The 55,029-nt window shown below is 60.2% G+C and carries 58 protein-coding genes (2 of these 58 cut by a window edge); 36 read left to right on the top strand and 22 right to left on the bottom strand.

Annotated elements, in window-relative coordinates; translation table 11 throughout:
* From PS14A_RS15460 to cysG, 7 genes are all read left to right on the top strand, one after another.
* Positions 1-100 carry the 3' portion of a hypothetical protein gene (locus PS14A_RS15460; protein ID WP_212616664.1) on the top strand. Its footprint begins 38 nt before the window's first position, so only the last 100 of its 138 coding nucleotides appear in the window; its start codon lies off the left edge, out of view; it ends in the stop codon at positions 98-100.
* A 292-nt stretch (positions 101-392) separates the two neighbouring features.
* Positions 393-2,801 carry a DNA translocase FtsK gene (gene ftsK, locus PS14A_RS15455; RefSeq protein WP_041477069.1) on the top strand — a complete coding sequence of 803 codons (2,409 nt, stop codon included), beginning with the start codon at positions 393-395 and terminating at the stop codon, positions 2,799-2,801.
* Between the two features lie 67 nt (positions 2,802-2,868).
* The gene (gene lolA / locus PS14A_RS15450) at positions 2,869-3,489 is read left to right on the top strand and encodes an outer membrane lipoprotein chaperone LolA (RefSeq protein ID WP_056788905.1); all 621 of its coding nucleotides are present in this window, start codon (positions 2,869-2,871) and stop codon (positions 3,487-3,489) included.
* 195 nt (positions 3,490-3,684) lie between these two features.
* Entirely contained in the window at positions 3,685-5,007 is a 1,323-nt protein-coding gene (locus tag PS14A_RS15445) for a replication-associated recombination protein A (protein WP_042609225.1), read from the top strand.
* Entirely contained in the window at positions 5,007-5,381 is a 375-nt protein-coding gene (gene crcB / locus PS14A_RS15440; RefSeq protein WP_016775261.1) for a fluoride efflux transporter CrcB, read from the top strand. Before PS14A_RS15445 ends, crcB begins: the two co-directional genes overlap by 1 nt.
* A gap of 15 nt (positions 5,382-5,396) precedes the next feature.
* Positions 5,397-6,677, top strand: a complete 1,281-nt coding sequence (gene serS, locus PS14A_RS15435) for a serine--tRNA ligase (protein ID WP_212616663.1) — start codon at positions 5,397-5,399, stop codon at positions 6,675-6,677.
* Positions 6,678-8,072, top strand: coding sequence for a siroheme synthase CysG (gene cysG / locus PS14A_RS15430; RefSeq protein ID WP_212616662.1), 1,395 nt, complete (start codon positions 6,678-6,680; stop codon positions 8,070-8,072).
* Positions 8,073-8,190: 118 nt separating this feature from the next.
* Here cysG and PS14A_RS15425 read toward each other — a convergent pair whose 3' ends face one another.
* From PS14A_RS15425 to PS14A_RS15395, 7 genes are all read right to left on the bottom strand, one after another.
* Positions 8,191-9,192, bottom strand: a complete 1,002-nt coding sequence (locus tag PS14A_RS15425) for a glutathione S-transferase family protein (protein WP_212616661.1) — start codon at positions 9,190-9,192, stop codon at positions 8,191-8,193.
* A 91-nt stretch (positions 9,193-9,283) separates the two neighbouring features.
* A complete protein-coding gene (locus PS14A_RS15420) occupies positions 9,284-10,285 on the bottom strand; it encodes a glycosyl transferase family protein (RefSeq protein ID WP_212616660.1) in 1,002 nt (333 codons plus the stop codon).
* Positions 10,282-10,617, bottom strand: coding sequence for a TusE/DsrC/DsvC family sulfur relay protein (locus PS14A_RS15415; RefSeq protein WP_212616659.1), 336 nt, complete (start codon positions 10,615-10,617; stop codon positions 10,282-10,284). Before PS14A_RS15415 ends, PS14A_RS15420 begins: the two co-directional genes overlap by 4 nt.
* Positions 10,614-10,907, bottom strand: coding sequence for a sulfurtransferase complex subunit TusB (gene tusB, locus PS14A_RS15410; RefSeq protein WP_186566414.1), 294 nt, complete (start codon positions 10,905-10,907; stop codon positions 10,614-10,616). The genes PS14A_RS15415 and tusB overlap by 4 nt, the downstream gene beginning before the upstream one ends.
* Positions 10,907-11,263, bottom strand: coding sequence for a sulfurtransferase complex subunit TusC (gene tusC / locus PS14A_RS15405; RefSeq protein ID WP_212616658.1), 357 nt, complete (start codon positions 11,261-11,263; stop codon positions 10,907-10,909). Before tusC ends, tusB begins: the two co-directional genes overlap by 1 nt.
* Before the next feature lie 2 nt (positions 11,264-11,265).
* Positions 11,266-11,658, bottom strand: a complete 393-nt coding sequence (gene tusD, locus PS14A_RS15400; RefSeq protein WP_130912877.1) for a sulfurtransferase complex subunit TusD — start codon at positions 11,656-11,658, stop codon at positions 11,266-11,268.
* Positions 11,659-11,847: 189 nt separating this feature from the next.
* Positions 11,848-12,177, bottom strand: a complete 330-nt coding sequence (locus PS14A_RS15395; protein WP_137214798.1) for a DUF6388 family protein — start codon at positions 12,175-12,177, stop codon at positions 11,848-11,850.
* Positions 12,178-12,310: 133 nt separating this feature from the next.
* Here PS14A_RS15395 and PS14A_RS15390 point away from each other — a divergent pair, with 133 nt between their 5' ends.
* On the top strand, positions 12,311-12,661 hold the full coding sequence (locus PS14A_RS15390; RefSeq protein WP_212616657.1) for a hypothetical protein: 351 nt from the start codon (positions 12,311-12,313) through the stop codon (positions 12,659-12,661).
* Between the two features lie 101 nt (positions 12,662-12,762).
* Here the strand turns inward: PS14A_RS15390 and PS14A_RS15385 are convergent, their stop codons facing one another.
* Positions 12,763-13,188 carry a GNAT family N-acetyltransferase gene (locus tag PS14A_RS15385; RefSeq protein WP_212616656.1) on the bottom strand — a complete coding sequence of 142 codons (426 nt, stop codon included), beginning with the start codon at positions 13,186-13,188 and terminating at the stop codon, positions 12,763-12,765.
* Positions 13,189-13,340: 152 nt separating this feature from the next.
* On the opposite strand from PS14A_RS15385, the gene PS14A_RS15380 reads away from it, so the two are divergent.
* The 7 genes from PS14A_RS15380 (at position 13,341) to PS14A_RS15350 (ending at position 19,761) form a co-directional block, all read left to right on the top strand.
* Positions 13,341-13,781, top strand: a complete 441-nt coding sequence (locus tag PS14A_RS15380; protein ID WP_212616655.1) for a hemerythrin domain-containing protein — start codon at positions 13,341-13,343, stop codon at positions 13,779-13,781.
* Positions 13,782-13,989: 208 nt separating this feature from the next.
* Entirely contained in the window at positions 13,990-14,625 is a 636-nt protein-coding gene (locus PS14A_RS15375; protein ID WP_130912881.1) for a lytic polysaccharide monooxygenase auxiliary activity family 9 protein, read from the top strand.
* 99 nt (positions 14,626-14,724) lie between these two features.
* A complete protein-coding gene (locus PS14A_RS15370; RefSeq protein WP_137214802.1) occupies positions 14,725-15,312 on the top strand; it encodes an NUDIX domain-containing protein in 588 nt (195 codons plus the stop codon).
* A 148-nt stretch (positions 15,313-15,460) separates the two neighbouring features.
* Positions 15,461-17,188 carry a gamma-glutamyltransferase gene (ggt, locus tag PS14A_RS15365; RefSeq protein ID WP_212616654.1) on the top strand — a complete coding sequence of 576 codons (1,728 nt, stop codon included), beginning with the start codon at positions 15,461-15,463 and terminating at the stop codon, positions 17,186-17,188.
* A 65-nt stretch (positions 17,189-17,253) separates the two neighbouring features.
* The gene (locus PS14A_RS15360) at positions 17,254-17,787 is read left to right on the top strand and encodes a cysteine hydrolase family protein (protein WP_212616653.1); all 534 of its coding nucleotides are present in this window, start codon (positions 17,254-17,256) and stop codon (positions 17,785-17,787) included.
* A gap of 189 nt (positions 17,788-17,976) precedes the next feature.
* Positions 17,977-18,990 (top strand): lysozyme inhibitor LprI family protein, encoded by a 1,014-nt coding sequence (locus PS14A_RS15355; protein WP_212616652.1) that lies wholly within the window; start codon positions 17,977-17,979, stop codon positions 18,988-18,990.
* A gap of 135 nt (positions 18,991-19,125) precedes the next feature.
* Positions 19,126-19,761 (top strand): hypothetical protein, encoded by a 636-nt coding sequence (locus tag PS14A_RS15350; RefSeq protein ID WP_130912885.1) that lies wholly within the window; start codon positions 19,126-19,128, stop codon positions 19,759-19,761.
* Between the two features lie 40 nt (positions 19,762-19,801).
* Here PS14A_RS15350 and PS14A_RS15345 read toward each other — a convergent pair whose 3' ends face one another.
* Entirely contained in the window at positions 19,802-20,347 is a 546-nt protein-coding gene (locus PS14A_RS15345) for a hypothetical protein (RefSeq protein WP_130912886.1), read from the bottom strand.
* A 202-nt stretch (positions 20,348-20,549) separates the two neighbouring features.
* Here PS14A_RS15345 and PS14A_RS15340 point away from each other — a divergent pair, with 202 nt between their 5' ends.
* A complete protein-coding gene (locus tag PS14A_RS15340; RefSeq protein ID WP_212616651.1) occupies positions 20,550-21,995 on the top strand; it encodes a SulP family inorganic anion transporter in 1,446 nt (481 codons plus the stop codon).
* On the opposite strand, the gene PS14A_RS15335 is transcribed toward PS14A_RS15340, so the two are convergent.
* Together PS14A_RS15335 and PS14A_RS15330 are read right to left on the bottom strand one after the other, a co-directional pair.
* The gene (locus PS14A_RS15335) at positions 21,963-24,194 is read right to left on the bottom strand and encodes a response regulator (protein WP_212616650.1); all 2,232 of its coding nucleotides are present in this window, start codon (positions 24,192-24,194) and stop codon (positions 21,963-21,965) included. The genes PS14A_RS15340 and PS14A_RS15335 overlap by 33 nt on opposite strands.
* A 186-nt stretch (positions 24,195-24,380) precedes the next feature.
* Positions 24,381-24,899 (bottom strand): carboxymuconolactone decarboxylase family protein, encoded by a 519-nt coding sequence (locus PS14A_RS15330; protein WP_110645511.1) that lies wholly within the window; start codon positions 24,897-24,899, stop codon positions 24,381-24,383.
* A 131-nt stretch (positions 24,900-25,030) separates the two neighbouring features.
* Between PS14A_RS15330 and PS14A_RS15325 the strand changes: the two genes are divergently transcribed.
* Positions 25,031-25,846, top strand: a complete 816-nt coding sequence (locus PS14A_RS15325) for an AraC family transcriptional regulator (protein ID WP_130899270.1) — start codon at positions 25,031-25,033, stop codon at positions 25,844-25,846.
* Positions 25,847-25,849: 3 nt separating this feature from the next.
* Here the strand turns inward: PS14A_RS15325 and PS14A_RS15320 are convergent, their stop codons facing one another.
* Positions 25,850-26,743, bottom strand: coding sequence for a DMT family transporter (locus PS14A_RS15320; RefSeq protein WP_212616649.1), 894 nt, complete (start codon positions 26,741-26,743; stop codon positions 25,850-25,852).
* 89 nt (positions 26,744-26,832) lie between these two features.
* Here PS14A_RS15320 and PS14A_RS15315 point away from each other — a divergent pair, with 89 nt between their 5' ends.
* Both PS14A_RS15315 and PS14A_RS15310 read left to right on the top strand, forming a co-directional pair.
* Entirely contained in the window at positions 26,833-28,164 is a 1,332-nt protein-coding gene (locus tag PS14A_RS15315) for a PLP-dependent aminotransferase family protein (RefSeq protein ID WP_212616648.1), read from the top strand.
* A 40-nt stretch (positions 28,165-28,204) separates the two neighbouring features.
* A complete protein-coding gene (locus PS14A_RS15310; RefSeq protein WP_212616647.1) occupies positions 28,205-28,582 on the top strand; it encodes a cytochrome c family protein in 378 nt (125 codons plus the stop codon).
* 516 nt (positions 28,583-29,098) lie between these two features.
* Here the strand turns inward: PS14A_RS15310 and PS14A_RS15305 are convergent.
* Positions 29,099-30,754: a diguanylate cyclase gene (locus tag PS14A_RS15305; protein ID WP_212616646.1), complete on the bottom strand. Its 1,656-nt coding sequence runs from the start codon at positions 30,752-30,754 to the stop codon at positions 29,099-29,101.
* 177 nt (positions 30,755-30,931) lie between these two features.
* Between PS14A_RS15305 and PS14A_RS15300 the strand changes: the two genes are divergently transcribed.
* Positions 30,932-31,267, top strand: a complete 336-nt coding sequence (locus PS14A_RS15300) for a hypothetical protein (protein ID WP_101162605.1) — start codon at positions 30,932-30,934, stop codon at positions 31,265-31,267.
* Between the two features lie 74 nt (positions 31,268-31,341).
* On the opposite strand, the gene PS14A_RS15295 is transcribed toward PS14A_RS15300, so the two are convergent.
* Positions 31,342-31,743, bottom strand: coding sequence for a hypothetical protein (locus PS14A_RS15295; protein WP_212616645.1), 402 nt, complete (start codon positions 31,741-31,743; stop codon positions 31,342-31,344).
* A 124-nt stretch (positions 31,744-31,867) separates the two neighbouring features.
* Complete coding sequence (locus tag PS14A_RS15290) at positions 31,868-32,437, bottom strand: chorismate mutase (protein ID WP_130912851.1); 570 nt, start codon at positions 32,435-32,437, stop codon at positions 31,868-31,870.
* A 198-nt stretch (positions 32,438-32,635) separates the two neighbouring features.
* On the opposite strand from PS14A_RS15290, the gene PS14A_RS15285 reads away from it, so the two are divergent.
* The 4 genes from PS14A_RS15285 (at position 32,636) to PS14A_RS15270 (ending at position 36,502) form a co-directional block, all read left to right on the top strand.
* On the top strand, positions 32,636-33,994 hold the full coding sequence (locus PS14A_RS15285; protein WP_212616644.1) for an MATE family efflux transporter: 1,359 nt from the start codon (positions 32,636-32,638) through the stop codon (positions 33,992-33,994).
* 88 nt (positions 33,995-34,082) lie between these two features.
* The gene (locus PS14A_RS15280; RefSeq protein ID WP_212616643.1) at positions 34,083-35,108 is read left to right on the top strand and encodes an acyltransferase; all 1,026 of its coding nucleotides are present in this window, start codon (positions 34,083-34,085) and stop codon (positions 35,106-35,108) included.
* A 62-nt stretch (positions 35,109-35,170) separates the two neighbouring features.
* Positions 35,171-35,728, top strand: a complete 558-nt coding sequence (locus PS14A_RS15275; RefSeq protein WP_212616642.1) for a YceI family protein — start codon at positions 35,171-35,173, stop codon at positions 35,726-35,728.
* Positions 35,729-35,815: 87 nt separating this feature from the next.
* The gene (locus PS14A_RS15270; RefSeq protein ID WP_212616641.1) at positions 35,816-36,502 is read left to right on the top strand and encodes a GNAT family N-acetyltransferase; all 687 of its coding nucleotides are present in this window, start codon (positions 35,816-35,818) and stop codon (positions 36,500-36,502) included.
* A gap of 63 nt (positions 36,503-36,565) precedes the next feature.
* Here the strand turns inward: PS14A_RS15270 and PS14A_RS15265 are convergent, their stop codons facing one another.
* Positions 36,566-37,006 (bottom strand): hotdog fold domain-containing protein, encoded by a 441-nt coding sequence (locus tag PS14A_RS15265; protein WP_212616640.1) that lies wholly within the window; start codon positions 37,004-37,006, stop codon positions 36,566-36,568.
* A gap of 160 nt (positions 37,007-37,166) precedes the next feature.
* Between PS14A_RS15265 and PS14A_RS15260 the strand changes: the two genes are divergently transcribed.
* On the top strand, positions 37,167-37,799 hold the full coding sequence (locus PS14A_RS15260; protein ID WP_212616639.1) for a TetR/AcrR family transcriptional regulator: 633 nt from the start codon (positions 37,167-37,169) through the stop codon (positions 37,797-37,799).
* Between the two features lie 216 nt (positions 37,800-38,015).
* Here PS14A_RS15260 and PS14A_RS15255 read toward each other — a convergent pair whose 3' ends face one another.
* Together PS14A_RS15255 and PS14A_RS15250 are read right to left on the bottom strand one after the other, a co-directional pair.
* A complete protein-coding gene (locus PS14A_RS15255) occupies positions 38,016-39,140 on the bottom strand; it encodes a P1 family peptidase (RefSeq protein WP_212616638.1) in 1,125 nt (374 codons plus the stop codon).
* Between the two features lie 74 nt (positions 39,141-39,214).
* A complete protein-coding gene (locus PS14A_RS15250) occupies positions 39,215-40,318 on the bottom strand; it encodes a polyamine ABC transporter substrate-binding protein (protein WP_212616637.1) in 1,104 nt (367 codons plus the stop codon).
* 111 nt (positions 40,319-40,429) lie between these two features.
* Here PS14A_RS15250 and PS14A_RS15245 point away from each other — a divergent pair, with 111 nt between their 5' ends.
* A complete protein-coding gene (locus PS14A_RS15245) occupies positions 40,430-41,209 on the top strand; it encodes a helix-turn-helix transcriptional regulator (protein WP_212616636.1) in 780 nt (259 codons plus the stop codon).
* Positions 41,210-41,330: 121 nt separating this feature from the next.
* Here the strand turns inward: PS14A_RS15245 and PS14A_RS15240 are convergent, their stop codons facing one another.
* Positions 41,331-42,272: a class I SAM-dependent methyltransferase gene (locus tag PS14A_RS15240; protein WP_212616635.1), complete on the bottom strand. Its 942-nt coding sequence runs from the start codon at positions 42,270-42,272 to the stop codon at positions 41,331-41,333.
* Between the two features lie 198 nt (positions 42,273-42,470).
* Here PS14A_RS15240 and PS14A_RS15235 point away from each other — a divergent pair, with 198 nt between their 5' ends.
* From PS14A_RS15235 to PS14A_RS15220, 4 genes are all read left to right on the top strand, one after another.
* Complete coding sequence (locus tag PS14A_RS15235) at positions 42,471-42,884, top strand: response regulator (RefSeq protein ID WP_129998415.1); 414 nt, start codon at positions 42,471-42,473, stop codon at positions 42,882-42,884.
* Between the two features lie 56 nt (positions 42,885-42,940).
* The gene (locus PS14A_RS15230) at positions 42,941-43,609 is read left to right on the top strand and encodes an HAD-IA family hydrolase (RefSeq protein ID WP_212616634.1); all 669 of its coding nucleotides are present in this window, start codon (positions 42,941-42,943) and stop codon (positions 43,607-43,609) included.
* 375 nt (positions 43,610-43,984) lie between these two features.
* On the top strand, positions 43,985-44,782 hold the full coding sequence (locus PS14A_RS15225; protein WP_212616633.1) for an SDR family oxidoreductase: 798 nt from the start codon (positions 43,985-43,987) through the stop codon (positions 44,780-44,782).
* A gap of 21 nt (positions 44,783-44,803) precedes the next feature.
* Positions 44,804-45,214 (top strand): SRPBCC family protein, encoded by a 411-nt coding sequence (locus PS14A_RS15220; protein ID WP_137214825.1) that lies wholly within the window; start codon positions 44,804-44,806, stop codon positions 45,212-45,214.
* 142 nt (positions 45,215-45,356) lie between these two features.
* Here PS14A_RS15220 and PS14A_RS15215 read toward each other — a convergent pair whose 3' ends face one another.
* Positions 45,357-46,751 carry a HAMP domain-containing sensor histidine kinase gene (locus PS14A_RS15215; protein ID WP_123442155.1) on the bottom strand — a complete coding sequence of 465 codons (1,395 nt, stop codon included), beginning with the start codon at positions 46,749-46,751 and terminating at the stop codon, positions 45,357-45,359.
* Positions 46,729-47,412, bottom strand: a complete 684-nt coding sequence (locus tag PS14A_RS15210; RefSeq protein ID WP_016775228.1) for a response regulator transcription factor — start codon at positions 47,410-47,412, stop codon at positions 46,729-46,731. The genes PS14A_RS15215 and PS14A_RS15210 overlap by 23 nt, the downstream gene beginning before the upstream one ends.
* A gap of 308 nt (positions 47,413-47,720) precedes the next feature.
* Here PS14A_RS15210 and PS14A_RS15205 point away from each other — a divergent pair, with 308 nt between their 5' ends.
* From PS14A_RS15205 to hcnC, 5 genes are all read left to right on the top strand, one after another.
* Complete coding sequence (locus PS14A_RS15205; protein ID WP_212616632.1) at positions 47,721-48,650, top strand: hypothetical protein; 930 nt, start codon at positions 47,721-47,723, stop codon at positions 48,648-48,650.
* A 220-nt stretch (positions 48,651-48,870) separates the two neighbouring features.
* Positions 48,871-49,410: a hypothetical protein gene (locus PS14A_RS15200; RefSeq protein ID WP_212616631.1), complete on the top strand. Its 540-nt coding sequence runs from the start codon at positions 48,871-48,873 to the stop codon at positions 49,408-49,410.
* A gap of 237 nt (positions 49,411-49,647) precedes the next feature.
* Positions 49,648-49,962, top strand: a complete 315-nt coding sequence (locus PS14A_RS15195; protein WP_130910256.1) for a (2Fe-2S)-binding protein — start codon at positions 49,648-49,650, stop codon at positions 49,960-49,962.
* On the top strand, positions 49,959-51,368 hold the full coding sequence (gene hcnB, locus PS14A_RS15190; RefSeq protein ID WP_212616630.1) for a cyanide-forming glycine dehydrogenase subunit HcnB: 1,410 nt from the start codon (positions 49,959-49,961) through the stop codon (positions 51,366-51,368). Before PS14A_RS15195 ends, hcnB begins: the two co-directional genes overlap by 4 nt.
* Positions 51,361-52,620 carry a cyanide-forming glycine dehydrogenase subunit HcnC gene (hcnC, locus tag PS14A_RS15185; protein ID WP_212616629.1) on the top strand — a complete coding sequence of 420 codons (1,260 nt, stop codon included), beginning with the start codon at positions 51,361-51,363 and terminating at the stop codon, positions 52,618-52,620. Before hcnB ends, hcnC begins: the two co-directional genes overlap by 8 nt.
* Before the next feature lie 121 nt (positions 52,621-52,741).
* Here the strand turns inward: hcnC and PS14A_RS15180 are convergent, their stop codons facing one another.
* On the bottom strand, positions 52,742-54,550 hold the full coding sequence (locus PS14A_RS15180; protein ID WP_024013370.1) for a monovalent cation:proton antiporter-2 (CPA2) family protein: 1,809 nt from the start codon (positions 54,548-54,550) through the stop codon (positions 52,742-52,744).
* A gap of 252 nt (positions 54,551-54,802) precedes the next feature.
* Here PS14A_RS15180 and PS14A_RS15175 point away from each other — a divergent pair, with 252 nt between their 5' ends.
* Positions 54,803-55,029, top strand: the start of a protein-coding gene (locus PS14A_RS15175) for a LysR family transcriptional regulator (RefSeq protein WP_212616628.1). It continues 688 nt past the right edge of the window; 227 of the gene's 915 nt are visible here — the first part of the coding sequence; it begins with the start codon at positions 54,803-54,805; its stop codon lies beyond the right edge, outside the window.

The raw sequence follows: 55,029 nt of genomic DNA, 5'->3' as shown, positions 1-55,029 counted from the left end.
GTCGCCCGTGGTCGTAAGCGTCACCGTGGCGATGCCTGTCGAGCATTTCCGTGCGCCTGATCTGGCCAGCCTCGCTACGTTCATCAAATACAGCTCATAAGCCTTTGTCACAAAAGACAATGCATGCTCCAATTGCAACGCAGTGCGTGTGCGTTTGGCTATGCTCAAGGCCAGGGGCTCAAGCATGGCGTCGGGCGCACAAACCCGTACAATGCCGGGCTGTGACCCGCATTACGCTGCGCACGGTGTTTATGGCTGTGTTTATAAAACCAGTGGCACAGTGTTAAAAGTAGTCTCAGTTGGGCTTTTCACCTTTTCTACCTGCCTGGATTGGGCAGTTTTTATCGTCATTCAATAGATGGACGCGCCTCGGGCGCAGGAAAAGAAGCGTTTTGAAGAAGACCACCGAAGCACCCAAAACAGTCGTTCCGCTCTGGCGCCAGCAACTGCACTACCGGCTCAAGGAAGGTGCATTGATCGCCATCGGTGCCTTGTGCCTGTTCCTGATGATGGCTTTGCTGACTTACGGCAAGGACGATCCGGGCTGGAGCCATAACAGCAAGATCGACGATGTGCAGAACTTCGGCGGCCCGGCCGGCTCGTACAGCGCCGATATCCTGTTCATGGTGCTCGGCTACTTCGCCTATATCTTCCCGTTGCTGCTGGCGGTCAAGGCGTACCAGATATTTCGTCAACGCCATGAGCCGTGGCAGTGGAGCGGCTGGCTGTTTTCCTGGCGCCTGATCGGTCTGGTATTCCTCGTGCTCTCCGGCGCTGCGCTGGCGCACATTCACTTCCACGCCGCGACCGGTCTGCCCGCCGGCGCTGGCGGTGCCCTGGGCGAAAGCCTTGGCGATCTGGCGAAGAATGCGCTGAACATTCAAGGCAGCACGCTGCTGTTCATCGCGCTGTTCCTGTTCGGCCTGACCGTATTCACCGACCTGTCGTGGTTCAAGGTGATGGACGTCACCGGCAAGATCACCCTCGATCTGTTCGAGCTGTTCCAGGGCGCGCTCAACCGCTGGTGGTCGGCGCGCACCGAGCGCAAGCAACTGGTCGCGCAACTGCGTGAGGTCGATGACCGCGTCCACGATGTGGTCGCACCGACTGTCACCGACAAGCGTGAACAGGCCAAGGTCAAGGAACGCCTGATCGAGCGTGAACAAGCGCTGAGCAAGCACATGTCCGACCGCGAGAAGCAGGTGCCGCCGGTGATCGCGCCGGCACCAGCCAAGGCGCCGGAGCCGAGCAAGCGCGTGCAGAAAGAGAAGCAGGCGCCGTTGTTCGTCGACAGCGCGGTCGAAGGCACCTTGCCGCCGATCTCCATTCTTGATCCAGCGGAAAAGAAACAGCTCAACTATTCTCCTGAGTCCTTGGCAGCGGTCGGCCACTTGCTGGAAATCAAGCTCAAGGAATTCGGCGTCGAAGTCACCGTTGACTCGATCCACCCGGGCCCGGTGATTACCCGTTACGAAATCCAGCCTGCCGCCGGGGTAAAAGTCAGCCGCATCGCCAACCTGGCCAAGGACCTGGCACGTTCGCTGGCGGTGACCAGTGTGCGCGTGGTCGAGGTGATTCCGGGCAAGACCACTGTCGGTATCGAGATTCCCAACGAAGACCGCCAGATCGTGCGTTTCTCCGAGGTGCTGTCGACCCCCGAGTACGACAACTTCAAATCGCCGGTCACCCTGGCGCTCGGTCATGACATCGGCGGCAAGCCGGTCATCACCGACCTGGCGAAGATGCCGCACTTGCTGGTGGCCGGTACCACCGGTTCCGGTAAGTCCGTGGGTGTGAACGCGATGATCCTGTCGATCCTGTTCAAGTCCGGCCCCGACGATGCCAAGCTGATCATGATCGACCCGAAAATGCTTGAGCTGTCGATCTACGAAGGCATTCCGCACCTGCTCTGCCCGGTGGTGACCGACATGAAGGACGCCGCCAACGCCTTGCGCTGGAGCGTTGCCGAGATGGAGCGTCGCTACAAGCTGATGGCGAAAATGGGCGTGCGTAACCTCTCCGGCTTCAACGCCAAGGTCAAGGAAGCCCAGGATGCCGGCGAGCCGTTGAGCGATCCGCTGTACAAGCGCGAAAGCATTCACGACGAAGCGCCGCTGCTGCAGAAACTGCCGACAATCGTCGTAGTGGTGGACGAATTCGCCGACATGATGATGATCGTCGGCAAGAAGGTCGAAGAACTGATCGCGCGTATTGCGCAGAAGGCGCGTGCGGCGGGTATTCACTTGATCCTCGCAACCCAGCGCCCTTCGGTGGACGTGATCACCGGCCTGATCAAGGCCAACATCCCGACCCGTATGGCGTTCCAGGTATCGAGCAAGATCGACTCGCGGACCATCATCGACCAGGGTGGCGCCGAACAACTGCTCGGTCACGGTGACATGCTCTACATGCCGCCGGGCACCAGTCTGCCGATCCGGGTGCACGGCGCGTTCGTCTCCGACGATGAAGTTCATCGTGTGGTCGAAGCGTGGAAGCTGCGCGGTGCGCCGGAATACAACGACGACATCCTCAACGGTGTCGAAGAGGCGGGTAGCGGCTTTGAAGGCAGCAGCGGTGGTGGCGACGGTGATGATCCGGAAGCCGACGCGCTGTATGACGAAGCGGTGCAGTTCGTCCTCGAAAGCCGTCGTGCGTCGATTTCCGCTGTGCAGCGCAAGCTGAAGATCGGCTACAACCGCGCCGCGCGGATGATCGAAGCGATGGAAATGGCCGGCGTCGTTACCTCAATGAACACCAACGGTTCGCGTGAAGTCCTGGCCCCAGGCCCGGTACGCGACTGAAACGCAACGACTCGGGTGGCGCAATGACGCGCCACCCGCTCTCCCACGAGTATTCAAGAGGACTCTCATGCGCCTTATCCGCATGCTGTTGCCAGTACTGGCGCTGACCACACTCACGGCCCACGCTGATGAAAAGGACGTGGCGCGTCTGACCCAGTTGCTGGAAACATCGAAAACCCTGTCGGCCAACTTCTCGCAGTTGACCCTCGACGGCAGCGGTACCCAATTGCAGGAAACCACCGGCAACATGACCCTGCAGCGTCCGGGCCTGTTCTACTGGCACACCAACGCGCCGGCCGAGCAGACCATGGTCTCCGATGGCAAGAAAGTCACCCTGTGGGACCCGGATCTGGAGCAGGCAACCATCAAGAAGCTCGACGAGCGGCTGACCCAGACGCCGGCGCTGCTGCTGTCGGGTGATGTCTCGAAAATCAGCCAGAGCTTCGACATCAGCGCGAAAGAGGCTGGCGGTGTGATCGACTTCACCCTCAAGCCGAAGACCAAGGACACGCTGTTCGATAACCTGCGCCTGTCGTTCCGTAACGGTCTGCTCAATGACATGCAACTGATCGACAGCGTCGGCCAGCGCACCAATATCCTGTTTACCGGGGTCAAGGCCAACGAAGCGGTGCCAGCGTCGAAATTCAAATTCGACATTCCCAAGGGTGCCGACGTTATCCAGGAATAAACACCGGCCCTTTGTGTCAGGGCCTTTGTGGTGAGGGCCTGCTATTGAGGGGCTATTGTGGCGAGGGGATTTATCCCCGTCCGGCTGCGCAGCAGTCGTCGCTTTTGGGGCCGCTTCGCAGCCCAACGGGGATAAAATCCCTCACCACAGGTTCTTCAGCAGATTTCAGAAAATCAGAGGTTTCAACGCTACGTGATGGATCTGTTTCGCAGTGCACCGATTGCCCAACCCTTGGCCGCGCGTCTGCGTGCGGCCAATCTGGATGAGTACGTCGGTCAGGAACACGTGCTCGCTCGCGGCAAGCCTCTGCGTGAGGCGCTGGAGCAGGGCGCGCTGCATTCGATGATCTTCTGGGGGCCGCCGGGCGTGGGCAAGACCACCCTGGCGCGTCTGCTCGCGGAAGTCTCTGATGCGCACTTCGAAACGGTTTCGGCGGTGCTCGCCGGGGTCAAGGAAATCCGTCAGGCCGTTGAGATCGCCAAGCAGCAGGCCGGCCAATACGGCAAGCGCACGATCTTGTTTGTCGATGAAGTGCACCGCTTCAACAAGTCGCAGCAGGACGCGTTTCTGCCGTACGTGGAAGACGGCACGCTGATCTTCATCGGCGCCACCACCGAAAACCCTTCGTTCGAACTCAACAACGCCTTGTTGTCGCGGGCACGCGTCTACGTCCTGAAAAGCCTCGACGAAGCGGCGCTGCGCAAACTGGTGCATCGGGCTTTGACCGAAGAGCGCGGGCTGGGCAAGCGCAACCTGACACTGAGCGATGAAGGTTTTCAGATGCTGCTGTCCGCCGCTGATGGTGATGGCCGGCGCCTGCTCAATCTGCTGGAAAACGCCTCTGATCTGGCCGAAGACAACAGCGAAATCGGCACCGAGTTGCTGCAAAGCCTGCTCGGCGATACCCGCCGACGTTTCGACAAGGGCGGCGAAGCGTTTTACGACCAGATCTCGGCGCTGCACAAATCGGTACGCGGTTCCAACCCTGACGGCGCGTTGTACTGGTTTGCGCGGATGATCGACGGCGGCTGCGATCCGCTGTACCTGGCGCGGCGCGTGGTGCGCATGGCCAGCGAAGACATCGGCAACGCCGACCCGCGAGCACTCAGTCTGTGTCTGGCAGCGTGGGAAGTGCAGGAGCGTCTCGGCAGCCCCGAGGGCGAATTGGCGGTCGCCCAGGCCATTACTTATCTGGCCTGCGCACCGAAAAGCAATGCGGTGTACATGGGCTTCAAAACCGCGCTGCGCGCAGCGGCTGAGAACGGCTCGCTGGAAGTCCCGCTGCACCTGCGCAATGCCCCGACCAAGCTGATGAAGCAATTGGGTTATGGCGACGAATACCGCTACGCCCACGACGAGCCGGACGCCTATGCCGCCGGCGAAGACTATTTTCCGGAAGAACTCGAGCCGATTCCGTTCTATCAGCCAGTGCCCCGTGGCCTGGAGTTGAAGATCGGCGAAAAGCTCAATCACCTCGCTCAGCTCGATCGTCTGAGCCCTCGGCAGCGGAGAAAATAGTGGTCCCATTGATCCTTGCAGTGTCGGTCGGCGGTGTTGCCGGGACATTGTTGCGCTTCGCCACCGGTAATTGGGTCAGCGCCAATTGGCCGCGGCACTTCTATACCGCGACGCTGGCCGTTAATATCGTGGGCTGCCTGCTGATTGGCGTGTTGTACGGCCTGTTTCTGATACGCCCGGAGGTGCCGATCGAGGTGCGCGCCGGGTTGATGGTCGGCTTCCTCGGGGGGCTGACGACTTTTTCATCCTTTTCACTGGATACGGTGCGCCTGCTGGAAAGCGGGCAAGTGTTGCTGGCCCTGGGCTACGCCGCACTCAGCGTATTCGGCGGGCTGCTCGCGACGTGGGCCGGCCTGTCCCTGACCAAACTTTGATAACGAGAAACCGACATGCTCGATTCCAAACTGTTACGTAGCAACCTTCAGGACGTAGCGGACCGCCTGGCTTCCCGTAGCTTTGCGCTGGACACCGCGCGCATCGAAGCGCTGGAAGAACAGCGCAAGACCGTCCAGACCCGCACCGAAGCATTGCAGGCTGAGCGTAACGCGCGTTCCAAATCCATCGGGCAGGCCAAGCAGCGTGGCGAAGACATCGCGCCGCTGATGGCGGACGTCGAGCGCATGGCGGGCGAGCTGAGCGCTGGCAAGGTCGAGCTGGATGCGATCCAGACCGAACTGGATTCGATCCTGCTCGGTATCCCCAACCTGCCGCACGAGTCGGTTCCGGTCGGCAAGGACGAAGACGACAACGTCGAAGTGCGCCGCTGGGGCACCCCGACCCAATTCGATTTCGAAGTGAAAGATCACGTCGCCCTCGGCGAGAAGTTCGGCTGGCTGGACTTCGAAACCGCCGCCAAGCTGTCCGGCGCGCGTTTCGCCTTGCTGCGCGGCCCGATCGCCCGTCTGCATCGTGCACTGGCGCAGTTCATGATCAACCTGCACGTCAACGAGCACGGCTATGAAGAGGCTTACACGCCTTATCTGGTTCAGGCTCCGGCGCTGCAAGGCACCGGCCAGCTGCCGAAGTTCGAAGAAGACCTGTTCAAGATCGCCCGCGAAGGCGAAGCCGATCTGTACCTGATCCCGACTGCCGAAGTGTCGCTGACCAACATCGTTGCCGGCGAAATCGTCGATTCGAAACTGCTGCCGATCAAGTTCGTCGCCCATACCCCATGCTTCCGCAGCGAAGCCGGTGCGTCGGGCCGCGACACGCGTGGCATGATCCGCCAGCACCAGTTCGACAAAGTCGAAATGGTCCAGATCGTCGAGCCATCGCAATCGATGGAAGCGCTGGAAGGCCTGACCGCCAACGCCGAAAAAGTCCTGCAACTGCTCGGCCTGCCTTACCGCACCCTGGCACTGTGCACCGGCGATATGGGCTTCAGCGCGGTCAAGACCTACGACCTCGAAGTGTGGATTCCGAGCCAGGACAAATACCGCGAAATCTCCTCGTGCTCCAACTGCGGCGACTTCCAGGCGCGGCGCATGCAGGCGCGTTTCCGCAACCCGGAAACCGGCAAGCCTGAACTGGTGCACACCTTGAACGGTTCCGGCCTGGCGGTCGGTCGTACTCTGGTGGCGGTACTGGAAAACTACCAGCAGGCCGACGGTTCGATCCGCGTGCCGGACGTGCTCAAACCGTACATGGGTGGCCTTGAGGTCATCGGCTAAATGAAATATCTGCCGCTGTTTCACAACCTTCGCGGCAGTCGTGTGTTGGTTGTCGGTGGGGGGGAAATTGCCTTGCGCAAATCCCGCCTGCTGGCCGATGCCGGTGCGCTGCTGCGGGTGGTCGCACCTGAAATCGAAACGCAACTGGCTGAACTGGTCGCTGCCAGCGGCGGTGAATGCCTGTTGCGCGGTTACGCCGAAACGGATCTGGACGGTTGCGGACTGATCATTGCCGCTACCGACGACGAAACGCTCAACGCGCAAGTCTCCACCGACGCCCACCGCCGTTGCGTGCCGGTCAACGTGGTCGATGCGCCGGCCTTGTGCAGCGTGATCTTCCCGGCAATCGTCGATCGCTCGCCGCTAATCATTGCCGTCTCCAGCGGCGGTGATGCGCCGGTACTGGCGCGCCTGATCCGCGCGAAAGTCGAAACCTGGATTCCTTCCACTTACGGTCAATTGGCAGGGCTGGCTGCGCGTTTCCGTCATCAGGTGAAAAACCTGTTTCCGGATGTTCAGCAGCGTCGTGGCTTCTGGGAAGACGTTTTCCAAGGCCCGATTGCCGATCGTCAACTGGCCGGGCAGGGCGCTGAAGCCGAGCGCCTGTTGCAGGCCAAGGTCGATGGCGAGCCCATGGTCACCACTGGCGAGGTTTATCTGGTCGGTGCCGGCCCGGGTGATCCGGATCTGTTGACCTTCCGCGCACTGCGTCTGATGCAACAAGCCGATGTGGTGCTCTATGACCGTCTGGTGGCGCCGGCGATTCTCGAGTTGTGCCGTCGCGATGCCGAGCGGGTGTATGTCGGCAAGCGTCGTTCTGAACACGCAGTGCCGCAAGATCAGATCAACCAGCAACTGGTCGATCTGGCCAAGGCCGGCAAGCGGGTGGTGCGGTTGAAGGGTGGCGATCCGTTTATCTTCGGCCGCGGTGGCGAAGAGATCGAAGAACTCGCGGCCCACGGTATTCCATTCCAGGTGGTCCCCGGCATTACCGCGGCCAGCGGTTGCGCCGCTTATGCGGGGATTCCATTGACCCACCGTGACCATGCGCAGTCCGTGCGGTTTGTCACTGGCCACTTGAAGGATGGTTCCACCGATCTGCCATGGGCCGATCTGGTCGCCCCGGCGCAGACGCTGGTGTTCTACATGGGCCTGGTGGGTTTGCCGATCATCTGTGAGCAGTTGATCAAGCACGGTCGCGCGGCGGATACCCCGGCGGCATTGATCCAGCAGGGCACCACGGTCAATCAGCGGGTTTTCACCGGCACGCTGGCGGATCTGCCGCAAATGGTGGCAGAGCATGAAGTGCATGCGCCGACCCTGGTGATCGTTGGCGAAGTCGTGCAACTGCGCGAGAAGCTGGCGTGGTTTGAAGGGGCTCAGGCGCAGGTCTAAACACCGCGTCGTTCCCTTCGCGAGCAGGCTCGCTCCCACATTGGATCTGTGTCATGCACAAATCCGGTGTGGGAGCGAGCCTGCTCGCGAACGGGGTCTCGAACCAATACCGAGCTAATCAACCCCGGCGCCAAACCCCTTTCCCGATCAACCGCTCGCGATCATGCGCCACGCTGAAATCCTGCTGCGGCCCCTTCGGCACCACGCCGGTCGGGTTGATGGTTTTGTGGCTGCCGTAGTAGTGATGCTTGATGTGCTGGAAATCCACCGTCTCGGCAATCCCCGGCCACTGATACAACTCGCGCAGCCAGTTCGACAGGTTCGGGTAGTCGGCAATCCGCCGCAGGTTGCACTTGAAGTGGCCGTGATACACCGCGTCGAAACGAATCATCGTGGTGAACAGGCGCACATCGGCCTCGGTCAGGTATTCCCCGCTCAGGTAGCGATTGGCGCCCAGCAGTTGCTCCAGATGATCCAGTTCGGCGAAGACTTCATCGAACGCCTGTTCGTAGGCCTGTTGCGAGGTGGCGAATCCGGCACGATAGACTCCGTTGTTCACCGCCGGGTAGATCCGCTCGTTCAGCGCATCGATTTCGTTGCGTAGCGGCGCCGGATAAAAGTCCAGATCGTTACCAGTGATCTCGTCGAAGGCGCTGTTGAACATGCGGATGATTTCCGCTGATTCATTGCTGACGATGCGCTTGAGTTTCTTGTCCCACAGCACTGGCACCGTCACGCGCCCGGTGTAGTCAGGCGTATCAGCCGTATAGCGCTGGTGCATGAAGTCGAAACCATCGAGTTTGTCGCCGGTCGAGCCGAGCGCTGTGTCGAAAGTCCAGCCGTTCTCCAGCATCAACCAGCTGACCACTGAAACATCGATCAGACTTTCCAGACCTTTGAGTTTGCGCAGAATCAGCGTGCGATGCGCCCAAGGGCAGGCGAGGGAAACGTAGAGGTGATAGCGTCCGGCTTCGGCGGCGAAACCGCCTTCACCGCTGGGGCCTGGCTGACCGTCGGCGGTCACCCAGTTGCGGCGTTGCGCTTGTTCGCGCTGGAACGCGCCGTCCTTGCTGCTTTCATACCACTTGTCCTGCCAGTGGCCGTCGACGAGTAAACCCATGATCAAGACTCCCAAAACCAATATTTGTTGGAGTCGAGTCTATTCCGATGAGTTCGAACAAAAAGCGCAAAGATCGGGCGCTAATGATCGGTTAGATCGATGTGTTGCGCGCCGCCCAATACTGTTCGGCGGTTGCGAAGGCCTGTTCGCGATCCTGACCGAGACCGCGCAGGGCGAGGGCCATGGTCGCAATCAAGGCCATTTGCGGGTAACTGTCGACCACATCGCCACGCCACACGGCTTTCAAGTGTTCGGTGTCCAGCGAGGCGGGTTTGACATGGCGCTGCGCTGACAGCTGCGGCCATTCTTCGACCCAGCTCTGACCGCCGCTGGTGCCATAAAGGTGGCTGGTGGCGTCGGGGTTGATCTCGACTTCACCGCCATCGCCCTTGACCACAATTGCCGTGTCGCCGAGCAAGCCGCTGGCATCACGATGCACTGCTTGGTAGCCCGGGTGGAAAATGCTTTGCAGGCCGCAGCGTGCGCCCAACGGATTGAGAATCCGCGCCAGCGAGTGGATCGGCGACCGCAGGCCCAAGGTATTGCGCAGGTCGATCATCTTTTGCAACTGCGGCGCCCAGTCCACCAGCGGCATAAACGCCAGGCCGCCTTTTTCCAGTGCCGTGCCGACCTGCTGCCAATCACGGCACAGGGGAATGTTCAGTTCGCCCAGCAGTTGTTCGCTGTACAGACGCCCGGCCGTATGCGCGCCGCCGCCGTGCATGAAGATGCGCACGCCATTCTGCGCCAGGCACTTGGCCGCGAGCAGATACCATGGCAGGTGGCGTTTTTTGCCGGCGTAGGTCGGCCAGTCCAGGTCGACATTTAATCCAGGCGCTTGCAAGCGTGCGCGCAGGGCTTCGGTGAAACCGGCCATTTCCTCGGCGCTCTCTTCCTTGTGCCGCAGCAACATCAGGAAAGCACCAAGTTGCGTATCTTCGACCTGGTCATCAAGGACCATGCCCATGGCCTCGCGGGCTTCTTCGCGCGTCAGGTCGCGGGCGCCGCGCTTGCCCTTGCCGAGAATGCGCACGAATTGCGCGAACGGATGCTCGGCAGGCGTTTCGAGGGTCAAAGCTGGAAAGTCGTTCATAGGCAATTCGTCGGTTTGGGCAGGCCCGCCAGTTTCGCGGCGAGTTTGGCAGGGGTGCCTTTGAACAGTCGGTTCAGGTGCAGGCTGTTGCCTTTGTCGGCGCCGAGTTTCAACGCGGTGTACTTGATAAGCGGCCGCGTCGCCGGCGATAGCTGGAATTCGGCGTAGAAGCTACGCAGCAGCTCAAGGACTTCCCAGTGTTCGGGCGTCAACTCGATGGCTTCGGCGGCGGCGAGGGCGCTGGCGACTTCAGCCGACCAGTCGCTGAGGTCAACGAGAAAGCCGTCCTTGTCCAGTTCGATGGCGCGGGCGCCGACGGTCATTGAATTCATAGCCAGCTGTTGACCTTGGCGTGATGGATCGACAGTTCGACGAAGGCCGGGTAGTCAATGGCCTCGGCCCAGTCTGGAACCTCGATCGCACGCGCCTGTGCGTCCTCAACCAATACAAAAAGTTTGATTGGTCGCTCTTGCAGAGCAGCGAACGGCGCAGTGTCCGGTTGCAGCGCATACACCGCATCGCCGGACAACAACACGGCGTCGGCGCTGCCGAGCAGGCGCAGACAACTGCTCAGACGATCGTCGCCGAACGGGGAATGAGACAACACATGCAAAGTCGACATCAGAGGGTAATCACCTGATCGTAGCGGTCAATAAGGGCGGTGATTTGGTCAGCGGCCAGTGCCTGCGCTTCGTCCAGCGACAGTTTGCCGAGACCGCGAGCGCAGGCGCTTTCGGCGCAATAGAACAGCTCTTCGACACCAAACATCGGCAGCGCCTGCAGATTGGCGCTGAGGTCTTTCTGCTGCAAGGCCCTGGCGTTCTGCCCGGCGGCCAGTTGCAGCACGCCGTCATCGAGAAACAACAAGCCGATCGGCAGATCGAAGGCGCCACCGGCGAGCACGATATCCAGCGCTTCCCGCGCACCGGGGCCGGACCATGGCGATTGGCGGCTGATGATCAACAGCGATTTGGCCATGTTCAAGCGCCTCCGAAACAGATGAGCCGATCAGCGTCCTGCACGGCGTCGTGCAACTGACCCAGACCGGACAATTCCCACGGCGCGCTGAGCGAAATCGCTTCACGCTGGTAACGCTTGGCTTCTTCTTCGTTCAACACACCACGGCGCAAAGCGGCGGCGATGCAGACCACGCCATCAAGTTGCTTTTCGTTGATAAAGGCACGCCATTGCTTGGGTAAGTCGAACTCATCCTGCGGCGTCACTAAGGCATCGGAAGCGTTGAATACGCCGTCCTGATAGAAGAACAGCCGGACAATCTCATGGCCGCCGGCCAGCGCGGCCTGGGCAAACAGCAGGGCACGGCGCGAGGAGGGCGCATGGGCGGCGGAAAACAGCGCAATGGCGAACTTCATGATGGACTCGATCAACGAAACTGCGGCCATGATAAAGCTTTATTGCGCGTGCCGCGAAATCTGGTAATACGCGGTTCACTGTGGGAGCGAGCCTGCTCGCGAAAGCGTCGTCTCGTTCGAGATCAGTTTCGGCAGTCACACCGCCTTCGCGAGCAGGCTCGCTCCCACGTGAGATTTGCGGCGGCTGGATTACGGGGTGATGCCGTAAAGATCGCAATACTCGATCCAGTCCATCCCCGCCATTTCCGCCACTTCCCGATGCACTTCCAGGCGTTGCGCCTGATAGTCCTCCGGCGAATCAGCGGTCAGTTGCAACGTCAGCTCCCAGGCAAACAACCCCTGGCTTTCCGCCTCAGCCTCGAATGCTTCGTGCAAGCGTTCTTCGCGGTACTGCGCTTGGGTTTCACCCTTGGCCTGAGCCAACAGCGGGTTGAGATGGTCGAGGGTTTCACGTAGTTCGGGTCGCGCATCGAGAAACAGTTTCAAAGCCTGTTCATGTCGCTGGTCGCTAGGCGCCATGTAATTTCCTTGTGTGACTGATGACCATAGGGTGCCGCACCTGCTTGCGCATGTCGCGCATAAAAACAGTAAAGCAGAACGATTTGCCGCGTCGCAGTGCTACAGTCCGCTTTTTTCTCGATGAGCAAATGCAATGCGAATGCTGATGGTAGTGCTGGCGGCGGCCCTGTTGGCCGGGTGCGCCGGTTCGGTGATGAATGATGCTCGCAGCAAGAGCCCGGACAAGGTCCTGACCTCGGACAAGCCGGAGAAAGACGTCGCCCGGTGCGTGCAATTCGCCTGGCAGGACGAAGCGGTATTCGGCGTCGACGCGGCGGCCTATCTGGAGCCGCGCAAGTCCGGCGGCACTACGGTTTATACGCGTTCGGCAGAGTCGTTTGTCGATGTGATTACCGAAACGTCAGGTACTACCTTGAACTATTACGCGCAGAAGAGTGATTTTGTCGCGATGCGGCGGATGGCGGCGATGGCGACCTGCCTTTGATTATGGGGTGAAGCGGTTGACGCTTTCGCGAGCAGGCTCGCTCCCACAAGTTGTAATGCATTGCACTGTGGGAGCGAGCCTGCTCGCGAATACGGCATGACTCAATCGATCAGCCGCTTCTGGAAGAAATGCCGCTTGTGCCCCGGTGGGTAGTCAACGATTTCCCCAAACTGGCTGAACCCCAGCTTCCTGTAGAACTCCGGCGCCTGAAAATCGAAGGTGTCGAGCCAGACGCCATAGCAGTTTTTTTCCTTGGCCAGGGCTTCCGCCTGAGCCATCAATTTCGAGCCGATCCCCTGTCCGCGACCCTGTTCCGGTACTGACAGCAGCTCGATGAACATCCAGCGAAAAATCATTCGCCCGTACAAACCGCCCAGTATTTCGCCATTCTGGTCTTTGACCATCAAGGCGAACGGCTCGGATTTAGAACCGCCGGTTTGAGCATCGTTGTACTCGATCAGTGGCTGCAGAATGGCCTGACGCTGTTCCTCGGTAGGATTCTGCGTCAACTCGATACGCAAATTCATGCATGACTTCCTTGTGTAATTGAAAGCCCAGCCTAACGCGTCCGGGCAAGCGTCTCCAAGCCCTTCGATCAAACAAGCGGAACCGTCAAACCAGCGTTGCGGTCTAGGCTTTTATCGCGTCTTTCCCTGAGCGCGATTGATGAGGAAATCCCGTGAATATTTTTGAAGCCCTGCGCGAAAGCCACGAGCGCCAGCGCACTTACGCCAAGGCTTTGATCGCGACCAGCGGCGACAGCCCTGAGCGGGTCGAGGCCTACAAGCAGCTCAAAGCAGAACTGCAAGCGCATGAAACCGCTGAAGAGCGGCATTTCTACATTCCGTTGATGGAAATCGATGAAGGCGTGGACCTGAGCCGCCACGCCATCGCCGAACACCACGAAATGGACGAGATGATGGAGGAGCTCGACGAGACCGAAATGTCCAGTCCGGCCTGGCTGGCCACGGCCAAAAAGCTTTCCGACAAGGTTCATCACCACCTCGAGGAAGAAGAGCACAAATTCTTCCAGATGGCCGGCAAGCTGCTCGACGATAAACAGAAAACCCAACTCGCCGGGCAGTACGAAAAGGAGTATCAGTCGCAACTGTCTGAATGACCAAAGGCGACTCGGCGTGTAGGTGTTCAGCTACACGTTGAGTGCGATGCGTCGTCGAGCACTGGTTATATATCCAGTGTTTCCGGGGCTTTTTACGTCTTGCACGCTGGGACTGTGACAAAAGCGCCGATGGACAAAAAATTCACCTCCGCTAGCTTGAAGGCCTCTCCTCGGGAAGGAGAGTTCTCAAATCAACGGAGTGAAGAAGATGAATCAGGCAATCCCACAAACCCAACTCAAACACGGTCGTGTCATCTCGCCAGCGAGTCGCGGCGCAGTGGCCATCGACCTCGGCCTGCTCGGCGCTTGGCAAGTCAATGAAATGGAGGGCGGCAAGAACTTTCCGGCCCTGGACGCCGGACCGTTCCCCCAACCCTTCGAGACCGACTCGGACAGCGTCGCGCCGCCGGCCGATGGCTACATTCTCAGCGGCGGCAAGACCGATGCCCGCGATTGCGTCAATTACACCGCCGACGAGATGAGCAAGAAGCTCGGTCGTTCCTTCAGCTGGCCGCTGCTCAATGTCGATCCGGGGCAGATTCTCAACGTCACCTGGGCCTACACCGCACCGCACACCACCCGAGGTTATCGCTGGCTGATCACCAAAGACGGCTGGGATCCCCAGCAACGCATCAGCCGTGCACAACTGGAAACTCAGCCGTTCTTCGAGGATTTCTACCCGCAAGTGCCTTATTACAGCCATGCCGGTGAACTGAAGGCGAAGGTCGATCACCAAGTGCAGCTGCCTGCGAACAAGCAGGGTCATCACGTCATTGTGCTGATGTGGATCGTCGCTAACACCGGCAACGCTTTCTACCAGGCCTTCGACGTCGACTTCCAGTAACAACCCAGGCTGAACGAGCCCGGTAGCGCTGCCGGGCTTTTTTTGTCGGCGCAATTGATCGACCATGGCAGTCCCCCCATGAAGACAGGATCAGACGCGATGTCCAACACAGCCGAACGGGTCAACATCGTCGACACTCAGGTGTTGTCCCACGACTGGTATCTGCTGAAGAAAATCACCTTCGATTACCACCGCAACAACGGCGAGTGGCAGCGCCAGACCCGCGAGGTCTACGACCGGGGCAACGGCGCGGCGATTCTGCTGTTCAACCGCGAAAACCGCACGGTGGTGCTGACCCGCCAGTTTCGTTTGCCGGTGTTCGTCAATGGTCACGATGGTTTGCTCATCGAGGTGGCGGCGGGGTTGCTGGAAGGTGCCGCCCCAGAGCAACGCATTCGTGACGAAGCCGAGGAGGAAACCGGTTATCGCGTGCACGACGTGAAAAAAGTATTCGAGGCGTACATGAGTCCCGGTTCGGTGACGGAGAAGCTGCACTTCTTTATCGCCGAATACGACGCCGCGTCCAAAGTCAGCGACGGTGGTGGCCTGGAAGAGGAAACCGAAGAACTGGAAGTGCTCGAGTGGGGCTTCGATGAGGCACTGGCAGCGTTTCAACGCGGCGAGATCTGCGATGCCAAGACCATCATGCTGTTGCAGTACGCAGCGATGAATAACCTCTTCGCTTGATTCGGGCAGGAGCTGCCAACGTCTGCGATGGCTCGGCATACTGGCTGAACGGGGAGGCGCAATACGTAAAGCCGGCCATACTGCTTGTTGCTCCTGAAGCGTTGCCCTGCGTTTTGCGCAGTCCCCAAAAACAAAAAGAGATCGACTCATGAAGTACGAACCTTTGGCCAGATCGCTCATTGCGACCTCCCTGGCGCTCAGCTGTCTCATGGCTCACGCGGCATCGGTGGCGCCGGTGGCGGCGGAAAACGGCATGGTGGTCACCGCGCAACATCTGGCGACCCATGTCGGCGTCGATGTTTTGAAAAACGGCGGCAATGCCGTGGATGCGGCAGTGGCCGTGGGCTATGCGCTGGCGGTGGTCTATCCGGCTGCGGGCAACCTCGGCGGCGGCGGGTTCATGACCATTCAACTGGCGGACGGGCGCAAGAGCTTTCTCGATTTCCGCGAAAAAGCGCCGCTGGCAGCGACCGCCAACATGTATCTGGACAAGGACGGTAACGTCATCCCGGACCTGAGCACCCGCGGGCACCTGGCGGTCGGCGTGCCGGGTACAGTGTCTGGCATGGAGCTGGCGCTGAGCAAATACGGCACCAAACAGCGCAAGGAGATGATTGCCCCGGCGATCAAACTGGCCGAAGACGGTTTCGAATTGCAGCAGGGCGATGTCGAGCTGCTCGAATACGCGACGGATGTGTTCAAGAAGGACATGCGCGATTCCGGCTCGATCTTCCTCAGCAACGGCGAGCCGATGCAGGTCGGGCAGAAACTGGTGCAAAAGGATCTGGCGAAAACCCTGCGGACGATTTCCGACAAGGGCGCCGACGGCTTCTACAAAGGCTGGGTCGCCGATGCCATCGTCACCTCCAGTCAGGCCAACAAAGGCATCATCACCCAGGCTGACCTGGACAAATACAAAACCCGCGAACTGGCCCCGGTTGAGTGCGATTATCGCGGCTATCACGTGGTCTCGGCGCCACCGCCAAGCTCCGGCGGGGTGGTGATCTGCCAGATCATGAATATCCTCGAAGGCTATCCGATGAAGGACCTGGGCTTCCATTCGGCTCAGGGCATGCACTACCAGATCGAAGCGATGCGCCACGCGTACGTCGATCGCAACAGCTACCTTGGCGATCCGGATTTCGTGAAAAATCCCATCGAGCATCTGCTGGACAAGAACTACGCGACCAAACTGCGCGACGCCATCCAGCCGCAGAAGGCCGGCGTGTCGGCTGAGCTCAAGCCCGGTGTAGCGCCCCACGAAGGCAGCAACACCACGCACTATTCGATTGTCGACAAGTGGGGCAATGCCGTTTCGGTGACGTACACGCTCAACGACTGGTTCGGCGCGGGCGTGATGGCCAGCAAGACCGGGGTGATTCTTAACGATGAAATGGACGACTTCACCTCCAAGGTCGGCGTGCCGAACATGTACGGGCTGGTCCAGGGGGAGGCCAATGCCATCGCACCGGGCAAGGCGCCGCTGTCGTCGATGAGTCCGACCATCGTCACCAAGGACGGCAAAGTGGTGATGGTAGTCGGCACGCCGGGTGGTAGCCGGATCATCACCGCGACCTTGCTGACCATGCTCAACGTCATCGATTACGGCATGGGCTTGCAGGAAGCGGTCGACGCGCCGCGCTTCCATCAGCAGTGGATGCCGGAGGAAACCAACCTCGAAGACTTCGCCGCCAGCCCGGATACGAAAAAAATCCTGGAAAGCTGGGGCCACAAGTTTGCCGGCCCGCAGGATGCCAACCACATCGCCGCGATTCTGGTCGGCGCGCCGTCACTGGGCGGCAAACCGGTTGGCAAGAATCGCTTCTACGGCGCCAACGATCCACGGCGCAATACCGGCTTGTCTTTGGGTTACTGAGCGGAGTAAAAAGAGGCGGGCGCAGGTCCGCCCCATTCTCAAGGACTGATCAAGGAAGGCTCGACATGACCACCGCATTACTGATCATCGATGTCCAGCAAGCCCTGTGTGCTGGTGAATATCAGTGCTTTGAAATCGACCGCGTGATCGCCACGATCAACGATCTGAGCCAGCGCGCCCGCGACGCTGGCGTTCCGGTAGTGTTGATCCAGCATGAAGAAAAGGATGGTCCATTCGTGAATGGTGCGGACGGTTGGCAACTGGCTAACGGTCTGCTGACTTCGCCGAAAGACCTGCGGGTAGGCAAAACCACCGGGGATTCTTTCTATCAGACCGAGCTCGGCAAGCTGCTGCCCAGCGAGGACTTCGAACGCCTGATCATCTGCGGCCTGCAAACCGATTACTGCGTCAACGCCACGGTGCGCAGCGCGCATTCACTGGGCTACGACATCGTCGTCGCGCAGGATGCGCATTCGACGGTGGATAACGGCAACATGAGCGCCGAGGACATCATTGCCGAACACAACAAGGACTTCGCCGCCCTGACCAGTTCCGTGGCGCGAATCGACGTCAAACCGGCAGCCCAAATCACCTTCTGAACTCACACAAAACCCCTGTGGGAGCGAGCCTGCTCGCGAAAGCGCTGTTACAGCCAACATCAAACCGACTGATATACCGCCTTCGCGAGCAGGCTCGCTCCCACAGGGGGTGAGCAGGCTCTACGACAACGGCGATTTACGGCAGCAGCACTGGCATACTCCCCGCCGCCCGAAGAATGGAATCTCTCGATGTTCGCTATCTCCCTGCGTCACGCCGTGGCGCTGACCTCTCTCGTCCTTGCCTGCACCGCTCACGCCAGCAGTTTCGATTGCACCAGCGCCGCCAGCAAAACCGAAAAAGCCATCTGCAGCGATCCCTACCTCTCAACCCTTGACGACAAGCTCGCCGAGCAATGGCGGACAACGCTGGGCAAAGTTGCCGATCCCAAGGCTCTGAAAACCGACCAACGCCAATGGCTGAAAAACCGCAACGCCTGCGGTGCCCTGAGCGCATGTCTGCGGCGCGAATACCTGATGCGCCTCACCGAGCTCGAACACGCGGTTCAGCCATTCAGCTGGGACGCCACCTGGCAACTGATTCCGCGCGGCACTTCGACATCGGCGACCGTCGTTACCCAGCGTCGTGATGCCACGCATATCGACATCGATATATCAGCAGGCGAGGGCGCCAATTCTGGCGATCTGACTGGCGTTGCCCGACTTAACGACGCAACTGCCGTTTACGCTCAGGACGCCTGCAAACTCACCTTCACGCCAGTCAATGGCGTACTGAGCGTCACGCAAACCGGTGCGGACTCCGACTGCGGTGGAGGCATGGGCGTGTATTACGCCGGTCGGTACGTTGCTTCCGAACTACCGCTGAAGCTGGATTACGATCTGCTCAGCCTCGGTCTGGCTCGCACGCCCGCAGAAGATCAGGCACTGCGTTCGCTGCTCAAGACTGACTACCAGAAACTCGTGGAAACCTCCGGTTCATTGCAGGTCGGCGAGGCCTCAAAAGATGTGCCTGATGCTCAGGTGGTAGAAATATGGATGCGTGGTCTGGGTGGCATCGGCATCCTGATGAGTGCCGACGACGCGCAGGTCTGGCTGATCTTCAAAAGCTACGATGACCGCGGCAAGGAACATCTTCGTTACTACACCAATGCGCAGCAGTGGAAGCAGAAGCTCCCTGATGTTCTGCAAGCCTGGTATGAGCGCTTCAAAAACAATGGAACGTCGGAACTGGAATTCATGCCCTGACCATGCTCGAAGCTTCGATGCGAACTATTTTTTCCCTTCAGCCTTTTCATAATCGATTGCTGTCTCTAGAATCCGCCCGCTTCTGCGGTGGAGGCGCATTGCCATCATCTGGTAATCATCTAAGGGACGGACATCATGCAATTCGGGAAAATGCTGGCGCTGGGGCTGGTTCTTGCGCTGGGCGGTTGTGCCAGTTTCACCAAAGACGAAGTGGCCCCGGTGACACTGCCGTCGATGGCCAACTACGCCAACAAGCCAAACGTCTACGTCGATTTCGACTTTTACCAGGGCGAACCGAAAAGTGCCTCGGCAGTGGAAGTGCCGCAAGCGCGCGATCAACTCAAGCCACAGCTGCAGAAGATTCTTGCCGATTCCGGCCTGTTTGGTCGGGTCACGCTGGACGAATTCGAGAAACAGCCGGGTGACTACAGCCTGCGTCTGAAAATGTACAACCATCCACCGAACGCCGGTTCCATGGTGCTGGCCTTCATCAGTGGTTTGAGCATGATGATCATCCCGGCCTACGGCAGCGATCAGTACACCCTGAGCCTGGAAGCGCAGGATGGGCAGGGTCAGGCCGTGACGACGGCGAGCAACCACGACGCCGTGGGCACCTGGATCGGCATCTGGTTCATTCCGCTGATGGCCAACACGCCGAAGGACGCGGTGAACGACACCTTCACCCGTCAGGTCAATGCGCTGCTCAAGCAGATGGTTGATAACAACAACCTGAAGTACTCGGCACTGGACGCCGGTATTCCCCGGGCATGAAGCCAAAAAAGAGCCGCAATCGCGGCTCTTTTTTTGTCGGTTACTTCAGCGCCTGGATAAATTTCGGATCGCTGTACAGCTCTTTGAGCAAATCACGCAGCATCGGGTTGTAGGCGTTGACCGCGTTCGGGATCGCGATGAAACCGAAGAAGCTGCTGCTCCACTGGCTGCTGACATCTTTGGTCGCGTCGTACACCACATCACTGCCGTTGAGCAGAGTGAAGCGTGCAGCGAGCTGGCCGTCGCCTGTGCCCATCCCGGCGGACAGGTTGTTTTTCACCACAAGAACCTTCAACTGACGCTGAGCCTGCGGGTCGAGCAGACCGGCCTTGCGCAGTTCTTCGGTGATGGCGTCCTGAATGTGCGCCGGGATGCTGCCGGACGGCGAGCGGACAGGGTTGGCGCGAACTACCAGAGAACCTTCGCCTGATTCGGCGGTGACCTGCGGATTGCTGATCGCATTCAGAGGCGGGGTCTGCTTGAGCTTCTGAACGTTTTCATAACTCGGCTCGTAGCGGGTCATGGTCATACCACAACCTTGCAGCAGCAGCGCCAGCATCGGGATCAACAGCAGAGACTTCTTCACGGCAATACCTTGCACAGAACATAAGGGGGTGCGAATTATGGGTAGAGTGCCATCATTGAGCAATCAGGTTTTCCATTTCCAGCCCGCGCCAACCGATGTCAGTGTTTCACTGGCCCGAGGCCGAACAATTCCGTAACATTCGCCTCCCTCTTTTTTCGCGAAAACAGCGGCCGTGCTCGACGGCCGCTCTGTCAGGTAAACCATGAAACCGATTCGTCTGCGCGCCGATGTCCTCGCCGGACTCACCACCTCGTTCGCCCTGTTGCCCGAATGCATTGCTTTCGCGCTGGTGGCACATCTCAATCCGCTGGTGGGCCTGTACGGCGCGTTCATCATTTGTACGCTGACCGCGTTGTTCGGCGGCCGACCCGGGATGGTTTCCGGTGCGGCGGGTTCGATGGCGGTGGTGATCGTCGCGCTGGTGGTGCAACACGGCGTGCAATATCTGCTGGCAACGGTACTGCTCGGTGGTCTGATCATGATGGCGTTCGGGCTGTTGCGCTTGGGCAAACTGGTGCGCATGGTGCCGCATCCGGTGATGCTCGGTTTCGTCAACGGCCTGGCGATCATCATCGCCCTGGCGCAACTGGAGCATTTCAAAAGCGGCGAGCACTGGCTCAGCGGTACGCCGCTGTATCTGATGACCGGGCTGGTGCTACTGACCATGGCCATCGTTTACATCCTGCCGCGCCTGACCAAAGCGGTGCCGCCGGCCCTGGTGGCGATCCTGGGTGTCGGCCTGCTGGTTTACCTGTTCGGCCTGCCGACCCGCACCCTCGGTGACATGGCGCACATTGCCGGCGGTCTGCCGACTTTCGCCATGCCGGACATTCCGTGGAGCCTGGAAACCCTGCGCATCATCGCCCCGTACGCGATCCTGATGGCGATGGTCGGCCTGCTGGAAACCCTGCTGACGCTGAACCTGACCGACGAAATCACCGAAACCCGTGGCTATCCGGATCGTGAGTGCGTGGCGCTCGGCGCGGCGAACATGGTGTCCGGCGCGTTCGGCGGCATGGGTGGTTGCGCGATGATCGGCCAGACCGTAATCAATCTCAGCTCCGGCGGGCGCGGGCGCATGTCTGGCGTGGTTGCCGGGGTGCTGATTCTGTTGTTCATTCTGTTTCTGTCACCGCTGATCGAGCGTATTCCGCTCGCCGCGCTGGTCGGGGTGATGTTCGTGGTGTCGCAGCAGACCTTCGCCTGGGCTTCGTTGCGAGTGATCAACAAGGTGCCGCTGCACGATGTGCTGGTAATCATCGCCGTGACCACCATCACCGTGTTCACCGACCTGGCCACGGCCGTGCTGTGCGGGATCATCATCGCCGCGCTCAATTTCGCCTGGCAGCAGGCCCGCGAACTGTACGCCGATGAACATCTGGAAGCGGACGGCAGCAAGCTCTATCGCCTGCACGGCACGCTGTTCTTTGCCTCGACCACGCCGTTTCTCAACCAATTCGATCCGGCCAACGATCCGGCCAAAGTCACTCTCGACTGCCGACACCTGAGCTTTGTCGATTACTCGGCGATTGCCGCGTTGAAAACCCTGCGTGAGCGCTACGCCAAGGCTGGCAAGCATCTCCAGGTGTTTCATCTGTCGGAGCGCTGCAAGAAATTACTCAAGCGCGCCGGCGTCGATCACGACTGAAATCGCTGGCGTTGCATCCTTGAGCCAGGTCTTGCCGAGAATTCGCGAGACCTGTTCGGCGGAGTAGGGCTTGGCGAGAAATTCGAAACCTTCGTAACCGCTGCGGGCCAGTTCTTCGCTATAGCCAGAGGTCAGAATCACCGGCAGATCGGGACGGCGCTGGCGCAACTCCTTGGCCAATGCGACGCCGGTGATGCCCGGCATTACCACGTCGGAAAACACCGCATCGAACGCCATGGCATCGCCGCCGGCCAGTTGCAGGGCTTCTTCGGCGTTGGTCGCCCACGCGGTTTCATAACCCAGATCCTGCAGAATCTGGTTGGCGAAACGGCCAACCTCCAGATTGTCCTCGACCACCAGCACCCGACGTCTTTCGCAGGCCGGCTGCACCTCGCCATCGTCCTCGGTATCGTCGAGTTCAGCCTCGTCCGCCGGCACTTGCGGCAAATACAAGGTGAACTCAGTGCCTTGGCCAATCACGCTTGAAACATCGACGTTGCCACCCGATTGCTTGGCGAAGCCGAACACCTGCGACAGCCCCAGACCCGTGCCTTTGCCGACCGCCTTGGTGGTAAAGAACGGTTCGAAGATGTGTTCGAGGGTGTGTGCGTCGATGCCGGCACCGGTGTCGGCCAGGGCAATCGACACGAAATGGCTGCTGGACCCAGCGTGGCCGCGAATCGGCGGCAGCGCTTTGTGGCACTCCAGGCGCAATTTCAGTTCACCCTGACCATTCATGGCGTCGCGAGCGTTCAGGGCGATGTTGATCAACGCGGTTTCAAACTGACTGAGATCGACGCGGATGTAGCAGGGGTGATCCGGGCGCTCGACGCACACGTGAATCTGCGCGCCGGTGACCGATTCGAGCATCTCGCCGATGTTGGCCAAACGTTCGCCGGCGTCGACTACCTGCGGATTGAGCGGCTGACGGCGGGCGAAGGCGAGCAACTGGCTGGTCAGCTTGGAGGCGCGCTCGACCGTGTCGGAAACCGCGCGCATGTAGCGCTGGCGGCGTTCTTCCGGCAGGTTGGGCTGGCGCAGAAAATCCACCGACGAACGAATGATCGTCAGCAAATTGTTGAAGTCATGGGCGACGCCGCCGGTCAATTGGCCGATGGCTTCGAGCTTCTGCGACTGGCGCAACGCCGACTCGGCCTGGGCCAGACGCAGGCTGCGCTCTTCGACCCGTTGCTCCAGCGTGGCATTGAGTTCGGCCAATGCAAGCAAGCCCTCGCGCACGTTGGCATCGGCGCGCACCCGTTCGATGTGCGCCCAGCAACGTTCGGTGACTTCGCTGAGCAGCGCCTGTTCGAAGCTCGACCAGACACGCGGCACTTTGTCGTGAATGGCCATTAACGCGGTAAGACGACCTTGCTTGATCAGCGGCACGCAAATGGTGGCGGTGATGCCTATGCCCTGAAAGGTCGCTGATTCTTCCGGCGGCAATTCGCTGCGGTTGTCGTGGATCACCAAAGGTTGACCCGCGCGCAGGAGACGTACGGCTTTCTCGCCGAAATCGCGCAAACGATAGTGGCCGACGATGCTCGGCGAACCCGGCGCTGCATAGTCGCCGCGAATGGTGAAGCCGTCTTCGTCGGCATCCATGTCGGCGTAAGCGCAATTGGACAGGCGCAGTTGCTCGACCATCAGCCGCGTGCTCGCCGCCAGGATTGCTTGCGCATCCGTGGCATTGGTCACCGCTTCGCCGATGGCATCGAGGACCGCCAGGCGTCGGTTGAGATAAACGGTCTGGGTGGTCTCGGTGACGGTGTCGATCATGCCGACGACATTGCCGTGGGAGTCACGAATCGGGCTGTAGCAAAAAGTGAAGAACGCCTGCTCCGGGCCTTTGCCGCGTTCGATCTGCAGAGCGAAGTTTTCGATGTAAGTGGCCTGACCGGCGTACGCGGCCTCCGCAATCGGGCTGATCTCGTCCCAGGCTTCCTTCCAGATGTCGCTGAAAGGGCGTCCCAACGCGTGCGGCTTGTCGCCGAGAATCGGTACGAAGGCGTCGTTATAGAGAGTGATGAGTTGCGGGCCCCAGACGATCGCCTGAGGGAAATGCGAGGCGAGACTGAGCGAGACAGTGGTCTTGAGTACATCGGGCCAGTTTTCCAACGGGCCGAGGGGCGAATTCGCCCAGTCGTGACGGCGGATCTGCCCGGCCATCTCGCCGTTGTCTTGCAACCAGTCTGTCATGGGGTTCGTGTCTTTCCGGGCATTTGTCTGAGAACAAAGACCTGCGCGCAGGGTGTTTGGTTTCAGCGCACCAGACACTGTTTGCGCTGCGAATTATTCTGACCTACATCATGGCAGCAAAAAACAGCGCTGGCGAAAAGAGCATCTTTTCGCCAGCGGATTTTTCTTCAGTTCGTGAGCGACTGCTCAGGCCTCGACGGCCGGGAAGTCAATGTCGGTCAGCGCCGTGTTGTTCAGGTAGTTGGTCAATGTCTGCACGGCCACCAGGGCAATCACTTCGATGATCTTGCGGTCATCGATACCGGCAGCGCGGGCAGCGGCCAATTGTTCATCGCTCAAGTGGCCACGGGTTTCGGTCAGTTGGCGGGCGAGGGCGGCGTAGGCATTCAGTTCGCCGTGACGTGCTGCGATGATGTCCTGCGCCGACAGCCCGGCCTTGCCGGCGAACACGGTGTGTGCGGACAGGCAATAGTCGCAACCGTTGACCTGCGAAGTGGCGAGGTAGATGGCTTCTTTCTCTTTGCCGCTCAATGAGGTCTTGCCGAGGATCGCCGAGGCTTGCAGGTAAGTGTCGAATGCAACCGGCGCTTGGGCGAGGGTGGTGAAGACGTTGGGCAGGAAGCCGATTTTTTTCTTTACGCCTTCCAGTGCGGGACGGGTGGCATCGGTGGCGGTGTCGAGGCTGATTGCAGGGATGCGGCTCATGGTGATTCTCCGAAATTCCGCAGCGAAGTGCAGCGGCGATGGAGAGATCTTAGGGGCTGCCAATGGCGCTTTGGCGGCAAATCGTCGAGGATATGCGGCAGATCGTCCAGATATGCCTTCGGGAGTCAGCCATGGATCGCCTTTCCACATTACTCAGTCATTTCGGTGTGAACGCCGGCACCTTCCATAGCGGCGCGTTTTGCGGCGTGAGCGTTCACCAAGGCGAACCGGTCGGCCATGTGCATGTTCTGCAAGCCGGGGCGTTGCTGCTCAAACCGGGCAACGAGCGGGAAATTCGCCTGGAAGAACCGTCGCTGATTTTCTTTCCCCGGCCTTTCACTCACCGGATGTTTGCCGACGAGGCCATGGCCAGCCAGGTGGTGTGCGCCTCGCTGAGCTTCGACGGTGGCTCAGGCAATGCCCTGGCCGCCGCGTTACCGGACTATCTGGTATTGAAACTCACCGATATCCCGGAATTGCGCAGCACCCTTGACTGGCTGTTCAACGAAGCTTTTGAAGGGCATTGCGGGCGCGTGGCGGTGATGGATCGCCTGTTTGAATTGCTGGTGATTCTGCTGCTGCGCCATCTCATCGGCAGTCGTGATCAGCAACCGGGCATGATGGCCGGGCTGGCGGATCCGCGCGTGTCTCGCGCCTTGAACCTGATCCACGAGCAGCCGCACAAGCCTTGGAGTGTCGCTGATCTCGCTGCAGCGGCGAACCAGTCCCGCGCCGGTTTTGCCGAGCAGTTTCGCCGCGTGGTCGGGCAGACGCCGGCCGATTACCTGTTGAGCTGGCGCGTCAGTCTTGCGCAGAAACGCCTGCGTGAGGGCCGGCCGATTGCACTGATTGCCGAGGAGGTTGGATACGAAAGTCCGTCGGCGCTGGCCCGGGCGTTTCGGCGCAAGACCGGGCTCAGTCCTCGGCAATGGAAAGCCGAACACTGAACATTACCTGGCGAATTTCTTCGCTCCGGCCACGCAAAGAATCACCCCCAGCGTGACGCCGAGCATGCCGACACTGACCTGCTCATGCAGCAACGTCGCCGCCAGTGCCAGACCAAAAAACGGCTGCAGCAACTGCAACTGCCCGACCGCTGCGATTCCACCTTGTGCCAGACCGCGATACCAGAACACGAAGCCGATCAGCATGCTGAACAGCGACACGTAAGCCAGGCACATCCACGCCGAAATGCTGATGTCGGCGAACGAGGCGGGCGCCAGCCATAGGCTCAGCACTGTCATCAGCGGTAACGACAACACCAGCGCCCAGCAGATCACCTGCCAGCCACCGAGGCTGCGTGACAGTTTCGCGCCTTCGGCGTAACCGAGGCCGCAGGCGAGAATCGCCGCAAGCATCAGTAGATCCCCAATCGGCGACGCGCTCAGTCCCTGGGACAGGGCAAAGCCCACCACCAGCGCACTGCCCAGGATCGAGAAGATCCAGAACACCGGCCGTGGCCGCTCACCGCCACGCAACACGGCAAATATCGCCGTGGCCAGCGGCAGCAATCCTACAAACACGATCGAATGCGCTGACGTTACGTGCTGCAATGCCAACGCAGTCAGCAGCGGAAAACCCAACACCACGCCCAGCGCCACGATCAACAGCGACAGCCACTGATGGCGCGACGGTCGCTGTTGCTTGAACAACAGCAGAAGTCCGACCGCCAGTGCGCCGGCGATCGCTGCTCGCACCACGGTCAGAAACACCGGATCGAATTCCAGCACCGCCAAACGTGTAGCCGGCAGCGAACCGCTGAAGATCAGCACGCCGATCAAGCCGTTGATCCAGCCACTGGTTCTTTCCAGCGAGGGGTTGTTTGCAGTCGATGTTGTGTCCATGTCGGTGGCACTCAAGAAGTGGCTTGTGTCGCTGCGATCCTAGGGCCGAGAATCAGCACAATCAAAAAATTGTCATGGATACAGCCGACATGCCGCGTTCCCGTTACAAGACCCTGGTTGACCGCTATGCGGCAGACATTCGTGGCGGACGATTGGCGCCGGGCACGCGACTGCCAACGCATCGGCAGCTGGCGAGCCAGGAAGGACTGGCACTGGTTACCGCTTCACGGGTTTATGCCGAGCTTGAAGCGATGGGCCTGGTCAGTGGTGAAGCCGGGCGCGGCACGTTTGTCCGGGAAACGTCGCTGGCGCCGGGGCAGGGCATTGATCAGAAAGATGTCGCGGTCGGCATGATCGACCTGAATTTCAACTATCCCTCCTTGCCAGGTCAGGCTGAACTGTTGCGCACGGCGTTGCGCCAACTGGCGTTGTCCGGTGATCTGGAAGCGCTGTTGCGTTATCAACCCCACGCCGGGCGTGCCCACGAACGCGCCTCGGTGGCGCGACATTTGTCGACACGCGGCGTGGCGGTTGAAGCCGACCAAGTGCTGATCGTCAACGGCGCTCAGCAAGGTTTGGCGGTGACGCTGATGGCTCTGCTCAAACCCGGCGATGTGATTGCCGCCGATGCGCTGACCTATTCGGGATTCAAGGTGCTGGCCGACGCGCTGCATCTGGAAGTGCTGGCGATCCCGATGACGGAGCACGGCCCGGATTTGCCGGCACTGGACAGACTCTGTTGCCAGCGTGCGGTGCGCGCCGTATACAGCATGCCGACGCTGCACAATCCGCTGGGCTGGGTCATGCCACTGGAACAGCGCGAACGATTGGTGGCGATTGCCCGCCGCTATGATCTGACACTTATCGAAGATGCGGCCTACGCGTTTCTGGTCGAGAACCCGCCATGCCCGTTGATTGAACTGGCACCGGAACGGACGTTTTACGTATCGGGCCTGTCGAAAAACATCGCCACCGGATTGCGGGTCGGCTTCATTGCCGCGCCGCTGCTTCAAGTGCCCGCACTGGAGCGAATCATTCGCGCGACGACGTGGAACACCCCCGGGGTGATGACCGCCATTGCCTGTGGTTGGCTCGATGACGGCACCGTCACCGTGCTTGAAGAGCAGAAGCGCAGCGATGCCATGGCTCGACAGGCCTTGGCCGCCGAGGTGCTGAAAGGGCTGCGCTACATTGCTCATCCGGCTTCGTATTTTTTGTGGCTGCCGTTGCCGGAAGACGTGCGTGCCGATCAGATCGTGGTGGAGTTGATGCAGCAGCAGATTTCGGTCACCAGCGCCGAGCCGTTTTCGCTGTCGACCAACACGCCCCATGCGATTCGTCTGGCGCTGGGCTCGGTGGACATGCTGGTGTTGCGTCAGGCGTTGATCACCGTCAGAACGATCATCGGCGCTTATCTGTAAACTGCGCCCACGCCATGCAAAGCGAGGTTTGGACTGTTCAATGAAATTCACCACGACACTGTTTCTCGCCTTGATCTTCAGCGCCAGTGCAAAGGCTGAGGGCGATCCTGAGGCCGGGGCGAAAATCTTTCCGCGTCTGTGCGGCGGTTGCCATCAGGTTGGCGAGTCGGCTCGTTCGGGGTTTGGTCCGCAGCTCAACGGCGTCATTGGCCGGGCTGCCGGGACTTCGGCCAATTATGTTTATTCCGATGCGATGAAGAACTCGGGGATTACCTGGGATCGGGCGACGGTGAAGGCTTATCTGGAGGATCCGAAAGGGGTGGTGCCGGGGACGCGGATGATTTTCTGGGGGCTGAGTGATGAGGAGAAGCTGGAGAATCTGTTGGCTTATCTGCAGATGTTCAGTGCCGAGCCCTAGTCGGGCGATGGTTTTCCGGCTAATTGAGTACATATCCATTGCGGCGGTAACGGCTGCTTGGGGTTCCGCCCTTACGGCGGGTCACCTTTTTCAAACGCCAAAAAGGTAACCCAAAAGGCTTGCTCCTGCGTTCGGCCCCTCGCAAGCTCGGGGTTCCTTCGCTGCGGGATCAATCCGGGCGCAGCGGCTACGGTTTGCTTCGCTGCACCTCCTTCCGCTGTGTCTGGCTGCGCCAGACGGTCGCTGCGCTCCCACGCCCGGATCAATCCCTCCGCTCAGCCTTCCGACGTCGCCCGTGGATCAAGATCAAAAGCACTCGAGCTAACGCTCATTGTTGAGTGGGGCGGCTTCGCCGCGGGCAGCTGCGCTGCTTTGCTTTTCTGTGGGAGCGAGCCTGCTCGCGAAAGCGGTTCTCCAGCCGGCCCAAATTTCCGCTATTACCCCATCCCTGTGGGAGCTGGCTTGCCAGCGATGGGGTCGGTGAGCCGGCCTGTCTCTGGTTGATATACGCCGGTGTCAGTGGGCATGAAACGCAACCTGATTGCGCCCCGCAGCCTTCGCCTGATACAGCTGCTGATCGGCGCGTTTGATCAGGGCGGTGTGGTTGTTGTCGGCCGGATCTGCCAGGCCGAGACCGATACTCACCGTGACGTTGCCGACGCCGGGAAACTGCGCTTCGGCGACCGCTGCGCGAATCTTTTCGGCGACGACTTCCGGGGTTTCGGGTTGCGCGACTTCCGGCAGCAGTACGGCGAACTCTTCGCCGCCGTAGCGGGCGACGAAATCGGTGCTGCGTACGCTGTTCTGGATCAAGGTCGCCAGTTGTTGCAGGACCTCGTCACCGACCGCGTGGCCGTGGCTGTCATTGATGCGTTTGAAGTGGTCGGCATCGATCAGCAGCAGGGCATACGGGCGCCCGGTGCGTCGGGACAGCAGTGAGTATTCAGTGATTTTTTCGTCAAAGCGGCGGCGGTTGTAAACGCCGGTCAAACCGTCGTGAGTGGCCAGGCTCAGCAGCTCGGCGTTGGCCTCGGTGAGTGCGGCGGTGCGTTGCGCCACGGTGGCTTCCAGCGAGGCGTTGGCTTCTTGCAGTTCGCGCTCCTTGCCGAGCAGTGATTGCGTCATCGCGTCGATGGACTGGCCGAGCTGGGCGATTTCCAGCACCGGGTGCTGGAGCTGGAACTGTGCGCCGGCCTGGTTGTTTTGCACCTGTTTGGCCGAGCGTGCCAGTTGTTCGATCGGCCGGCTCAGGTACAGCGCCAGATAATAAGCCACCAGACCGAAAACGATGGCGGCGAATACGCCGAGGATCAGCAATTCGTATTGCAGCATCCGCGCCGGTTGCAGCGCAGTCTCCAATGGCTGGCGAATGGCGATCGACCACGACAGCGCCGTTCCCGATGGCGTCGGCACGGTGACCATGCTGGTCAGGTAACCGTTGGCCGCCGTCCAGCCAGGCAATATCGAATCGGTCATTGCCAGTTCTTGACCCATCAGCGCTTCGGGGTAGAGCACCTTGCCGTCGTGGTCGACGATCAGCGCCTGGATATCCGGCGCCGAGTTCTTGTGGGAAAACGCCGCCGACTCGACGATGCGCGTCACCCAGCTCCAGTGCGCATGTGCGCCCAGCACGCCAATCACCTGCCCTTCAGCATTGTGGACTGGCGCGGCGAAATCGATGAAGCGCAGCGGCTCGCCATTGGGCAGACCCGGCAACAACTTGGCCAGCAACACTGCTTCGTGGGGATCGCCGGTGTATTGCCGGCGCAAGCCGATCTGGAACCACGGGCGTTTCTGCACCGATTGACCGACCAGCAGATCATTGACGGCCTGGCGCACGTTGCCCTCGGCGTCGGTGACGCCCATCCACGCATATTCGGCGCGCGCCTGGGTGCGCAACTGCATCGACTTGAGGATGGCTGGATTGTCCAGATCACCACGCTCCAGATGCGGCGCGCGACTGAGCAGGTAAACCTCCAGTTGCCGTTCGCGCAGTTGTTCGCCCAATAGCGTCGCCGCCGCGCGCGCCGTGTTCAGCAACGCGTTGCCGCTGGCCTGTTTCATTTGTTCGGTGGCGATGTGACCGACATAAAAGCCGACGCTCAATAACGTCAGCAGGGACAAACCGCCGAACCACAGGGTGAGATGGCTACGCAGACTGGCTCTGAACATGGAGGCGGGTGTCTGTCTTTATTGAAGTGGCGCCATGGTATGCGACATCGCCGACGGCGGGCCAGCGAACGGGTTCAAGTAAATACAAAGAAGATTGATGCCAATGAGCTATCATTTTGTTTAGAATGCGCGCCGCCCGAGAGACGGATCCCGGGCGTTTCCCCATGGAGTTTTACTGTGAAATACCTCAGCAAAGTAGTCGCCGCCGCACTGTTCGGTGTGGTTCTGGCAGGTTGCACCGGCGCCCCGATGAAAACCGCACATTACGATAGCAACCAGTACACCGTGGTCGGCCACAGCGAAGCCTCGGCTACCGGCCTGCTGCTGTTTGGTGTTATCCCGATCCGCCAGAACAGCCGCTTCGTCCGCGCGCAAGATGCGGCCATCAAAGCCAAGGGCGGCGATGCGATGATCAACACGCAAGTTCAGGAAAACTGGTTCTGGGCCTGGGTCCTGACCGGCTACACCACCACTATCTCCGGTGATGTGGTCAAGCTGAAAACCGCGCAGTAAGCGACGGCTGAATGCAAAAAAGCCCGGCTGATCAGGCCGGGCTTTTTCATGGGTGCTGCGTACCAGCGATTGATTCATGCGACGCGACGTTCGAGCAGACGATCCGAACCACCTTCGGCAAGACGGCGTTCGATCAGTCGATCTGAACCGCCTTCAGCAACGCGGCGTTCGATCAGACGGTCAGAGCCACCTTCAGCAACACGGCGTTCGAGCAGACGATCCGAACCACCTTCGGCAAGACGGCGTTCGATCAGACGATCAGAGCCACCTTCGGCAACGCGACGTTCGAGCAGACGATCCGAACCACCTTCGGCAACACGGCGTTCGAGCAGACGATCCGAACCACCTTCAGCCAGACGGCTTTCGATCAGCTTGTCCGAGCCGCCTTCAGCGACCAGGGTGTGAGCAGGCGTTACTGCAAAAGCGTTAACTGCGAAAACCGAGAAAGCGATGCCGAGAAGGGTTTGGCGTTTCATGATCGTGTGCTCCAGAAAGTTGTTTGTTTGTCTGGAGCCGATGTTACGCCGCGCAGTTTTTATGAGAACTTCATTGACGTGATGGTGAACATCGACGCCGATGATGTTTGCCAGGAGCGTTGATTCAGAGCGCTTTTGCCCGGATGCACAACTCGCCGCTGGCACGAATCAGCGCCAGGTCGTGCAGCAAATCGGCGGCCAGACCGTTGCGGACATCGGCCAGCCATGCTGGGCAATTCGGATCCTGGCGATAGGGCGCGAAGGCGGCGTACTGCTGCAACAAGCGCTTTTGCAGTTCATCCAGGCGCGGGCGGATCTGTTTGCCCAGATCCGGACGCGGTGTGTCCGGTGCAGCACCTGCCGCTTGCCATTGCGCGAGCAGACCGTATTGCACCAGTTTGTTCGCTTCCATCTGTGCGGCGATCAGTTGCGCGACGTCGTCCGGATCGAGTTTGTGTTCGGTGGCCAGAGTTCGGGCATTGGCGATGACCTGCGCCTCGCGCGGGCTGTCCTGAATAGGCTTGCCGCTGTCCCATTTGGTCAACGCAACCAGATCACCGATGCTCAGGCGTTCATTCAAAGTGGCCAGTAGCGGTTTCAATGAAGCAGGCGCCGCTGCGGGTTCGGCCGCCTGAGCGTAGGCGGCCGACAGAGCGAGGAGGGAGCCAAGCAGAAAATTTGCAACGTTACGCATGAACCGAGCCTCAATAGTACGTGTCGACAGAGTCGCTGATTTACCACAGCCGCAACACTGACACAAAGCGATGCAGGCATTTACACAAATGCAAAACAGACAATCAACACCGTCTGGAAATGTTGATTGCACGCTGCACGCAACTCACCGAAGCTATCGTCAATCAGGCCTGCCGCCGTCGAGATGGACCTCCATTCAATGCAAAGCGCCACCTTCGCCAAACCGCTCTGGCAAACCTATCTGCTGTTTCTCGCGCCGATGGTGCTGTCGAACTTCCTGCAATCGATGTCCGGGACGGTCAACAGCATCTACATCGGCCAGATGCTCGGCACTCAAGCGCTGGCGGCAGTGTCCGGCATGTTCCCCGTCGTATTCTTTTTCATCGCCCTGGTCATCGGCCTTGGTGCTGGCGCGGGCGTGTTGATTGGCCAGGCGTGGGGCGCGCGCGAAACGCATATGGTCAAGGCGATCGCCGGGGCGACGTTGCTGCTGGGGGTGTTGATCGGTCTGGTTGCCGCAGTGCTCGGCACATTGTTCGCGCGCCAGGCACTGACCGGGCTGGGCACGCCGATGGATGTGCTCGACGATGCGGTGGACTATGCCCACGTCATGTTGTGGATTCTTCCATCGCTACTGGTATTCGTGCTGTTCACCCAATTGCTGCGTGGTGTCAGCGATACGCTGTCGCCACTGCTCGCGCTGATCGTGTCCACCGCCGTGGGGCTGGCGCTGACGCCGGCGTTGATTCGCGGCTGGCTGGGTTTGCCGCCATTGGGCATTCAGAGCGCGGCGTATGCCGGGCTGGCGGGGAATCTGTCGGCGATGGCGTGGCTGGCCTGGCGGCTGATTCGCAAGGGCCATCCGCTGGCGCCGGATCGAGAGTTCTTTGCCGCGCTGCGACTGGACCGGGTCATTCTCGGCAAGGTCCTGCGCATCGGCCTGCCAACCGGCGTGCAGATGATCGTGCTGTCGTTATCGGAGCTGGTGATTCTGGCACTGGTCAACCAGCACGGCTCGCAAGCGACGGCGGCCTATGGCGCAGTCACCCAGATCGTCAACTATGTGCAATTCCCTGCGCTGTCGATTGCGATCACCGCGTCGATTCTCGGCGCCCAGGCCATCGGCGCCGGGCATCTGCAACGCATGGGGCCGATCCTGCGCACCGGGCTGTTGATCAATGTGTGCCTGACCGGTGGCCTGATTGTGCTGGGTTATCTGTTGTCGCACTGGTTGCTGGGCCTGTTCCTGACCGAGGACTCGACCCGGGCGATGGCCGAGCATCTGCTGCACATCATGCTCTGGAGCCTGTTGGTATTCGGCTTCCAGGCCATCATCGGCGGGATCATGCGCGCCAGCGGCACGGTACTGGTGCCGGTGGTCATCTCGATTATTTGTGTGGTCGGCGTCCAGTTGCCAGCGGCTTACTGGCTCGACGGGCAGTTCGGTTTGCAGGGTGTGTGGATGGCGTTTCCGGTTGCCTACCTGGGAATGCTGATTTTGCAGACCCTCTACTACAAGCTGGTCTGGAAGCATCAGAAGATCGAGCGGTTGGTCTGAGCACTGCGGATGAACATTTAACTGTTCTGCCGCACAAAAGCATCGTAGCGTATGCGCCCACAACAATAAGGACATTACGAGGGTTGAAGTGGGAGCTTATCGACTGCTGTTGGCCGTACTGGTTGCTATATCTCATATGGCCAAAACCTTCGCTGGGCTCAACCCTGGCGTGATCGCCGTCATTTCGTTCCTGATCATCAGCGGATTCGTGATGACCTCGCTGATCGAGCGAAACTACCCCGAGCCGAGGAAGATCGGTTTGTTCTATGTCGATAGGGCGCTAAGGCTGTATCCGCAATTTCTGGTCTACTTCGTCGCCTCGTGTTTGGTTGTTTATCTCCTGTTGCCCGGTACACCCCAAGCGGCCGAGCTGACATTGAAAACCTTGTCCACCAGCCTGCTGATGTTACCGCTCGGTTATTACATGTTCGGCGTCGGCGGGACCGAGATCCTGCCACCGGGCTGGTCGCTGGGGCTGGAAATGAGTTTTTATCTACTGATCCCGTTTCTGCTGATTTTCAAAGCGCAGGGTGTTGCCTTTGCGGTATCGGTCGGGATTTTTCTGCTGGCGTGCCTTGGCTTTATCAATACCGATATCTATGGATATCGTTTGCTGCCGGGAGTGTTGTTCATCTTCCTGTGCGGCTGCTATCTGTACCAACGCAATCTCAGAGCAATGGTCGTTGTCACCGGCACAGCCGTTGCGGCGGGACTGCTGTTTGTGGCGATCATGCTCGGATGGATCGAGCGTCGTCCCTTCAATGCCGAAGTCACTCTCGGTATCGCCGTGGGCATTCCTTTGGTCTACCTGTTGACCAGACTCAAGTTCCATCGGATGGACGAGTTCCTGGGCAACATCAGTTATGGCGTGTTTCTCAACCACTTTGTGGTGATGTATCTATTGCGAGGTTTTTGGCCCGTCGCGTATGACGCCAACGTTGTCGGAGCAGTGCTGGCGTTGTCATTTGCCTGCAGTGGTGTGACGTATTACTGCGTCGAGCGCCCAGCGCTGAAATTGCGTCACCATTTGCGCAGGGGGACCAAGCAGCGTTCGGTTCAATCGCGCAGCGCCGAGATGATTGAATCCCCTGTGCGTGAGCGTGAACTGGCATAACGCTCTGCTGTTTGCTTAAGTCAACCAAGGCCCTCGACGACACACGCCGCCCGGAGAATTCCATGACGTTGCGATTGCTGCTGGTTGCCGCGTTTACATCGTGCGTCATGGCCGGTGCGCAGGCGGCTGAATATAACCGGGTCAACACCAGCGCCAGCCAGATCAGCTTCACCTACCAGCAGATGGGCTCGCGAATGTATGGCACTTTCGGCAAGTTCGAGGCGGCTCTGGATTTAGATACCGAAAACCTTGCCAGCGCCCGCACCACCTTGCATATCGACCTGAGCAGCATTGACGCCGGCAGCGAAGACGCCAATACCGAGCTGGTGAAACCCGCTTGGTTCGATACTGAAAAATTCCCGCTCGCGGTATTCGAGTCCCGGCGTTTCACCCAGGTGGCCGAGCATCGTTACCAGGTCGCCGGTCAGCTCACGCTCAAGGGCATCACTCGCGAGGTCGAGGTGCCGGTGGAATTGAAACCGGACAACGCCATCGGCATCTTCGACGGTGAGCTGGTGCTCAACCGTGAGGAGTTCGGCCTCGGCGCAGGAGAGTGGGCTGACAGCGTGGTGTCGAGGGACATCAACATCAAATTCAGGGTGGTGGCGCCACAACAGTGACGGTTCAATAGATCCGGCACGGTATGATGTCGCGGTTCGTCGACGGCTCTGATCATCGGCAACGTTTTTTATCGCCGGAGTTTGCCCATGCCACGCATCACCCACTACACCTCCCCATGCCCGGAAAGCGTCAACAGCCAGATCCTGCAAATGGTCGTCGATTACCTGACCGACATCAGTGCGGTCGGCCTCGGCCCGAGCAATCTGCTGTACAACGTTTATCAGTACGCGGTCGGTTATGAGGTGCATCTGTATCTCGAGGCGTTGAACGGGCAGAAGGGCACCGAGGTGGAATTGCTGGTGGCCACAAACGAAGAAGACCCGGAGCAAGTCATCGGATTTCTCATCTGTCTACCGGTGCAGGGCGATTGGGAGGCGTGCAGCGTCGCGTACATGGCGGTGCGTGAAGGTCATCGGCGTCAGGGTGTGGCGCGGGCGATGCTCGCGGACATGGTCGGGCGCTACCCGCATGCGGAACTGGCCTGCAGCATTGGCAAGGTACCGTATTTCGAGGCACTGGGTTTTGAAGTGATCGGCCAGCGCGAAACCCAGGTGCTGATGAGTACGCGGCATTACCGCAGCAACGGCCTGCGCGGGTTCATCGACACCACGCCGATCTATCGCTCGCTGGAAGTGCAGCAGATTCACACCTATCTGCTGCAGAAGAACGGCAAGCGCGCGATGCTCGATGCGGAAAAACAACGCGATCGCCATCTGGACCAGACCAGCCGCCACGTAGAAGAATTCGTCCGTCAGCGCCTGACCCTGCACTGATCGTCGGCCAATCAAAAGCCCTTGCTGCGCATCCCGCGGCAAGGGCTTTTTTGCGCCTGCTTCTCAACCGAGCTTGACGTTCATGGTGATGCGCGCGGTGAAGACTTTTTTGCCCTCGGCATCGTGAATGTCGACGTTGACCACCTTGTCGCCATCGCTTTGCCAATCCACACCTTCAGCGCTAGCCACAGCGGTGACGTCGGTTTTCGCCTTGGCCAGATATTCCACGGTCATGCCTTTGGGAATCCAGCGCGCGCCGGCCGGGATCGACACGTCGGTCATCATTCCGCCGGCCAGTTCTGCCGCGTTGCACATGGCGATCGCGTGCACCGTGCCGAGATGGTTGGTGATTTCCTTGCGAAACGGCACGTGCACGGTGGCGGCATTCGGGCGCAACTCGGAAATCAGTGGATTGATGCTGCTGAAGTACGGGGCGAACTGGCAGGCCATTTTGCTGAATGCATCCGGGCCGACGCTGTTGAACATGCTGAGAGATTGACTCATGGGAAGCCTCGCTGGGTAGTTTGCAGAATGATGTTCCGTTACAGAATATTGTTCTGTAACGGAACGGTATTCTGTTAACGGCAAATCTGTCAACCTAGGCGCGATTTGTTCACGGGCACGTGACGCCCTTTATCAACCACCGTTTTTGGACCCGAGCAGCATGGACACCGCCGATCTACTGGAACGCAGCTACCCCGGCCGCCGCGCCGAACTCAAACGCGATATCTTTCGCAAGGCCCTGAGCCTGTTCAACGAACAGGGGATCGAGGCCACCACCATCGAAATGATCCGCGCCGAATGCGACACCAGCGTCGGCGCGATCTATCACCATTTCGGCAACAAGGAAGGGCTGGTCGCGGCGCTGTTTTTCACCGCGCTGGAGGATCAGGCGCGTTTGCGTGATGCGTATCTGGACGCGGCCGATACCACTGAAAAAGGCGTGCAGGCGCTGGTCTTCAGCTATGTCGACTGGGTCGAGCAACAGCCGCAGTGGGCGCGTTTCCAGTACCACGCGCGGTTCGCCGTGACCAAAGGCCCGTTCAAGGACGAGCTGGCCGAGCGCAACAAGACGCGCAACCTGCGTCTGCGCCAATGGCTGACGCAATCGGGTCGCGCCGCCGAACTTCAGGATTTGCCTGCCGAGCTGCTGCCATCGCTGATCATTGGCCAAGCGGACAGCTACTGCCGAGCCTGGCTGGCAGGGCGAGTGAAAGGCAGCCCGAGTGCCTATCGCGAAGTGCTCGCGCAAGCGGCATGGCGTTCGATTCGCGCCGAAGGTCTCGCCGAGAACTGAAATACGCAGACAAAAAAAGAGCCTCAAAGCTCTTGATGGGGAGGAAGTAGAGCCCGTGAGGCTCAAGAGGCGTGTGAAGCAAGGCGTGGGCTTGATTGGGGTTCAGAACACCCACGCCTACGCAGCGCCGGATCAATCCAGTCACCGCGTAGCTTCATCCTAGGAGCGTGCAACGGACGACTCAAGTACCGCCAGTCGTCCTTGCACAATGCCGGTTCATGCCGGACGCGATCCCGGCCAACCGGATTTTTTCAGCGCCGCCAGAAGCGTCTGCCCATCCAGGCCCGGCACCGAATGGCCGTTGCCCTCGCTGCTGTCGCTAGCGAGCAGGGAATTGATGATCGCTTCTTCAACGGCTTCGGTCGCGGCCAGGAACAGCTCGCTGATGTGGTCGTTGTTGACCATGCGCAAACCGTCGCAGGTGGCTGCGCGTTTAGCCTCGTAAGCCGCAGGCGGGACGTGATCATTGCCAGTGGCGAAGGCAATGAAGATGTCGCCGCTGTGGTCTTCGTTACCGCCGCCGGTACGCGCCAGACCCAGGCTGGCACGCTGGGCCAGACGCGTGCATTGATGGGGCAGCAGCGGCGCATCAGTCGCCAGGCAGACGACGATCGAGCCCATGCCCGGGTGCGGCAGCGCTGCCCGCAGGAACGGTGAATCCTTCTGTTCCATATAGCGCCCGACCGGGTAACCATCGACGCGTAATTCACTGCGAATGCCGTGGTTGGCCTGCACGATCGCGCCAACGGTCCAGCCTCCCTGGGCAGCACTCAAACGGCGCGATGCGGTGCCGATACCGCCCTTGAACTCATGGCAGATCATGCCGCTGCCACCACCCACTGCACCTTCGAGCACCGGCCCATCAACGGCGACGTTCAGCGCCTCGGCGACATGCTCGGGTTTGACGTGAAAGCCGTTGATGTCATTGAGCAGTCCATCGAAGGTCTCCAGCACCACCGGCATATTCCAGTAAAGCCGCCCGTCATCCGGCTGTTGCTCACGGTCCAGCACAATCAGCGCATCCCGCACCACACCCAGGCTGTGGGTGTTGGTAAAGGCAATCGGACTGGTCAGCAGACCGGCCTCGCGAATCCATTCCAGGCCGGTCGCATCACCGTTGCCATTGAGTACATGCACGCCGGCAAAGCACGGTTGCTGGCTGGTCGAGCCGGGGCGCGGCTCGATCAGCGTGACGCCGGTGCAGATGTCACGGCCGCTGCTGCTGCGACCACGTACATTGCTGTGACCGACGCGCACCCCCGGCACATCGGTAATGGCGTTGAGCGGGCCGGGTTGCATCTGGCCAATGAGGATATCGATATCACGGGCACGCGGATTCATAAGATTCAGTCTCTTCATTCAAAAAGGTCGGGCGGCTTACCGCTCGGATGAGGCAGGCAGATTTCTTGCGCGGGTTACTGGCCGTTCTTGACCTTGCTCCACACCCGCGTACGCACGCGTTCGACGGCTTTGGGCAAGGGTTCGAGGGTGTAGAGGGTGGCCATGGCGGCAGGGGACGGGTAGACCGCCGGGTTGTCGCGAGTTGCTTGTGCCACCAGCGCTGTCGCGGCGCGATTGCCGTTCGGGTACGACAGGTGATCACTGACCGGCGCGATCACCTCCGGTCGCAGCAGGTAATCGATAAACGCCAGGCCTTGGGCGCGATTGGGGGCGTCCTTGAGCAGCACCAAGGTATCGAACCAGACTGGCGCGCCTTCCTTTGGCAGGCTGTAGGCGATTTTCACGCCGTTGTTGGCCTGCTCGGCGTTGGTCTTGGCTTCGAGCATCGCCCCGGACCAGCCAACCGCCACGCAAATGTTGCCGTTGGACAGATCGCTGATGAATTTCGAGGAGTTGAAGTGGGCGATGTGCGGACGCAGCTTGAGCAGCAGTGCTTCGGCTTTTTTGTAGTCTTCGGGGTTGGTGCTGTTCGGCGGCAAGCCCAGGTAATGCAGGGCGACCGGCAGCATTTCCGACGGCGAATCGAGCATCGCCACGCCGCACTCGGCCAGTTTGGCCAGATTGGCTTCGTTGAACAGCAACTCCCAGGAATCCACCGGCGCTTTGTCACCCAGCGCGGCGCGAACTTTGTCGACGTTGTAGCCGATGCCGTTGGTGCCCCACAGGTAAGGCACGGCGTATTGATTGCCCGGATCGTTGACCGCGAGTTTCTTCAACAGATCGGGGTCGAGATTCTGCCAGCCTGGCAGTTGATCGCGAGGCAATGGGGCGAGGGCGCCGGCCTTGATCAGGGTCGGCAGGCTGAAGTTGCTCGCCACGACAACGTCGTAGCCGCTGCGGCTGGTCATCAGTTTGCCTTCGAGCACTTCGGCGCTGTCGAAGGTGTCGTACACCGGCCGGATGCCGCTGTCGCGCTGGAAGTCGTGCAGCGTGTTCGGCCCGATGTAGTCGTACCAGTTGTAGACATGCACGCTCGGCACGTCGGCTGCCATGGCGGCCGAGGAGAGACAAAAACAGGCCAGCAGGCCCGGGTTGATAGATCCACGGTGACGACGCATGATGCGGCACTCCTGGCCTGTCGCAGGCCGGTGATGAACTGGAGTGGTCAGGCTAACGGGCCGGTCACACCAGCCCCATTCCCATCATGGGTTACTCGAAAGGGGTAGAGCGTGGACGCGTTGTTGCAGGAATTGCCGGTGCATCAGAGTCTGGCACGGGTATTTTCCCACCTCGGGCAGGACGGTTTCTGGCGCGCGCTGGTCGACACCCTGCGCCTGCTGGTGCCGCTGGACAATGCCCTCGTCGCGCTGATGCAGGCCGGCCAGCCGCCGCATTTGTTGATCGACTTCGACAGCAAGGGCTATGCCGACGATCAGCAAGAGCTGGCCGGCTATACCGCCGGCATGTACCTGCTAGATCCGTTCTATCAAGCCGCCGTCAGCGGGATCAGCGACGGCCTGCACAGCCTGGCGTCCGTTGCGCCGGACCAGTTTCTGCACAGCGAGTACTACCAGAGCTACTTTCGTGCCGTGGTGGGCGAGGATGAACTGCAGTTTGTGATCAACGTCGAAGGCGCGGTACTCGGCTTGTCCCTGGGCCGCTCGAGCGCGTTTGGCATGGCCGAGCATGGCCGACTGTTGTGCGTTCGTGACTGGGTATTGGCGGCGATGCATCGCCACATGCAGTTGCTGCCGCCGCAAGGGCCGGTGGCCGAAGCGGTGGTGGGTGATCTGGCGACGCTGCTGGACCGTTTCGATGCCCGGCTGACCGCACGCGAGATCGACACGGCGCGCCTGATCCTGCAGGGCTTTTCCAGCAAGGCGATGGCCCAGCAGATGGGAATTTCGCCGGAGACCGTGAAGGTGCATCGGCGCAATCTCTATCACAAACTCAATGTCACCGGGCATGGTGAGTTGTTTGCGCTGGTGCTGCGGCCGACGGCTTTTTGATCAACGCAGAACTTGTGTGGGAGTGAGCCTGCTTGCGATAGCGGTGTATCAGTCAGCAAATTTTTGTCTGATGTGCCGCTTTCGCGAGCAGGCTCGCTCCCACAGAGGCGGCCCTGGTGTTTCAGCTGATGCGCTGGAAGACGAGGGCTTTCAGGCCGCTCTCTGGATCGATATCGGTAAACTCCGGCGGATTGTCCAGCCGATGATCGAAGCGCAGGCTCGGCGCTTCCTGGGTCACGCCATCAATGAGAAAGTCGGAACCGAACGACGGGTCGTTCATGCACGCCAGCACGGTGCCTTGCGCGGTTAGCAGTTCCGGCAAGCGGCGCAACACTCGTTGATAGTCCTTGGTCAGCAAAAAGCTGCCTTTCTGAAACGACGGCGGGTCGATGATCACCAGATCGTACGGGCCGCTGTTGATCACTTTGCCCCAGGATTTGAACAGGTCGTGACCGAGAAAGCTGACCTTGCTCAGGTCGTGGCCGTTCAGGCGGTGATTGTCGCGACCTCGGCTCAGCGCGGCGCGGGACATATCGAGGTTGACCACATGGCTGGCGCCGCCCTCGATTGCCGCTACGGAAAAACCGCAGGTGTAGGCGAACAGGTTCAACACCCGCTTGCCCGCCGCTTGTTCGCGCACCCAGTTACGTCCGTAGCGCATGTCGAGAAACAGCCCGGTGTTCTGCTTGCGTCCCAAGTCGACGCGGAACTGCAAGCCACCTTCGATGATGGTCATTTCCTCGATTTCCTCGCCGATCAGCCATTCGGCCGTGCTTTGCGGCAGGTAACGGTGCTGGATCAGCAAAGTGTACGCGCCGGACTGCTGCCATTCGGCCGAGGCGGCGAGTCGCAGCAGTAAATCCCGCAGATCCTGCAGTTGCTCAGGCGCCGGTTCCTTGAACAGCGACACCAGCACCACACCCTTCAACCAGTCCACGGTCAGTTGCTCCAGCCCCGGCCAGCAGCGTCCGCGCCCGTGAAGCAAACGACGGGTTTCGCTGGGTGCCGCCGCCAGTGCGGGCAGCAATTGGGCGTGGAGGGTGGCGAGGGCTTCAGGGGTCATGGATTACGGTTCGGCCGTTCAAAGGGCCGGCATTTTAACCACAAATGAAGGTTTCAGACGGGCGCTGCGCTTCGAAAAACAACACCTTGGCGAAATCTGCTGTATCAAAAGTGAATTTCTACAAGGCGCGCTGCTCATACCTGATAAGCAGCGGATTCAAACCGCTTATCAAAAATGTAATTCGGGGGAGTGCTGTTCATGTGCCCTACACCTACGTCGAGCGCGCACCTTCCTGGCGGGTTGATTCTGGTTGTCGAGGACGATCCGTTGATTCTGGAGTTCCTTTGCGAAATTCTCCAGGAGGAAGGGTTCAAGGTCGAACCGCAAACCAGCGCCGACGCCGCCTCACTGTATCTGGAAAAACATGCAGCCGACGTTGCGCTGCTGCTGACCGACATCACCATGCCCGGCACGCTTAACGGCGCGGACCTGGCCAATCTGTTCGGCGACCGCTGGCCGGACAAGCCGGTGATGGTCATGTCCGGCTATGAAACGCCCGAGACCTCCGGGGTCAAGCATTCGGTAGCGTTCATCAAGAAGCCGTGGGCGATCGGACAGTTGCTCGACTGTGTGGAAAGTGCGTTCAAATCCAAAGCGCCGCAGTTGCACTGACAAGTGCTACATTGCCGGGCCAGGCTGCCCGGCCAACTGTCAGAGGATTTGTTCTTTTGTCTGCACAAGCATCGGTTTTTGATCGCGCGTTCGGCGCGTTCCTGTTCGACATGGACGGCACCGTCCTTAACTCCATCGCTGCCGCCGAGCGCATCTGGTCAGCGTGGGCGGTGCGCCATGGCGTTGATGTCGCGACGTTTTTGCCGACCATCCATGGCGCGCGGGCGATCGACACCATCACCCGGCTGAATCTGCCGGGGCTGGATGCCGAGGAACAAGCGGCGTTCATCACCGCAGCGGAAATCAATGACGTTGAAGGCATTGTCGAGATTCCTGCGGCGGCAGCCTTTCTCAACGCGCTGCCGAAAAATCGTTGGGCGATGGTGACGTCGGCGCCTCGCGATCTGGCGTTGCGGCGGATGGCGGCGGCGGGGATTCCCGAGCCGGCGGTAATGATAACGGCGGAAGATGTGAAGGCTGGCAAGCCTGATCCTTCGGGTTATCTTTTGGCGGCGAAAAAGCTCGGTGTCGAGCCGGCAGACTGTCTGATTTTTGAAGACGCCACGGTTGGTATTCAGGCTGCGGAAGCGGCGGGCGCGGCGTTGATGATCATCACCACCACGCACCAGCACCCGATCGAAACGGCGCATGCGACGTTGGCCAGTTACGATGCGATTAGCGTCAGGGTCGGCGCCGATGGTCTGCTTCGTCTGACGGAAATCTGATCTGTTCCGAAATTCCCCTCACCCTAGCCCTCTCCCGGAGGGAGAGGGGACTGACCGGGGGATATTCAGGTAATACGCCGACGTGAAAGGTCTTCTCTGAATCCATAATCGCTATGGTCTTTCAGGTCGAGGGCAAACTCAGCACAACTCGATCGGTTCCCTCTCCCCCGGGAGAGGGCTAGGGTGAGGGGCTACGGTCTGCCAGACACAGGGGATCGTCGATCAAACAACATCCCCGTCACCGGTCGGCAGCTCAACCATGCCGGCAATATCGCAACTACGCTGATCCATGCTTCTGAAATCGCCGCCGAGTTCGAGCCCTTAACAGGCATCGACCGTCCGGCGAGATCCCTTGCCCACCGATGAGGTAAACGCATGAAGATCGATCTGAGTGGAAAACTGGCCATTGTCAGCGGCAGTACCGGCGGCATCGGCCTGGGCATCAGCCAGTCGCTGGCCGAAGCCGGGGCGACGGTCGTGGTGGTCGGTCGTGACACGGCCAAGGTCGAGCAAGCGCTGTCGAGCATTCGCCAAGCCGTGCCGGAGGCGCAACTGCGTAGCCTGACCGCCGATCTGGGCACGGCCGAGGGCGCGGAAAAGCTTTTCGCCGCCGAACCGCGCGCGGACATTCTGGTCAACAACCTCGGCATCTTCAACGACGTCGATTTCTTCGAGACACCCGACAGCGAGTGGACGCGCTTCTACGAGGTCAACGTGATTTCCGGCGTGCGTCTGGCGCGGCATTACGTGCCGGCGATGGTCGAGCAGGGTTGGGGACGGGTGATCTTTCTGTCATCGGAATCCGGCGTGGCGACGCCGGCTGACATGCTCAATTACGGCGTGACCAAAAGCGCCAACCTCGCGGTGTCCCACGGCCTGGCCAAACGTCTGGCTGGTACCGGGGTCACGGTCAATGCGATCCTGCCGGGGCCGACTTTCACCGATGGCCTGCAGGACATGCTCAAGGACGCGGCCGCCGCATCCGGGCGCGACCTGCGTGACGAAGCCGACGCCTTTGTGCGCAAAGCCCGTCCGACCTCGATCATCCAGCGCGTAGCGGATGTTGCGGAGGTGGCGCATCTGGTCACCTACATTGCTTCACCGCTGTCCTCGGCCACCACAGGCGCGGCGTTGCGCGTCGATGGCGGTGTGGTCGACAGCCTGACGATCTGAATTTTCCAAAAGAGAGGTTTTATGCCAACTGCATCCGCAACCATCGACATCCCGGCCTCGGCCGATCAGGTCTGGCAATTGATCGGCGGCTTCAACACGCTGCCGGACTGGCTGCCTTTAATTACCAACAGTGAACTGAGCGAAGGCGGGCGGGTGCGCACGCTGAAAACTGCTGACGGGGGTGTGGTCGTCGAACGTCTGCAGACATTCGATAACGCCGCAAAAACCTACAGCTATTCGATTGAACAGGCACCGTTTCCGGCCAGCGATTATCTGGCGACGATCAAGGTTGAAGCCCAGGGGCAGGGCTCGCGTGTGACGTGGTCGGGGCGCTTCAATGCGCTCGGCGTGAGCGATGAAGAAGTGGTGGCGTTGTTCAATGGCATCTACCAGGGCGGGCTCGAAGCCTTGCGGGCGAACTACCCGACCTGATTGATTCACACAGCGCCTATGAAGCATGGGACTTCCTGTGGGAGCGAGCCTGCTCGCGAAGGCGTCAGGTCAGTCAACATTGCTGTGACTGAACCACCGCATTCGCGAGCAGGCTCGCTCCCACAGGGTGGATTGCATTCCCTCAGGCCTGGCTGATCAAACTCTGCCGACAATCCAGCACCAGTTTCGCCCCGCCCAGATCGCTGCTGCCGACTTCAAGACTGAAGCCATGCAAGCTGACAATCGCCGCGACGATCGACAGCCCCAGTCCAAAACCACTTTGTGGCTGGCCGCCCTCGGTGCGATAGAAACGCTGGAACACCGCCTCACGTTCCGCCTCGGGAATCCCCGGTCCTGAGTCGTGAACCTCGATCCGCGTCTGCCCATTCGCATTGACCCCACGCAACATCACCGTGCCGCCGGGCGGGGTGAATTTGATCGAGTTGCTCAGCAGATTCGCCAGCGCTTCGAACAGCAGCGCGCGGTCGCCATTGAGCGGCGGCAGTGTCTCCGGCATGTTCAACTGAAAGCGCAGATCGCCTTCCTCGGCCAGCGGCAGATAGAACTCGTGCAATTCCTCCAGCAAACGCACCGGATCAAGTTCGACGAAACCTGAGCGGCGCTGGCGATCTTCCAGTTCGGAAATCCGCAGCAAGCCGCGAAAGCGCGCCATCAGCGTGTCCGCCTCAGCCAGTACCAGATCCAGTTGCGCCGCTTCCTGCGAACCTTCGCCGGCCTGTTGCTGCATGCGATACAACTGCGCGCGCAAGCGGGTCAGGGGAGTGCGCAAGTCGTGGGCGATGTTGTCGCAGACGCCTTTGACCTCGTTCATCAAGCGCTCGATGCGCTCAAGCATGGCGTTGACGATGGCGGCGAGCATGTCCAGTTCATCGCGGCGATTGGACAGCGGCAAGCGGTGCGTCAGGTCGCCGGCAACGATGGCCTGGGCGCTGTTCTGGATCGCGCGGATGCGCTGCAACGGTCGACGCCGCAGCAGGTGCCAACCGGCGACCCCGGGAATGATCGTCAGCGACACGCCCCAGAACAACGCGTGCAAGATGATCCGCGTCACCGCGAACAGCGAGCCGTTGTCACGCAGCAGCACCAGCCAGCGACCGTCGCGAGTCTGGGTGGCCACGGCATCGCAGCTGTCGCTCGGCAGGGTCGGGTCATCGGAATCGGCGCACTCGGCGAGCATATGGATCTTGCCGTCGAGCGGCAGTCCTTCGGGAATTTGCTGAAGTGCGCCGCCCAGGTAAACGCCGTCAGCGCTGAACAGACCATAGGCGTCGATACCACGAATATCGAAGGTCATGCTGGCGGCGAGGGCGTCTTCGAGTTGCTCGCCGCGAAAGTGCGAAAACAGGTGCTGGCGTTGCATCAACGAATGTTTGGCCAGTTTGTCGAGGTAGCCGGATACCTCGTAGTACATGACCCCCATGAGGATCGCGCTCCACGCCACGAACAGCGAGCTGTACAGCGCCAGCAAGCGGCTGCTGGACGAGCGCCAGCCGTCAGACGGGTTCGGCAATGACATAGCCGGAGCCCCGTACCGTGCGGATCAGCGGAACGTTGCCGGCTGCGTCGATCTTCTTGCGCAGACGGCCGATGTGCACGTCGATCAGGTTGGTGCCCGGGTCGAAGTGATAACCCCAGACCTCTTCGAAAATCATCATCCGCGAGAGAATCTGGCCGCTGTTGCGCATCAGGAACTCGAGCAGTTTGTATTCGGTGGGCAACAGCGTCAGCACCTGCCCGGCGCGGCGGGCTTCATGGCTGATCAGGTCGAGTTCGAGGTCAGCGACGTTTAACGTCGTGGCCTGGGTGGCGACGCTGTTCTGCCGGCGCAGCAAAACCTCAACCCGCGCGGCCATTTCATCGGTGGCGAACGGTTTGGTCAGGTAGTCATCGCCACCGGCGCGCAAACCGCGCACGCGCTCATCGACATCGGAGAGGGCGCTGATCATCAGAATCGGCGTCGCCACGCCCATGGTGCGCAGGGTGGTGACGATGGCCAGACCATCCAGCTCGGGCAACATGCGATCGAGGGTGATCAGGTCGTAGTTACCGCTGACGGCACGGTCCAGACCTTCGCGGCCATTGTCGACCCAGTCGACGTCCAGCCCGTGGCTGCTGAGTTCGGCAACGATTTCCCGCGCGGTCACGGCGTCGTCTTCGATGGTCAAGATACGAGTCATAGGCAGGCCTGCTGATCGGTTCAAACGGAATGGCAGCATTTTGCCAAGAATTTACCGTGACGCTTTAAATTAACTTTCATCTTCGTTGCGACGGTGAATCGGAACTGATCGGATTTGGCAGTCATTCATCAATGCAGAAAACCCGCAGGCGCTGACGGTTTATTGCAAATTGCACGGATCAGCGAAGTTCAAACTTTCTAACGTGTTGAAAATAAAGGGTTTATTTAGTTTCTGTAACTGGCACGGTCACTGCAATTCCTCACCTGACGAGTTGTAACACCATTTTTCATGCCTGGAGCAGTACAACAATGAATAGATCCCCTGATGGCTATTATCCTGCCGTGGAAGAGTCGAGCAGCGTCTCAGGCGTGTCCTGGGGCGCGATTTTCGCCGGTGCTGCGGCGGCCGCTGCGCTGTCGATGATTCTCGTGCTGCTCGGTTTCGGTCTGGGCTTCTCGGCTGTTTCACCGTGGGCCGGAGAGGGCGTCACCGCCAAGGGCCTGGGCATTTCGACGATTGTCTGGCTGGCTGTGACGCAGATCATTGCTTCCGGCATGGGCGGCTACATTGCCGGTCGTCTGCGGGTGAAATGGGCGAACATGCACGGTGACGAAGTCTACTTCCGCGACACCGCCCACGGCTTCCTCGCCTGGTGCGTCGCCACGCTGGTCACCGCTGTGCTGGTGGTCGGTTCGGTCAGCAGCGTCGTCAGCGGCGGTGTGCAGGCTGGGGCTAACGTCGTCGGCGGTGCTGCCGGTGCCATGAGCCAGGCTGCCGGTTCTGCCGCAGCCAATACTGACAGCGATCAGTACGGCTACTTCGTCGACAGCCTGTTCCGTGACGACCGTCCGGCAGCCGTCAGCGATGACGCCGCACGCGGCACCGTGACCCGCATCTTCGCCCAGAGCCTGGCCAACGGTCAGCTCAGCGCCGAAGACCGCACCTACCTCGCACAACTGGTGTCGCAACGTACCAACCTGAGCCAGGCCGATGCTGAACGTCGTGTCGACGAAATCTACGCCAACACCCAGAAAGCCATCGCCGACGCGAAACTGAAAGCCCAGCAAGCTGCCGACACCGCCGCGAAAGTCGCTGCCTACACCTCGCTGTGGATGTTCGTCGCGCTGCTGGCCGGTGCGTTCTTTGCCAGCCTCGCAGCCACCTTCGGCGGTCGTCGTCGCGATGCGGTCGAGTACGTTGAAGTCGACACCTACACCACTACCACTCCGGTCCGTTAAAAAGGAGAGTCACCATGCGCTCATTACTGCTGTTCTTCCTCGGCGTACCGATCCCGATCATCATCCTGATCGCCCTGTTCGTGCACTGATCCCTCTGAGGCAGGATGCCTCTGCCGCTTTCATCTTCGGGTGAAAGCGGCTTTTTGCTTTCTGCGCGGTCAACAGCGAAAATCCCCGGGCAAAGCGGGCGGTCCGCTTTATCTCTTTTAAGGATGATCAGTTGGACAAGAAGGAAATCAAACGCCAAGTTGGCGCAATGCTCGCTGCCGGACATGCCCGGGCGGAAACCTTCAATGCCCTGGCGGGGGGCAGCGTGAAGGATCGAGTATTAGCGACCTGGATCGGCGCGTACCCGGATCCGTTCCTCAGAAAACGGCATTTGGTCAAAGTCAATGTGCTGGTGACGCTGATGGGCATTATGGGGCTGCTGGGAACGATTGCCGGACTGCTTCAGATCAATGACGGCGGCATCGCCATGGCGCTGCTCATGGTGTCGATTGTCGGCGTGATCCCGTTCTTGTTTGCGTGGGGCTTCTACAAGGGAGCCGCAGTGGTTTACACGATCTATATCACTTTCACGATCAGCCAGATTCCTCGTGAATTCGTAGGCTTCAGCGAAGAGCCTGTGTCGACTGTGCTCGGTGCAGTCTTCATTCTGGCCATGGTGCTCTACGCGGCGTGGGTCAAATCGCTGCTGTTTCCGGACCTGGCATTGATCGGCGCAAAGAAGATCAAAGGCCAGTACGTCTTCTCCAACTAACCGTTTCCATCCCGCCATTTTCACTGGCCTGGATCAATATTTCCCCTGGCGATCTCGCCTACCGTAAATGATCCAGGTCTTTGCTGAGGTATGAGCTACAGTGCTTGTCGCGCACCTTGTTGCGCTGACGAAGCATCCGCGTCGACGTTAAAACACAGCAAGAAAAGCGTCGACGAGGCGTAGTGCAGCAAGGAGCTGTCACAACCTCAACTGAATCTTCACGGACGAACACCGTAAATGAACTGCCTAGAAAGAACCTTCGATATCCAGCCCTTGGTGCAGGCGGACATGACCGTGCACATCAACGGTCAAGCGGTCAGCGCCGCCATCGGCGAAACCGTTCTCAGCGTCATCCAGTCCCTCGGCGTGCGCCAGGTTGCACGCAACGATCACGATCAGATCAGCGGCGCCTATTGCGGCATGGGCGTGTGCCAGTGCTGCCTGGTGAAAATCAACGGTCGGCACAAACGCCGCGCCTGCCAGACCGTGGTCCGCGACGGTATGCAGATCGAAACCCGAGTCAACCGCGTCGTCGCGCAGGAGGTTGTATGAGCCTGCAACCGTTGATCGTTGGCGGCGGGCCGGCGGGGATGGCGGCGGCCATCGAACTGGCGCGCCACGGCGTGCGCTGCACCTTGCTCGAAGAGGCTTCGCGCCTCGGCGGCGTGGTCTATCGCGGGCCGCTGCGTGATGGTGTGCAACTGGATTATCTCGGGCCGCGTTATTCCGAAGCACTGGACAAACTGCACGGCGAATTTCAGCAGCAGTCAGGGCTGATCGACGTACGCCTCAACCATCGCGTGGTCGGCGCTGAAGGCACCCGCGCAGTGGTGGTGCTCGATGGCGATGAACAGCTGCACGAGATCGCTTATCCGCAACTGCTGCTGGCCGCCGGTTGCCATGAACGCAGCGTACCGTTTCCCGGCTGGACGTTGCCGGGAGTGATCCTGCTCGGCGGCCTGCAGTTGCAGATCAAGAGTGGCGTGGTCAAGCCGCAAGGGCCGGTGATCATCGCCGGCACTGGGCCGTTGCTGCCGCTTGTCGCGACCCAGTTACATGCGTCTGGCGTGCGCGTCGCCGGCGTCTATGAGGCTTGCGCATTCGGCAAGATCGCCCGCGAGAGTCTGGCGCTGCTGAACAAGCCGCAGCTGTTCCTCGACGGCTTGAGCATGCTCGCTTACCTCAAGTTGCACGGTATCCCGATGAACTACGGCTGGGGCGTGGTCGAAGCCCACGGCGAGGGCGAATTGAAAAGCGTCAGCGTCGCGCCGTATTCGTCGACGTGGGAGGCGGATCTGTCGCGGGTGGAGCGTTTCGAAGCGCAGACGCTGGCGGTCGGTTACGGTTTTATTCCGCGCACGCAATTGAGCCAGCAGATGTGCCTTGATCACGGCTTCAGCGCCGATGGCTACCTGCGTGCCCACGCCAATGTCTGGCAGCAAAGCAGCGTGGCGCATGTGCATCTGGCCGGCGACATGGGCGGGATCCGCGGCGGTGAAGCGGCGATGCTGGCGGGCAAGATCGCCGCCACTTCGATCCTGCTGCAACGCGGTGTGCTCGACGCCGAGCTGGCTCGGGTGCGCCGTGACCGCTACGCGAGCAAGTTCAGAGCCATCGTGCGCTTTCGTGCGGCGGTGGATCGCTACACCGAGCGCGGCGTAGGTCAGACTGCTTTGCCCGCAGCCGACACGGTGATCTGCCGCTGCGAACATGCGACCCGCGCCGACATCGATCTGGCGCTGGAGCAGGGTGTGCAAGACATCGCCAGCCTGAAAATGCGCACCCGCGTGAGCATGGGCGATTGTCAGGGGCGGATGTGCGTCGGCTATTGCAGCGATCGCTTGCGCCAGGCCACCGGACGTCAGGATGTCGGTTGGCTGCGCCCGCGCTTTCCAATCGATCCGGTGCCGTTTTCCGCGTTCCAGTCTCTCGGCACGGAGGGCGCTTGCCATGAGTAAGTTCTACGACGTGGTCATTGCCGGTGGCGGCGTGATCGGCGCCTCCTGCGCCTACCAATTGTCCAAACGCAAAGATCTCAAGGTGGCATTGATCGACGCCAAGCGCCCCGGCAATGCGACCCGTGCTTCGGCGGGAGGTTTATGGGCGATCGGCGAGTCGGTCGGCCTCGGCTGCGGGGTGATTTTCTTTCGCATGATGTCGGCCAACCGCAAGCGCGAAACCCAGGGCGCAGCGGTGGCGGTGGACGCCAGTACGCCGCATATCTTGCCGGCGTCGTTTTTCGATTTTGCCTTGCAGTCCAACGCGCTGTACCCGGCGCTGCACCGCGAGCTGAAAGACAATCACGGCATGGATTGCAAGTTCGAGAAGACCGGATTGAAATTCGTGATCTATGACGACGAAGATCGGCTCTACGCCGAGCACATCGTCGGCTGCATTCCGCATCTGGCCGATCAGGTGCGCTGGCTCGATCAGGCGGCGTTGCGCGCGGCTGAACCGAGTGTCAGCCATGAGGCGCGCGGGGCGCTGGAGTTTCTCTGCGACCATCAGGTCAGCCCGTTCCGCCTCGCTGACGCCTACATGGAAGGCGCACGGCAGAACGGCGTCGACATCTTCGTCAACACCAACGTCACCGGCGTGTTGCATCACGGCACTCGCGTCACTGGTGTGCAGACAGCGGAGGCGGGGGTGTTTCACTGCAAGACGCTGATCAACGCCGCCGGCGCCTGGGCGGCGGATTTGAGCGAGTGGGCGACGGGAATTCGTATTCCGGTGAAACCGGTGAAAGGGCAGATCCTGCTGACCGAGCGCATGCCGAAAATCCTCAACGGCTGCCTGACTACCAGCGATTGCTACGTGGCGCAAAAGGACAACGGCGAAATCCTTATCGGCAGCACCACCGAAGACAAAGGCTTCGACGTCACCACCACCTACCCGGAAATCGCCGGGCTGGTGCAGGGCGCGGTGCGCTGTCTGCCGGAGCTTGTGGACGTCAATCTGAAGCGCACCTGGGCGGGACTGCGCCCGGGCTCACCGGATGAATTGCCGATCCTCGGGCCGATGCGTGAGGTCGAGGGTTATCTGAATGCTTGCGGGCACTTCCGCACCGGCATTCTGACCTCGGCGATTACCGGTGTGTTGCTGGATAAACTGGTGAATGACGAGCCGCTGCCGCTGGATATCACGCCGTTTCTGGCGGATCGGTTTGCAGTCGCGCCGGTCGAGCCCGCCCCCGCGCTGGAACGGGCCTGACCCAATCCCCTGTGGGAGCGAGCCTGCTCGCGAATGCAATCTGTCAGTGAAGTATTGGGTGACTGACACGACGCTTTCGCGAGCAGGCTCGCTCCCACAGTTGGATCTGCGCAAGGCACGATCAGGACTTGCGCGCTTCTTCTTCGAGCTGATCCGATTCAAACAGTTTGGCCAGTTCCGCCCGGGCTTCCTGGGCGGTCTGCAGGACTTTGGCGGCGTCGTCGTAGACGGCGTGTTGCGCCTCCAGCACCTGTTCGTCGTGATGCTTGAAACGCTTGATCCGCGCATCGGCCTGGGCTTGGGTCAGACCGAGGCCGACCAGCGTGCGCCGGCTCATTTCCAGGCTCGAATAATAGGTCTCACGAATCGCTTCCGCGCCGACATCCACCAGGCGATGCACGTGCTGACGGTTACGCGCGCGGGCGATGATTTTCATGTGCGGATAGAGCTTGTGCACCACTTCGGCAGTCTTGATGTTGGTCTCCGGATCGTCCGTGGCAATGACAAAATATTCCGCTTCGCCAACCTTCGCCGCGTGAAGGATTTCCGGGCGCATCGGGTCGCCGTAGAACACTGGCACACCGCCGAAGCTGCGCGACAGTTCGATGGTTTCCACCGAGGTGTCCAGCGCAACGAACTTGATGTTCTGCGCGCGCAGAATCCGCGCCACGATCTGGCCCATCCTGCCCATGCCGGCAATCACTACGCGTGGCGCTTCGGTGTCGATTTCGCGGAATTTCTCCGGCACTTCCACCGGCTGTACTTTCGGACTGACCAGCCGTGCGCAGATCAACAGCAACAACGGCGTCAGCGCCATTGACAGGGTGATGGTCAGCACCAGCAGGTCGTACAGACGCGGCTCGAACAGGCCTTGATCGCGGCCGATCTTGAACACCACAAACGCAAACTCACCGCCGGCAGCGAGGACGATGCCGAGGCGAATTGCGCTGATTTTGTTCAATCCTCCTGCCAGACGTCCGACGACGAACAGCAGCGGCAATTTCAGACCGATCAGCAGCAGAGTCAGTCCCAACACGGTGATCGGCGCGCTCAACAACAGGCTGAGATTGGCGCCCATGCCGACGCTGATGAAAAACAGCCCGAGCAGCAGGCCCTTGAACGGTTCGATCTGCGCTTCCAGCTCATGCCGGTATTCCGAATCCGCCAGCAGCAGACCGGCGAGAAACGCGCCCAACGCCATCGACACACCGACCAGATCCATCAGCCACGCCGTGCCGATCACCACCAGCAACGCGGTGGCGGTGGACACTTCCGGCAGCCCGGTTTTCGCCACCACGCGGAACACCGGACGCAGCAGATACCGCCCGCCGATCACCACCACGGCAATGCCGCCGAGCACCTGCAAGCTGTGACGAATATCGTCGGCGGTGCTGGTGTGGTGATCGACGCCGGCGAGCATCGGCACCAGGGCGATCAATGGAATCGCGGCGATGTCCTGGAACAGCAGAATCGCAAACGCGAGACGCCCGTGGGGGCTGGTCAGTTCCTTGCGTTCGGCGAGGCTTTGCAGGCCGAACGCCGTGGAGGAGAGCGCCAGACCGAGGCCCAGCACAATGGCGCTGTTCAGCGGCTGGCCGAACACCGACAGCGCCAGCACGCCGATCACCGACGCGGTCAACAGCACCTGCGCCAGACCGACGCCGAACACGGATTTACGCATCACCCACAAGCGGCGCGGCGAAAGCTCCAGGCCGATGATGAACAGCAGCAACACCACGCCCAGCTCGGAGATATGCGCAACGCTTTGCGGGTTGCCGATCAGGCCGAGCACCGACGGGCCGATGATCACCCCGGCAAACAGATAACCGAGCACCGCGCCCAGTTGCAGACGTTTGGCCAAAGGCACGGTGAGCACGGCCGCGAACAGAAACACGACAGCGGCTTGCAACAGATTGCCTTCATGGGGCATTGGAACGACTCCTGACTACGGGTACGGCGGGGGTGACAAGGATAAGGGTTCAATCAATTTGAGATCCACCAACGATCCTTGTAGGAGCTGACGAGTGCAACGAGGCTGCGATCTTTTGATCTTCGGTTACCGCCAAAAGATCGCAGCCTCGTTGCACTCGTCAGCTCCTACGACGGATCTTCATGTGCTCTGTAATAATTTGCATCAACTGGTTACATTTATAACCCCTGCGCATCAATTGCCGGAAACGCCATGGCCATCAACTTCGACCTCAACGACTTGCAAGCCTTTCGTGCGGTGGTCGAGCAGGGCAGTTTTCGCAAGGCTGCCGACACCGTGCGCCTGTCGCAACCGGCGCTGAGCCGGCGCATCGAAAAGCTCGAAGACGCCCTTGGCGTGAAACTGTTCGAGCGCACCACGCGCAAGGTCAGCCTGACGCAGGCCGGGCGCGGCTTCATGCCCAGCGTCGAGCGCTTGCT

This window comes from Pseudomonas sp. 14A (assembly GCF_018132745.1).
In the GTDB taxonomy this organism is placed as follows: domain Bacteria; phylum Pseudomonadota; class Gammaproteobacteria; order Pseudomonadales; family Pseudomonadaceae; genus Aquipseudomonas; species Aquipseudomonas mercuritolerans.
The sequence above is the reverse complement of the archived record's forward strand: the minus strand, read 5'-3'. Positions and strand labels throughout refer to the sequence as shown.

What these genes read in the sequence shown, in the direction of transcription:
- PS14A_RS15260 (WP_212616639.1), top strand. Translation starts at nt 37,167, where the DNA reads ATGGACACCGCCGATCTACTGGAACGCAGCTACCCCGGCCGCCGCGCC.
- PS14A_RS15295 (WP_212616645.1), bottom strand. Translation starts at nt 31,743, where the DNA reads ATGAAACGCCAAACCCTTCTCGGCATCGCTTTCTCGGTTTTCGCAGTT.
- PS14A_RS15205 (WP_212616632.1), top strand. Translation starts at nt 47,721, where the DNA reads ATGAATAGATCCCCTGATGGCTATTATCCTGCCGTGGAAGAGTCGAGC.
- hcnB (WP_212616630.1), top strand. Translation starts at nt 49,959, where the DNA reads ATGAGCCTGCAACCGTTGATCGTTGGCGGCGGGCCGGCGGGGATGGCG.
- PS14A_RS15360 (WP_212616653.1), top strand. Translation starts at nt 17,254, where the DNA reads ATGACCACCGCATTACTGATCATCGATGTCCAGCAAGCCCTGTGTGCT.
- cysG (WP_212616662.1), top strand. Translation starts at nt 6,678, where the DNA reads ATGAAATATCTGCCGCTGTTTCACAACCTTCGCGGCAGTCGTGTGTTG.
- PS14A_RS15355 (WP_212616652.1), top strand. Translation starts at nt 17,977, where the DNA reads ATGTTCGCTATCTCCCTGCGTCACGCCGTGGCGCTGACCTCTCTCGTC.
- PS14A_RS15445 (WP_042609225.1), top strand. Translation starts at nt 3,685, where the DNA reads ATGGATCTGTTTCGCAGTGCACCGATTGCCCAACCCTTGGCCGCGCGT.
- PS14A_RS15390 (WP_212616657.1), top strand. Translation starts at nt 12,311, where the DNA reads ATGCGAATGCTGATGGTAGTGCTGGCGGCGGCCCTGTTGGCCGGGTGC.
- PS14A_RS15310 (WP_212616647.1), top strand. Translation starts at nt 28,205, where the DNA reads ATGAAATTCACCACGACACTGTTTCTCGCCTTGATCTTCAGCGCCAGT.
- PS14A_RS15330 (WP_110645511.1), bottom strand. Translation starts at nt 24,899, where the DNA reads ATGAGCCGCATCCCTGCAATCAGCCTCGACACCGCCACCGATGCCACC.
- PS14A_RS15320 (WP_212616649.1), bottom strand. Translation starts at nt 26,743, where the DNA reads ATGGACACAACATCGACTGCAAACAACCCCTCGCTGGAAAGAACCAGT.
- PS14A_RS15335 (WP_212616650.1), bottom strand. Translation starts at nt 24,194, where the DNA reads ATGACAGACTGGTTGCAAGACAACGGCGAGATGGCCGGGCAGATCCGC.
- PS14A_RS15305 (WP_212616646.1), bottom strand. Translation starts at nt 30,754, where the DNA reads ATGTTCAGAGCCAGTCTGCGTAGCCATCTCACCCTGTGGTTCGGCGGT.
- PS14A_RS15385 (WP_212616656.1), bottom strand. Translation starts at nt 13,188, where the DNA reads ATGAATTTGCGTATCGAGTTGACGCAGAATCCTACCGAGGAACAGCGT.
- ggt (WP_212616654.1), top strand. Translation starts at nt 15,461, where the DNA reads ATGAAGTACGAACCTTTGGCCAGATCGCTCATTGCGACCTCCCTGGCG.
- PS14A_RS15240 (WP_212616635.1), bottom strand. Translation starts at nt 42,272, where the DNA reads ATGACCCCTGAAGCCCTCGCCACCCTCCACGCCCAATTGCTGCCCGCA.
- serS (WP_212616663.1), top strand. Translation starts at nt 5,397, where the DNA reads ATGCTCGATTCCAAACTGTTACGTAGCAACCTTCAGGACGTAGCGGAC.
- PS14A_RS15180 (WP_024013370.1), bottom strand. Translation starts at nt 54,550, where the DNA reads ATGCCCCATGAAGGCAATCTGTTGCAAGCCGCTGTCGTGTTTCTGTTC.
- PS14A_RS15325 (WP_130899270.1), top strand. Translation starts at nt 25,031, where the DNA reads ATGGATCGCCTTTCCACATTACTCAGTCATTTCGGTGTGAACGCCGGC.
- PS14A_RS15225 (WP_212616633.1), top strand. Translation starts at nt 43,985, where the DNA reads ATGAAGATCGATCTGAGTGGAAAACTGGCCATTGTCAGCGGCAGTACC.
- PS14A_RS15235 (WP_129998415.1), top strand. Translation starts at nt 42,471, where the DNA reads ATGTGCCCTACACCTACGTCGAGCGCGCACCTTCCTGGCGGGTTGATT.
- PS14A_RS15220 (WP_137214825.1), top strand. Translation starts at nt 44,804, where the DNA reads ATGCCAACTGCATCCGCAACCATCGACATCCCGGCCTCGGCCGATCAG.
- PS14A_RS15370 (WP_137214802.1), top strand. Translation starts at nt 14,725, where the DNA reads ATGTCCAACACAGCCGAACGGGTCAACATCGTCGACACTCAGGTGTTG.
- PS14A_RS15250 (WP_212616637.1), bottom strand. Translation starts at nt 40,318, where the DNA reads ATGCGTCGTCACCGTGGATCTATCAACCCGGGCCTGCTGGCCTGTTTT.
- tusD (WP_130912877.1), bottom strand. Translation starts at nt 11,658, where the DNA reads ATGAAGTTCGCCATTGCGCTGTTTTCCGCCGCCCATGCGCCCTCCTCG.
- PS14A_RS15375 (WP_130912881.1), top strand. Translation starts at nt 13,990, where the DNA reads ATGAATCAGGCAATCCCACAAACCCAACTCAAACACGGTCGTGTCATC.
- PS14A_RS15290 (WP_130912851.1), bottom strand. Translation starts at nt 32,437, where the DNA reads ATGCGTAACGTTGCAAATTTTCTGCTTGGCTCCCTCCTCGCTCTGTCG.
- PS14A_RS15315 (WP_212616648.1), top strand. Translation starts at nt 26,833, where the DNA reads ATGCCGCGTTCCCGTTACAAGACCCTGGTTGACCGCTATGCGGCAGAC.
- PS14A_RS15255 (WP_212616638.1), bottom strand. Translation starts at nt 39,140, where the DNA reads ATGAATCCGCGTGCCCGTGATATCGATATCCTCATTGGCCAGATGCAA.
- tusB (WP_186566414.1), bottom strand. Translation starts at nt 10,907, where the DNA reads ATGTCGACTTTGCATGTGTTGTCTCATTCCCCGTTCGGCGACGATCGT.
- PS14A_RS15415 (WP_212616659.1), bottom strand. Translation starts at nt 10,617, where the DNA reads ATGAATTCAATGACCGTCGGCGCCCGCGCCATCGAACTGGACAAGGAC.
- PS14A_RS15350 (WP_130912885.1), top strand. Translation starts at nt 19,126, where the DNA reads ATGCAATTCGGGAAAATGCTGGCGCTGGGGCTGGTTCTTGCGCTGGGC.
- PS14A_RS15195 (WP_130910256.1), top strand. Translation starts at nt 49,648, where the DNA reads ATGAACTGCCTAGAAAGAACCTTCGATATCCAGCCCTTGGTGCAGGCG.
- PS14A_RS15265 (WP_212616640.1), bottom strand. Translation starts at nt 37,006, where the DNA reads ATGAGTCAATCTCTCAGCATGTTCAACAGCGTCGGCCCGGATGCATTC.
- tusC (WP_212616658.1), bottom strand. Translation starts at nt 11,263, where the DNA reads ATGGCCAAATCGCTGTTGATCATCAGCCGCCAATCGCCATGGTCCGGC.
- PS14A_RS15425 (WP_212616661.1), bottom strand. Translation starts at nt 9,192, where the DNA reads ATGGGTTTACTCGTCGACGGCCACTGGCAGGACAAGTGGTATGAAAGC.
- PS14A_RS15420 (WP_212616660.1), bottom strand. Translation starts at nt 10,285, where the DNA reads ATGAACGACTTTCCAGCTTTGACCCTCGAAACGCCTGCCGAGCATCCG.
- PS14A_RS15210 (WP_016775228.1), bottom strand. Translation starts at nt 47,412, where the DNA reads ATGACTCGTATCTTGACCATCGAAGACGACGCCGTGACCGCGCGGGAA.
- PS14A_RS15285 (WP_212616644.1), top strand. Translation starts at nt 32,636, where the DNA reads ATGCAAAGCGCCACCTTCGCCAAACCGCTCTGGCAAACCTATCTGCTG.
- hcnC (WP_212616629.1), top strand. Translation starts at nt 51,361, where the DNA reads ATGAGTAAGTTCTACGACGTGGTCATTGCCGGTGGCGGCGTGATCGGC.
- PS14A_RS15395 (WP_137214798.1), bottom strand. Translation starts at nt 12,177, where the DNA reads ATGGCGCCTAGCGACCAGCGACATGAACAGGCTTTGAAACTGTTTCTC.
- PS14A_RS15275 (WP_212616642.1), top strand. Translation starts at nt 35,171, where the DNA reads ATGACGTTGCGATTGCTGCTGGTTGCCGCGTTTACATCGTGCGTCATG.
- lolA (WP_056788905.1), top strand. Translation starts at nt 2,869, where the DNA reads ATGCGCCTTATCCGCATGCTGTTGCCAGTACTGGCGCTGACCACACTC.
- PS14A_RS15270 (WP_212616641.1), top strand. Translation starts at nt 35,816, where the DNA reads ATGCCACGCATCACCCACTACACCTCCCCATGCCCGGAAAGCGTCAAC.
- PS14A_RS15215 (WP_123442155.1), bottom strand. Translation starts at nt 46,751, where the DNA reads ATGTCATTGCCGAACCCGTCTGACGGCTGGCGCTCGTCCAGCAGCCGC.
- PS14A_RS15340 (WP_212616651.1), top strand. Translation starts at nt 20,550, where the DNA reads ATGAAACCGATTCGTCTGCGCGCCGATGTCCTCGCCGGACTCACCACC.